At 68.5% G+C, this 57033-nt stretch carries 48 protein-coding genes and 1 pseudogene (1 of these 49 only partly in view); 16 read left to right on the forward strand and 33 right to left on the reverse strand.

The genetic code is table 11. From position 1 onward, the window contains the following. Positions 1-419 precede the first annotated feature (419 nt). Both PARHAE_RS14895 and acmB read left to right on the forward strand, forming a co-directional pair. The gene (locus PARHAE_RS14895; RefSeq protein WP_241232836.1) at positions 420-1421 is read left to right on the forward strand and encodes an AraC family transcriptional regulator; all 1002 of its coding nucleotides are present in this window, start codon (positions 420-422) and stop codon (positions 1419-1421) included. Between the two features lie 105 nt (positions 1422-1526). Further along, positions 1527-2717 (forward strand): methyl acetate hydrolase AcmB, encoded by a 1191-nt coding sequence (gene acmB / locus PARHAE_RS14900; protein ID WP_126155375.1) that lies wholly within the window; start codon positions 1527-1529, stop codon positions 2715-2717. 375 nt (positions 2718-3092) lie between these two features. On the opposite strand, the pseudogene PARHAE_RS22150 reads toward acmB, so the two are convergent. The 7 genes and pseudogenes from PARHAE_RS22150 to pxpA all read right to left on the reverse strand — a co-directional run. Continuing rightward, positions 3093-3713 (reverse strand): annotated as a pseudogene (locus PARHAE_RS22150) (5-oxoprolinase subunit B family protein); the annotation flags it as partial. Then, positions 3710-5104 (reverse strand): aspartate aminotransferase family protein, encoded by a 1395-nt coding sequence (locus PARHAE_RS14915; RefSeq protein WP_126155376.1) that lies wholly within the window; start codon positions 5102-5104, stop codon positions 3710-3712. The gene PARHAE_RS14915 and the pseudogene PARHAE_RS22150, both read right to left, overlap by 4 nt. Before the next feature lie 8 nt (positions 5105-5112). Further along, positions 5113-6588, reverse strand: a complete 1476-nt coding sequence (locus PARHAE_RS14920; RefSeq protein ID WP_126155377.1) for an NAD-dependent succinate-semialdehyde dehydrogenase — start codon at positions 6586-6588, stop codon at positions 5113-5115. A 22-nt stretch (positions 6589-6610) separates the two neighbouring features. Then, positions 6611-7636, reverse strand: coding sequence for an ABC transporter permease (locus PARHAE_RS14925; RefSeq protein ID WP_126155378.1), 1026 nt, complete (start codon positions 7634-7636; stop codon positions 6611-6613). Further along, positions 7633-9159 carry a sugar ABC transporter ATP-binding protein gene (locus PARHAE_RS14930; RefSeq protein WP_206436978.1) on the reverse strand — a complete coding sequence of 509 codons (1527 nt, stop codon included), beginning with the start codon at positions 9157-9159 and terminating at the stop codon, positions 7633-7635. The genes PARHAE_RS14925 and PARHAE_RS14930 overlap by 4 nt, the downstream gene beginning before the upstream one ends. A gap of 5 nt (positions 9160-9164) precedes the next feature. Next, entirely contained in the window at positions 9165-10238 is a 1074-nt protein-coding gene (gene torT, locus PARHAE_RS14935) for a TMAO reductase system periplasmic protein TorT (RefSeq protein WP_126155380.1), read from the reverse strand. Between the two features lie 78 nt (positions 10239-10316). Beyond that, positions 10317-11036 (reverse strand): 5-oxoprolinase subunit PxpA, encoded by a 720-nt coding sequence (gene pxpA / locus PARHAE_RS14940; protein ID WP_126155381.1) that lies wholly within the window; start codon positions 11034-11036, stop codon positions 10317-10319. A 122-nt stretch (positions 11037-11158) separates the two neighbouring features. Between pxpA and PARHAE_RS14945 the strand changes: the two genes are divergently transcribed. Both PARHAE_RS14945 and PARHAE_RS14950 read left to right on the forward strand, forming a co-directional pair. After that, on the forward strand, positions 11159-11833 hold the full coding sequence (locus PARHAE_RS14945) for a GntR family transcriptional regulator (RefSeq protein ID WP_126155382.1): 675 nt from the start codon (positions 11159-11161) through the stop codon (positions 11831-11833). A 161-nt stretch (positions 11834-11994) separates the two neighbouring features. Next, a complete protein-coding gene (locus PARHAE_RS14950) occupies positions 11995-12690 on the forward strand; it encodes a VIT1/CCC1 transporter family protein (RefSeq protein ID WP_126155383.1) in 696 nt (231 codons plus the stop codon). Positions 12691-12706: 16 nt separating this feature from the next. Here the strand turns inward: PARHAE_RS14950 and PARHAE_RS14955 are convergent, their stop codons facing one another. The 4 genes from PARHAE_RS14955 to PARHAE_RS14970 all read right to left on the reverse strand — a co-directional run bounded on the left by PARHAE_RS14955 (position 12707) and on the right by PARHAE_RS14970 (position 15562). Further along, positions 12707-13264 carry a cytochrome b/b6 domain-containing protein gene (locus PARHAE_RS14955; RefSeq protein ID WP_126155384.1) on the reverse strand — a complete coding sequence of 186 codons (558 nt, stop codon included), beginning with the start codon at positions 13262-13264 and terminating at the stop codon, positions 12707-12709. Next, positions 13257-13514 carry a PepSY domain-containing protein gene (locus PARHAE_RS14960; RefSeq protein ID WP_028719808.1) on the reverse strand — a complete coding sequence of 86 codons (258 nt, stop codon included), beginning with the start codon at positions 13512-13514 and terminating at the stop codon, positions 13257-13259. The genes PARHAE_RS14955 and PARHAE_RS14960 overlap by 8 nt, the downstream gene beginning before the upstream one ends. A 69-nt stretch (positions 13515-13583) precedes the next feature. Then, a complete protein-coding gene (locus tag PARHAE_RS14965; protein WP_126155385.1) occupies positions 13584-14903 on the reverse strand; it encodes a sensor histidine kinase in 1320 nt (439 codons plus the stop codon). Then, positions 14903-15562 carry a response regulator gene (locus PARHAE_RS14970; protein WP_126155386.1) on the reverse strand — a complete coding sequence of 220 codons (660 nt, stop codon included), beginning with the start codon at positions 15560-15562 and terminating at the stop codon, positions 14903-14905. Before PARHAE_RS14970 ends, PARHAE_RS14965 begins: the two co-directional genes overlap by 1 nt. Positions 15563-15713: 151 nt before the next feature. Between PARHAE_RS14970 and PARHAE_RS14975 the strand changes: the two genes are divergently transcribed. Continuing rightward, positions 15714-16337, forward strand: coding sequence for a methyltransferase family protein (locus PARHAE_RS14975; RefSeq protein WP_241232837.1), 624 nt, complete (start codon positions 15714-15716; stop codon positions 16335-16337). Between the two features lie 10 nt (positions 16338-16347). On the opposite strand, the gene PARHAE_RS14980 is transcribed toward PARHAE_RS14975, so the two are convergent. From PARHAE_RS14980 to PARHAE_RS14995, 4 genes are all read right to left on the reverse strand, one after another. Next, on the reverse strand, positions 16348-18291 hold the full coding sequence (locus PARHAE_RS14980; protein WP_126155387.1) for a heavy metal translocating P-type ATPase: 1944 nt from the start codon (positions 18289-18291) through the stop codon (positions 16348-16350). 116 nt (positions 18292-18407) lie between these two features. Further along, the gene (locus PARHAE_RS14985) at positions 18408-18710 is read right to left on the reverse strand and encodes a DUF6522 family protein (protein ID WP_241232838.1); all 303 of its coding nucleotides are present in this window, start codon (positions 18708-18710) and stop codon (positions 18408-18410) included. 16 nt (positions 18711-18726) lie between these two features. After that, positions 18727-19917 carry an NO-inducible flavohemoprotein gene (hmpA, locus tag PARHAE_RS14990; protein ID WP_126155388.1) on the reverse strand — a complete coding sequence of 397 codons (1191 nt, stop codon included), beginning with the start codon at positions 19915-19917 and terminating at the stop codon, positions 18727-18729. A 93-nt stretch (positions 19918-20010) separates the two neighbouring features. Continuing rightward, entirely contained in the window at positions 20011-20451 is a 441-nt protein-coding gene (locus tag PARHAE_RS14995) for an Rrf2 family transcriptional regulator (RefSeq protein WP_126155389.1), read from the reverse strand. Positions 20452-20784: 333 nt separating this feature from the next. Between PARHAE_RS14995 and PARHAE_RS15000 the strand changes: the two genes are divergently transcribed. The 5 genes from PARHAE_RS15000 (at position 20785) to PARHAE_RS15020 (ending at position 23878) form a co-directional block, all read left to right on the forward strand. Continuing rightward, positions 20785-21405: an SRPBCC family protein gene (locus PARHAE_RS15000; RefSeq protein WP_126155390.1), complete on the forward strand. Its 621-nt coding sequence runs from the start codon at positions 20785-20787 to the stop codon at positions 21403-21405. Beyond that, positions 21405-22613, forward strand: a complete 1209-nt coding sequence (locus tag PARHAE_RS15005; RefSeq protein ID WP_126155391.1) for a zinc-dependent alcohol dehydrogenase — start codon at positions 21405-21407, stop codon at positions 22611-22613. The genes PARHAE_RS15000 and PARHAE_RS15005 overlap by 1 nt, the downstream gene beginning before the upstream one ends. Continuing rightward, positions 22606-22803 carry a hypothetical protein gene (locus tag PARHAE_RS15010; protein ID WP_126155392.1) on the forward strand — a complete coding sequence of 66 codons (198 nt, stop codon included), beginning with the start codon at positions 22606-22608 and terminating at the stop codon, positions 22801-22803. The genes PARHAE_RS15005 and PARHAE_RS15010 overlap by 8 nt, the downstream gene beginning before the upstream one ends. 101 nt (positions 22804-22904) lie before the next feature. Further along, positions 22905-23420: a hypothetical protein gene (locus tag PARHAE_RS15015; protein WP_126155393.1), complete on the forward strand. Its 516-nt coding sequence runs from the start codon at positions 22905-22907 to the stop codon at positions 23418-23420. 11 nt (positions 23421-23431) lie between these two features. After that, positions 23432-23878, forward strand: a complete 447-nt coding sequence (locus PARHAE_RS15020) for a DUF421 domain-containing protein (protein ID WP_126155394.1) — start codon at positions 23432-23434, stop codon at positions 23876-23878. A gap of 415 nt (positions 23879-24293) precedes the next feature. On the opposite strand, the gene PARHAE_RS15030 is transcribed toward PARHAE_RS15020, so the two are convergent. Both PARHAE_RS15030 and PARHAE_RS15035 read right to left on the reverse strand, forming a co-directional pair. Next, positions 24294-25352, reverse strand: a complete 1059-nt coding sequence (locus PARHAE_RS15030; RefSeq protein ID WP_126155395.1) for an IS110 family RNA-guided transposase — start codon at positions 25350-25352, stop codon at positions 24294-24296. A 106-nt stretch (positions 25353-25458) separates the two neighbouring features. Then, positions 25459-25647 carry a DUF3606 domain-containing protein gene (locus PARHAE_RS15035; protein WP_126155396.1) on the reverse strand — a complete coding sequence of 63 codons (189 nt, stop codon included), beginning with the start codon at positions 25645-25647 and terminating at the stop codon, positions 25459-25461. Between the two features lie 178 nt (positions 25648-25825). Here PARHAE_RS15035 and PARHAE_RS15040 point away from each other — a divergent pair, with 178 nt between their 5' ends. The 3 genes from PARHAE_RS15040 to ku (PARHAE_RS15050) are packed head-to-tail and all read left to right on the forward strand — an operon-like array spanning position 25826 to position 28118. Then, positions 25826-26335 (forward strand): ferritin-like domain-containing protein, encoded by a 510-nt coding sequence (locus PARHAE_RS15040; protein ID WP_126155397.1) that lies wholly within the window; start codon positions 25826-25828, stop codon positions 26333-26335. Positions 26336-26338: 3 nt separating this feature from the next. Continuing rightward, positions 26339-27262 (forward strand): NAD(P)/FAD-dependent oxidoreductase, encoded by a 924-nt coding sequence (locus PARHAE_RS15045; RefSeq protein WP_126155398.1) that lies wholly within the window; start codon positions 26339-26341, stop codon positions 27260-27262. A gap of 55 nt (positions 27263-27317) precedes the next feature. Then, positions 27318-28118 (forward strand): non-homologous end joining protein Ku, encoded by an 801-nt coding sequence (ku, locus tag PARHAE_RS15050; RefSeq protein WP_126155399.1) that lies wholly within the window; start codon positions 27318-27320, stop codon positions 28116-28118. Positions 28119-28156: 38 nt separating this feature from the next. Here ku (PARHAE_RS15050) and ligD read toward each other — a convergent pair whose 3' ends face one another. From ligD to PARHAE_RS15095, 10 genes are all read right to left on the reverse strand, one after another. Continuing rightward, the gene (ligD, locus tag PARHAE_RS15055) at positions 28157-30658 is read right to left on the reverse strand and encodes a DNA ligase D (RefSeq protein WP_126155400.1); all 2502 of its coding nucleotides are present in this window, start codon (positions 30656-30658) and stop codon (positions 28157-28159) included. Positions 30659-30661: 3 nt separating this feature from the next. After that, a complete protein-coding gene (gene ku, locus PARHAE_RS15060) occupies positions 30662-31534 on the reverse strand; it encodes a non-homologous end joining protein Ku (protein ID WP_126155401.1) in 873 nt (290 codons plus the stop codon). 58 nt (positions 31535-31592) lie between these two features. After that, positions 31593-33869 (reverse strand): glycosyltransferase family 4 protein, encoded by a 2277-nt coding sequence (locus PARHAE_RS15065; RefSeq protein ID WP_126155402.1) that lies wholly within the window; start codon positions 33867-33869, stop codon positions 31593-31595. After that, positions 33866-34960 (reverse strand): zinc-binding dehydrogenase, encoded by a 1095-nt coding sequence (locus tag PARHAE_RS21420; RefSeq protein WP_206436980.1) that lies wholly within the window; start codon positions 34958-34960, stop codon positions 33866-33868. Before PARHAE_RS21420 ends, PARHAE_RS15065 begins: the two co-directional genes overlap by 4 nt. After that, positions 34950-37043 carry a glycosyltransferase gene (locus tag PARHAE_RS15070; protein WP_206436981.1) on the reverse strand — a complete coding sequence of 698 codons (2094 nt, stop codon included), beginning with the start codon at positions 37041-37043 and terminating at the stop codon, positions 34950-34952. The genes PARHAE_RS21420 and PARHAE_RS15070 overlap by 11 nt, the downstream gene beginning before the upstream one ends. Before the next feature lie 10 nt (positions 37044-37053). Further along, positions 37054-39390, reverse strand: coding sequence for a UDP-galactopyranose mutase (gene glf / locus PARHAE_RS15075; protein ID WP_206436983.1), 2337 nt, complete (start codon positions 39388-39390; stop codon positions 37054-37056). Then, positions 39387-40553 carry a glycosyltransferase gene (locus tag PARHAE_RS15080; RefSeq protein ID WP_126155403.1) on the reverse strand — a complete coding sequence of 389 codons (1167 nt, stop codon included), beginning with the start codon at positions 40551-40553 and terminating at the stop codon, positions 39387-39389. Before PARHAE_RS15080 ends, glf begins: the two co-directional genes overlap by 4 nt. 98 nt (positions 40554-40651) lie before the next feature. After that, positions 40652-41833, reverse strand: a complete 1182-nt coding sequence (locus PARHAE_RS15085; RefSeq protein WP_126155404.1) for an acetate/propionate family kinase — start codon at positions 41831-41833, stop codon at positions 40652-40654. Next, a complete protein-coding gene (locus PARHAE_RS15090) occupies positions 41830-43230 on the reverse strand; it encodes a bifunctional enoyl-CoA hydratase/phosphate acetyltransferase (RefSeq protein WP_126155405.1) in 1401 nt (466 codons plus the stop codon). Before PARHAE_RS15090 ends, PARHAE_RS15085 begins: the two co-directional genes overlap by 4 nt. Before the next feature lie 9 nt (positions 43231-43239). Beyond that, positions 43240-44991 (reverse strand): alpha/beta fold hydrolase, encoded by a 1752-nt coding sequence (locus tag PARHAE_RS15095; RefSeq protein WP_206436987.1) that lies wholly within the window; start codon positions 44989-44991, stop codon positions 43240-43242. Between the two features lie 176 nt (positions 44992-45167). Here PARHAE_RS15095 and PARHAE_RS15100 point away from each other — a divergent pair, with 176 nt between their 5' ends. Beyond that, positions 45168-45485 (forward strand): hypothetical protein, encoded by a 318-nt coding sequence (locus tag PARHAE_RS15100; protein WP_164555270.1) that lies wholly within the window; start codon positions 45168-45170, stop codon positions 45483-45485. An 81-nt stretch (positions 45486-45566) separates the two neighbouring features. Further along, complete coding sequence (locus PARHAE_RS15105; RefSeq protein ID WP_126155408.1) at positions 45567-48230, forward strand: cation-transporting P-type ATPase; 2664 nt, start codon at positions 45567-45569, stop codon at positions 48228-48230. Positions 48231-48255: 25 nt separating this feature from the next. Here the strand turns inward: PARHAE_RS15105 and PARHAE_RS15110 are convergent, their stop codons facing one another. From PARHAE_RS15110 to PARHAE_RS15135, 6 genes are all read right to left on the reverse strand, one after another. Continuing rightward, positions 48256-50514 carry an FdhF/YdeP family oxidoreductase gene (locus PARHAE_RS15110; RefSeq protein WP_126155409.1) on the reverse strand — a complete coding sequence of 753 codons (2259 nt, stop codon included), beginning with the start codon at positions 50512-50514 and terminating at the stop codon, positions 48256-48258. Continuing rightward, the gene (locus PARHAE_RS15115; protein ID WP_126155410.1) at positions 50511-51599 is read right to left on the reverse strand and encodes a catalase family protein; all 1089 of its coding nucleotides are present in this window, start codon (positions 51597-51599) and stop codon (positions 50511-50513) included. Before PARHAE_RS15115 ends, PARHAE_RS15110 begins: the two co-directional genes overlap by 4 nt. Before the next feature lie 87 nt (positions 51600-51686). Continuing rightward, positions 51687-53888 (reverse strand): hybrid sensor histidine kinase/response regulator, encoded by a 2202-nt coding sequence (locus PARHAE_RS15120; protein ID WP_164555271.1) that lies wholly within the window; start codon positions 53886-53888, stop codon positions 51687-51689. After that, entirely contained in the window at positions 53888-55075 is a 1188-nt protein-coding gene (locus tag PARHAE_RS15125; RefSeq protein WP_126155411.1) for an FIST N-terminal domain-containing protein, read from the reverse strand. Before PARHAE_RS15125 ends, PARHAE_RS15120 begins: the two co-directional genes overlap by 1 nt. Before the next feature lie 38 nt (positions 55076-55113). Next, a complete protein-coding gene (locus PARHAE_RS15130; RefSeq protein WP_126155412.1) occupies positions 55114-55788 on the reverse strand; it encodes a response regulator in 675 nt (224 codons plus the stop codon). A 24-nt stretch (positions 55789-55812) separates the two neighbouring features. Further along, complete coding sequence (locus PARHAE_RS15135; protein WP_126155413.1) at positions 55813-56394, reverse strand: rhodanese-like domain-containing protein; 582 nt, start codon at positions 56392-56394, stop codon at positions 55813-55815. Between the two features lie 142 nt (positions 56395-56536). Here PARHAE_RS15135 and pedF point away from each other — a divergent pair, with 142 nt between their 5' ends. Continuing rightward, positions 56537-57033, forward strand: partial view of a cytochrome c-550 PedF gene (gene pedF / locus PARHAE_RS15140; RefSeq protein ID WP_126155414.1) — the 5' portion only. Its footprint extends 175 nt past the window's final position; the window shows 497 of its 672 coding nt (coding positions 1-497); the start codon lies at positions 56537-56539; its stop codon lies beyond the right edge, outside the window.

Genomic DNA, 57033 nt, shown 5'->3' on the forward strand with positions numbered 1-57033 from the left:
GCATAAAGCCGCGCATAATCCCCAGCCCCCACATGCGCATCCCCGAAACCCGCCGGAACAGGATGCTTTTCAATCGCTTCAATCGTCATCAGCTTGCCTCCTCCTCGATGGCGCACCGGATCCTCTGCCGCGATGTGCCGCCTGACCCAGGCTGCAAAACGAATGAAAGGACGGTGTTAATCTATGAACTTAATATCAGTTAACTTATTATTTTGGAAGACAAATATTGTGAAGTAATTAACGCAGGAAAAGCAGTTTCAGTAAACGATTTACCTTCCGCCCCCCTGCCCTTCCCGCGCGCCGACAGCCCCTGGGGATGCGGGATGTGGGACCAAAGGACTGCTGCGTTCGGCCCCCGAAGCTGCCATTATCGGACCACGGCGCTTGGGGGGGAGGACGCCACGATACTTGACGGGGCATTGCTGACCGACATGCAGGGGCGGCCGATCCGGCAGACCGGCCCCACCTCGTCCCGCGACTGGGACGAGGTTCAGGCCTTCTGCCGCAAGGTCTACATGCCCTATCGCGTCCGTCCGGCGGCGCCCCGGCTGCTGCCCGCCGCGACCATGCGCATGGCCCAGGTCGGGCGCGTCACGCTGACGCGGTTCGCCTATGGCGTGCCGATCCACCTGGACCGCTTCGACCCCGAGGCCGGGAATATCCTGGTGCTGAACACGCTGACGGGCGCGTTGCGGCACAAGCAGGACGCCGAGCGCACGGCGACCACCCGCGCGGGCGACAGCTTCGTGGTCGATTGTTCGCGCACCGATTACTGGCTGGACGGCGACGGCGACCACCTGCAACTGAACCTGACCATCCCCCATGACGCCATGGCCGAGATCGCGATGCGCTGGCTGGGCTTCGTGCCCGACGACCGGCTGTGGACGCGCAGGCTGGCCTTTGGCGGCAACGGTTCCCGCTGGCAGGCGCTGCTGGCCTATGTGGTGCAGTCGCTGGAGGCCAGCGGCCAGGTCCGGGGGGCGCCCCCGATGGCGCGGCACCTGGAGGAGCTGATCTGCATGGACCTGTTGCAGATCTGGGCCGAGGGCGCCGGGATCAGCCTGCGCGACGGCGCCCGCATGGCAGCCCCCCGCCATGTCCGCGCGGCCGAGGAGATCATGGCCAGCGAGGCGCGCGATCCGCCCAGCATGGCGCAGGTCGCCGACCGGGTCGGCGTCTCGGTCCGCGCCCTGTCCGAGGGGTTTCGCCGCTTTCGCGGCATGACGCCGCGCGATTTTCTGCGCGCCCGGCGGCTTGAGGGGCTGCGCGCGGCCTTGCGGGCGGCGGGGCCGGGCGACAGCGTGACCTCGGTCGCCGCCGATTGGGGTTACGTCAACCTGGGCGCCCTGGCGCAGGTCTATCGCGCCCGCTTCGGCGAGACGCCGGGACAGACCCTGGCCGCCGCCCGCGCGCGGGGATGACGCACGTTCCCTGCCGAACGCGAACGCGCCCTGCCGATTCCGAATGGCGCGGGGGACGGACGCGGCGCATCATTTCCGCTGTCGTCTGACCAAGGGAGGAACGTCATGACCGACTTGAAAGCCACTCTGGACCGGGTTCTGGACGGGGTCGTCTCGGGCGATCCGCGCGTGCCGGGCGTGGTCGCCATGGTGACGGATCGCAGCCGCGACATCTATTCCGGCGCGGCGGGCGACCGCGTGCTGGGCGGCGCGCCGATGACCGAGGATACGGTCTTCGCCATCTTCTCGACCACCAAGGCCATCGCCGCGACGGCCGCGCTGCAATGCGTCGAGGAAGGACTGCTGGATCTGGACGCCCCGGCCCGCGACTATGCCCCGGCCATCGGCGCATTGCAGGTGCTGGACGGCTTTGACGCGGCGGGCGACCCGATCCTGCGCGCGCCGAAATCCGACATCACAACGCGCCAGTTGCTGACCCATACCGCCGGATTCGGCTATGACTTCTTTAACGAGAATTACCGCCGCATGGCCCAGGACCACGGCCAGCCCAGCGTCGTCACCTGCTCGCGCGCCTCGATCCAGACGCCGTTGCTGTTCGATCCCGGCACGAAATGGGAATATGGCAGCAATATCGACTGGGTGGGCCAGGTGGTCGAGGGCATCCGCGGCAAGCGCCTGGGCGAGGTTCTGCGCGAGCGCGTCTTCGACCCCCTGGGCATGGCCGATATCGGCTTCACCCGCACCCCGTCGATGCGCGAACGCACCGCCGCGATTCATGCCCGCGGGGCGGATGGCGGCCTGACCGACATGGGCTTCTTCCTGCCCGACGATCCCGAGATCGACTGCGGTGGCCACGGGCTTTACGCCACCGTGCCGGAATACATGAAGTTCATCCGCATGTGGCTGAACGACGGCGCCGGTCCGCAGGGGCGGGTGCTGAGGCCCGAAACCGTCGCCCTGGCGGTGACGAACAAGCTGGAGCCGCATCAGAAGATCGGAATGCTGCCCGGCGTCATTCCCGCCCTGTCCAATGATGCCGAGTTCTTTCCGGGGCTGAGGAAAGGCTGGTCCTACGGCTTCATGACGGTCGAGGAGGACGCCCCCACCGGCCGGCCCGCGGGCGCCCTCGGCTGGGCCGGGCTTGCGAACCTGTTCTACTGGATCGACCGCCGGAACGGCGTCGGCGGCTATTGGGCGACGCAGATCCTGCCCTTCGGCGATCCGGTGTCGTTCACGGGCTATCTGGACTTTGAAAGCGCCGTCTGCCGGGCCATGGCGGGGGCAGCGGCGGCCTGACGCGACACAGCGCGGGCAGGGATCCCCGTCCCCGCCCGCAGCCAACCGGAGGAGACCATGACCACGCTTTGTCCCCCTGAAGACCTGCCCGACTGGGTGCCCGGCCGCGTGCTGCTGGCCAGCGACGGCCTGGGCTGGCGGCATGTGGGCCTGCGGTCCTATCGCTATCGCGGCCAGGACGTGATCGTCCCCGCGATGCGGGATTTCATGCTGGTCAGCTATCAAAGCGGCACCACCCCGATGCGCCGCCGCTTCGACGGCCGCTGGACCCGAGAGCGGATGGCCCCCGGCGCGGCCTCGCTGCTGACGCGGGCGCAGAACAACCGGGTTTTCGCCGGTCTGGTCCCAGATCGGCACCGGGGTGCGCGCGAAGATCTGATAGCCGCCGGGCGTCGCCACCGGATAGATCGAATTCGCCGCCCCGCCCAAGCCGATCGCGCCCTGCGGCGTGTTGGTGCGCGGCGGGTTGTATTTCGGCGCCGTCAGGCGTGCGCGGGGATCCAGCGGCATCAGGAAGGGCAGGCCCGGCCAGAAGCCAAGCGCGGCCACCCAGTATTCCGACGAGGAATGCAGCCGGACCAGATGCGCGGTATCCTCAAGCCCGTTTTCCTGCACCAGCAGTTCGGGATCGGGCACCTTGTCGGCGATCCGCGCCCGGTAATCCGCCACGCATTCGGCAGTCCAGGGGTCGAGATACAGCGCAGGCAGATAAAACAGCCGGCTTTTCAGCGTGATCTCGTGCGACGGTCCGAGAGAGGCGACAAGCGCCCCGATCTCTCGGCTTGCGTCGTCAAAGCCGATCTGGGCAGGTTCGTAATGAACCAGAAGCGAGGCGAAGCAGGGCGCGGTCTCGATCACGCCGCGGATCCCCGCCTCGGCGACCGCCCGCGCAAGTCCCTGGGCCATGAAGTTCAGATCCAGGTTCATCTCATCGCCGAATTCGATCAGCATATAGCGGTCGCCGGCGGGCAGGAATTTCGGGGCGGGATAGATCATGCGGCCTTTTCCTCCGCAAGGCCGCTGGCGGCCACCTCGACGGCGGTGCGCGCGACCACCCGTTCCATGATCGAAACGATCTCGGCCAGATCGGCCTCGGTGGCGATCAGGGGCGGGCACAGGGCCAGCGTATCGCCGATGGCGCGGAAGATCAGCCCTTCCTCGTGCGAGATGCGCGCCGCGATGGCGCCCACCTGGCCCGGCACGGCGAAGGGCCGCTTGCTGGCCTTGTCGGCGACCAGTTCGACCGCGCCCAGCAGACCCATTCCCCGCACCTCGCCCACCAGCGGCAGGTCGGCCAACCGGCGCAACCCCGCCTGGAAGCCGGGTTCAAGGCGCGCGGCGTTGCCGATCAGGTCGCGCTCTTGGATGATGGCCAGGTTCTCGGCCGCCACCGCCGTCGCGACCGGATGGCCCGACCCGGTGAAGCCATGGCCGAAGGTGCCGATCCTGTGGGTGTTGTCGGCCACGGCCTGATAGATCGCGTCCGTGAACATCACCGCGCCCAGCGGCATGTAGCTGGAGGTAATCTGCTTGGAAAGCGTCACGATATCGGGCGTGAAGCCCAGCCGCTGGCTGCCCAGGACTGTTCCCAGCCGCCCGAAGCCGGTGATCACCTCGTCCGACACCAGCAGGATGTCGTATTTCCGGCAGATCGCCTCGACCCCCGGCCAATAGCCCGCCGGAGGAACCATGACCCCGCCCGAAGACATGACAGGTTCGCCGATGAAGGCGGCGATGGTATCGGCGCCTTCGCGCAGGATGGTGTCCTCCAGTTCGGACAGCAGGCGGGCGCAGAACGCCTCTTCGGTCTCGCCCTCGTGCCCGAAGCGATAGAAATGCGGGCAGGTCAGGTGGATGACCGGCACCAGCGGCAGGTCGAAATCGCGATGGTTGTTGGGCAGGCCGGTCAGGCTGCCCGCGCCGATGGTAATGCCGTGATACCCCTTGTGCCGGGCCAGGAACTTCTTCTTCCGCGGCCGGCCGAGCGCGTTGTTCGGATACCAGACCAGCTTGATGACCGTGTCGTTCCCCTCGGATCCCGAATTGGTATAGAACACCCGGCTCAGGTGATCCGGGACCATGCCGACAAGCCTTTCCGACAGCCGGATCGACGGCTCATGCGCCTTGGACGCGAAGATGTGGTAATAGGGCAGCTTTTCCATCTGCCGCATCGCCGCCTCGCGCAGGCGAGGTTCGCTGAACCCTACCGCGACGGACCACAGGCCCGCCAGCCCCTCGATGTATTTCTTGCCGGTGGTGTCATAGACATGGATGCCCTCGCCCCGGTCGATGACCAGCGGGCCGGCCTGTTCGAAGGCGCGGGCGTCGGTATAGGGATGCAGGGCGGTCGCCACGTCCGTATGGGCCAGCGAATTGGATAGTGTCATACTTGACCTCATGCGTTCAGGACCGGAGAGATCATGAGATATTTCATCTCCAGATACTCCTCGATGCCGTGATAGGATCCTTCGCGGCCAAGGCCGCTTTCCTTGATGCCGCCGAACGGCGCGACCTCGTTCGAGATCAGCCCCTCGTTCACCCCGACCATTCCGGTTTCCAGCGCCTCGGTGACGCGGAACATGCGGTCGATGTCGCGGGTGAAGATATAGGCGGCAAGTCCGTATTCTGTGGCGTTGGCGGCCCGGATCGCCTCGTCCTCGGTCGAGAATCGGAACAGCGGCGCCACCGGCCCGAAGGTCTCGTCGCGGGCCAGTTCCATCCCCGCATCGGCGCCCGACAGGATCGTCGGCGTGAAGTAGCGCCCGCCAAGGGCATGGCGGCCGCCCCCGGTCACCAGCACCGCGCCCTTGGCCAGGGCGTCCGCGATATGGCGTTCGACCTTGGCCACGGCGGCGTCGTTGATCAGCGGGCCGGTGGTCACGCCGGGTTCGGTGCCGGGGCCGACCTTCAGCGCCTCGACAGCCTCCTTCAGCGCCGCAGAGAAGGCATCATGGATGCCGTCCTGCACGAAGATCCGGTTGGCGCAGACGCAGGTCTGACCGGCATTGCGGAACTTGGAGTTCATGCAGGCCGCGACCGCCGTCTTCAGGTCGGCATCGTCGAAGACGATCAGCGGGGCGTTGCCGCCCAGTTCAAGCGAGACCTTCTTCACCGTCCGCGCCGCCTGTTCCAGCAGCAGCTTGCCGACGCGGGTGGAGCCGGTGAAGCTGATCTTGCGGACCGATTGCGCCTCCATCAGCGCCGCCCCGATCGGGACCGGCATCCCCGTCACGACATTCAGCACGCCAGGGGGCAGGCCCGCCATGCGGCCCAGTTCGGCCAGCGCCAGGGCCGAGAACGGCGTGAATTCGGACGGCTTGAGGACGGCGGTGCAGCCTGCCGCCAGCGCGGCGGCGGCCTTGCGATGGAACAGCGCGGACGGGAAATTCCACGGGATGATCAGGCCGCAGACGCCTACCGGCTGTTTTTGCACGATGATGCGCTGCCCGGCCTTCGGCGCCGGGATGGTGTCGCCATAGGTGCGCCGGGCTTCCTCGGCGAACCATTCGACAAAGCTGGCGCCATAGGCGATCTCGCCGCGCGCCTCGGCAAGCGGCTTGCCCTGCTCGCGCGTCAGGATCAGGGCCAGTTCCTCTTGATGCGCCATGATCAGGGCGTGCCAGCGTTTCAGGATCGCCGCGCGCTGCCCGGCCGCCAGCGCGCGCCAGGACGGCAGCGCGGCCTCGGCTGCGGCGATGGCGCGCCGGGTCTCGGCCAGGCCCATGTCGGGCACCTGGCCGATGACCTCGCCCGTCGCGGGGTCGGTCACATCCAGGGTCGCGCCGTCGTCGGCACCGACCCATTCGCCGTTGATGAAGGCAAGCGGTCGCATCAGATCGGCCGCCTGCGCCGTGGGGGGCATATATGTCATTGCTTTCGTTTCCGGTGAAAGGTCAGCGCACCGCGCGGGCGGCGCGATAGCGGTCCAGCACGACCGCGCCCACAAGGACCACGCCCAGCGCGATCATCTGATAGTTCGAGCCGATGCGCAGAAGATCCATCCCGTTGGCCAGGACGGTGATGAAGATCACGCCCAGGATGACGCCGGGCACACGCCCTTCGCCGCCCCGCAACGAGCAGCCGCCGATCACCGCCGCCGCGATCGAGTTCAGGGGAAACTCGCCGCCCAGAAGCGGTTCGCCCGACGATACCCGCGCCGTCAGCAGCCAGCCCGAAAAGGCGGTGATCGTGCCGCAGATCACATAGGCGGCCAGCAATTGCCGGTTGACCTGCACCCCGGCCACCACGGCCGATCTGAGGTTCGACCCGATCGCATAAAGATAACGTCCCAACCGCATGTGATGCATGGCAAGCCAGACCAGCGCCACCACCGGCAGCGCCATGACCAGCGAGGTCGGCAGGCCCAGGATCCGGCCCGACCCGATCTGATAGACGAAGGTCCGCGGCAGTCCGGGGACTTGCAGCCCCTGCGAGATCACCAGCGTCACCCCCTTGAAGATCGAGGCGGTGGCCAGGGTGACGATGAAGGCGTTGACCTTGAGAACGGCGACCCCGATGCCGTTGATCAGCCCGCAGACAAGGCCCACCGCAAGCGCGGTCCCGAACCCCGCCGCGATCGCCAGCGCGTCGTTTTCGGGAAACAGCGCCATCACGGCGACCATCGCCTTGGCCGATACGACCGATGTCAGCGCGACGACCGCGCCCACGGACAGATCGAACCCGCCCGAAACCAGAACGATCATCTGCCCCAGGGCGATCAGCAGCAGGAACACCATCTGCTGGCTCATGTTGGTCAGGTTCATCGGGCTGAGAAAACGGTCGTTGCCCAGTTGAAAGACGACAAGGCAGATCGCCAGGATGATCGGCAGGGCGCCGAACCGCATGACGCCGTCCACCAGCGACCCTGCGGCCCCGCGCGAATGGCCCGAATTCATGCGCGAGCTTTTGGCTTCGGTCATTGGGTATTTCCTTGATGGGTTTGGTCGCCGAAGGCATGGGCCACAACGGTTTTTTCGTTGAGCGAGGCCTTGGGCAGATCGGCCACCAGGTGGCCCTCATGCATGACATAGGCCCGATGGGCCAGATGGACGAGTTCCTGCAAGTCCGAGGTGATCAGCAGCACCGCCGCGCCTTCGGCCACCAGGCGTTCAAGCTGACGATAGAAGTCCAGCCGGGCGCCGACATCGACCCCGGCTGTCGGCTCGTCGAAGATGAAGACCCTGCGCGCGCGCGACAGGGCGCGGCCCAGCACGACCTTTTGCTGGTTGCCGCCCGACAGCGACCCGACCGCAAGCCCCGGCACGGCCGGCGCGATGCCCAGCCTCTGCATCAACTGCGCCGTCAGATCGCGCAACCGTCCCGCCCGCACGATGCCGACGCGGGTATAGCCGGGATCGGCCAGCACCTCGATCTGCATGTTCTCGGCGATCGAACGGCCAAGCGCCAGCGCCTCGCCGCGCCGGTCCTGGGGCAGATAGACCAGGCCGCGCGACAGAAGCCCGGCGGGCGACGGGTCCGCGATTTCTTGTCCGTCCAGGACGATCCGGCCCGATTCCGTCGGCAAAAGCCCGAAGACGGCGCGCGCCACCTCGGCCTTGCCGCATCCCACCAGCCCGCCAAGCCCCACGACCTCGCCCGCGCGGACACGGATCGACACGCCCTTGACGGGACCTGCGCGCAGATCCCGCGTTTCCAGCAGGACCGGCCCCGGACGGTGCGGGCTCTGGGGATAGAAATGGTCCATCTCGCGCCCGACCATGTCTGCGATCATGCGTTCGTTGGTGACTTCGGACAGGCGGTAATGTCCGGTCTGGCGCCCGTCGCGCAGGATGGTCACGACATCGCCCAACCGACGGATTTCCTCCATCCGGTGGCTGATATAGAGGATCGCCCAGCCCTCGGCGCGCAGACGGTCCACGATCCGAAACAGCCGTTCGGATTCGTCATGGCTCAGCGCGGCGGTGGGTTCGTCGAGGATCAGGACGCCCGGCACGCCGTCCAAGGCGCGGGCGATTTCCAGCAATTGCTGCTCGGCCCGCGACAAGGTCTCGACACGGGTTTCAGGGTCGAGATGCAGGCCCAGCCGGTCAAGCGCGGCGCGGGTGCGCCTATGAAGCGCCCCATGGTCAAGCAGCCCGCCGCGCAGCGGCTCGCGCCCCAGCCCGAAATTCTCGGCCACGCTCAGCGCAGGCGCCAGGCTGAAATCCTGGAGCACCGCGTCGATCCCGGCGGCGCGCGCGTCCGAGGGCCTGAGATCGGGCGCGGGCCGGCCGCGCACGAAGCGGTCGCCCCCGTCCAGCCGGTTCACCCCGGTCAGCAGGCTGACCAAGGTGGATTTTCCGGCGCCGTTCTCGCCCAGCAGCATATGGACCTCGCCCCGCCGCAGATCGAGGCTGACATCCTTGAGCGCGGCGAAGCTGCCATAGAACTTGCAGGCGGCGGAAAGCGAAACGACCGCCTCGCTTTCTGCCTGTGGTGCCAAGGCGTTCATTGGCCTTCGGTCAGGCTGAACGTGACGGCAAAGTCCTTCGGCGCGAACATGTCGGTATATTCGAAGCTGTCGATCGTGTCCGAGGTGACCATCTGCGGTTTCGGCCCGGCCCGCTTGGCGGCAAGCGTCTGACCTTCCAGCAGGCGCAGGACCATGTCGACCGCAAGACGCCCCTGGAGGGTCGTGAAATCGGCGGGCGAGGCCTTGGTGTCGCCGGCCTTGATATTCTCGTAGACGGGCGGAATGATGTCGAACGCCACCACCTGCACCTTGCCCGCAAGACCCGCGTTGCGCACCGCGACCGCGCCCGCCTCGGCCGCGATGTCCACGCCGACGACCCAGTCGATGTCGTCATAGGTCAGCAGCGCGTTCGAGATGAAATCAAGTTGCACGTTCAGCCCCGTGTCGCCCCGCCGGGTGACAAGCACTTCGACGCTGGACCCGGCGATGGCGTCGTTGAAGCCGCGCACCGCGTCGTCGGACCAGCCCGCACCCTGTGGTCCGGGGAAGAAGCCGACTTTCAGCGGCTGGCCGCCGGCCTGTTCAACCAGGTATTTTCCAGTGGTGAAGGCAAGATCGTAGAAGCTGACCAGTGCGTGCCCCGAGACCGAGGGTTCGTTGACGCCGTTCACGAAGTCGATGACCGGGATCCCGGCATCGGTCGCCTTCTTGACCAATGCGCCGACGCCATCGGCCGAAATCGCGCCCAGGATGATGCCGTCGAAGCCCTGGGCGATGCAGTTGTCCATCTGGCTGAGCTGGGTGGACAGGTTGTTGTAACCCCCGGCTTCGTAAAGCGTCATCGACGCGCCGGTGCGGGCGATCTCGTCGGCGATGCCGTAATTGGCGGCCACCCAATAGCTGTCTTTCAGATGGGGGAAGAGGACGCAGATGTTCCAGGGCTTCGTCAGCTCTTCCTTGGTGATGAGCGGCCAGTCGGCATCCTTCTTGGAGCCGTCCTCCTGGACCAGTTCGACCGGGAACGAACTGCGCTCGGCCAAGGCCAGGCCAGGCGCCGTCGCCAGCGAAAGCCCGGCCAGCATCATTAGTTTGGGCGAAAATCTGAACATGGTTTTCCTCTGTTGGAAGCAGTTTCGGCAATCCGGGCGGTTTTTTGTTTTATCTGCCCGGAGGAGAATCGGCCGGGATCAACCGGCCGTATCAATGACCTGCCGCAGCCGTTCGGCCACCGCCCGCGCGTTGGGCGGATCGGAATGGATGCAGATGGTTCCGAATTCGACCCGCAGCGGCGTGCCGTCGGTCGCCTCGACCTCGCCGGTTTTCAGCGCGCGTTCCAGCCGCGCGGCCGCACGGTCCAGGTCGATCGCGGAGTGCTTGCGCGGGATGATCAGCGCGCCTTCGGGCGAATAGGTCAGATCGGCGAAGAATTCGCCGATGAAGGGCACGCCGATCTCGGCGGCGGCGGCCTCGTGACAGGTGCCCGCCATCCCGAAAAGCGGCACTCCGAAGGGCGCGACCGCCTTGGCCATCGCCAGGGCGGTCGGCATGTGCCGGGCCGCCATTCCATAGACGATGCCATGCGGCTTGACATGCGAAAGCGCCACCCCTTCGGCCCGCAGAAAGCCGCAAAGCGCCCCGATCTGATAGGTGAAGGCGGCGGTCAGTTCCTCGGGTTGCAGGTGCATCTCGCGGCGGCCGAACCCCTCGCGGTCGGGCAGCGAGGGATGCGCGCCGATCTTCTTGCCCAATCCGACAGCCAGGCGGACGGTGCGCGCCATGGTCAAAGGGTCCGAGGCATGGAAGCCGCAGGCGATATTGGCGCAGTCCACGAAAGGCATGATCCCTTCGTCGTCGCCGAAGCTCCACGGCCCGTAGCTTTCCCCCATGTCGCAATTGAGTGTCGCCATTCCGATGTCCACTGTTATAACAAAATCGAGCTTGGCACAGTCTTTACTCAAGTCAATGATTCGTGTCTACTGTTATAACAATTTTTGCGGCGGGCGGCCGCCGCGCTGAGAGGGATCCGGAATTGCAGCAGTCGCGCCCAGACGGGGAACCGTCCTATGATGTCGGTCCGATCAATCACCATGTGCTGCACGAACAAATCTATGACGCGCTGAAGCGGCACATGATGATGGGGCGCTTTACCCCCGGCCAGCGCCTGCCCCTGCGCAAGCTGGCGCAATCGCTGGGGACCAGCCTGATGCCGGTGCGCGATGCGCTGCAAAGGCTGGAAAGCGTCGGCGTGGTGGTGTCGTCGCCGACGCGCACGATGATCGTGCCCGAGCCAACCGCGAAGGAGCAGCGGGATCTGGTCCATATCCGTTCGCTGCTGGAAGCGGATGCCGCGGCCAAGGCGGCGCTGAACCACACCGAGGCCGAACTGGCGCAGATCGCCGGACATTGCGACAGCATCCGAAAATCGGCCGAGACCGACGATCTCGACCTGTTCCTGGAGGCGAACTATAATTTCCACATGGCCATCGCCGTGGCGAGCCGGATCTCGTTCATCACCACGATCCTGGAGCCGTTGTGGCTGAGAATGGGACCGCTGGTGCGCAACTACATGCCCAACCACGACCACTTCCTGCGCGCCATCGCCAATCACGAGCGTATCCTGGAGGCGCTTGCGGCGAGAGACCCGGAAAAAGCCAGCAGCGGGATCATCCACGACGTGATCGAAAGCAATCGGTTCGACGCGTAAAGCCTTTTCGAAGGCGCCCTTGAAAACATGGGCCTGTGTCGGAAACTTCGGCGGCTGCGCGCCACCGGAACAGGGTTGATCCTGCGGGATGCTGCGCCGAGGGTAAGGATGGCGTAACCTGACGCCGCTTGAGGCAACTTGGTCGGGGGCAGAGGACAGCGATGCGGGCGATTCATGCGGAAAACCACCGGACCCACCGGATCGGCTGGCTGCGCGCCGCCGTGCTGGGCGCGAATGACGGGGTGGTCTCGACTGCGGCTTTGATCGTGGGCGTCGCCGGGGCGGGGTCGGATCGCGGGACGGTGCTGATCGCCGGGCTGGCGGGGCTGGTCGCGGGGGCAATGTCGATGGCGGCCGGCGAATACGTTTCGGTCAGTTCGCAGGCCGATGCCGAGGCCGCGGATCGCGCCCGCGAACAGGAGGAGCTTGCGACGATGCCCGAGGCCGAGCTTGCCGAGTTGCGCGACATCTATGTCGAACGCGGCCTGGATGCCGAACTCGCCACCCGCGTGGCCGAGCAGCTGATGGCAGGGGACGCGCTGAAGGCCCATCTGCGCGACGAACTGGGGATCACCGAAAGCCTGGCCGCGCGCCCCCTTCAGGCGGCGGCGGTTTCGGCGGCGACCTTTTCGGTCGGGGCCGCCCTGCCGCTGGGCGTCGCGGCGCTGGCGCCGTCGCATGTGGCGCTGTGGGTCTCGGTGGCGACGCTGGCCGTCCTGCTGGTGCTGGGCGGCCTTGGCAGCCATGCAGGCGGCGCGCCCATCCGGCAGGGCGCCATGCGCGTCGCTTTCTGGGGCGCGCTGGCGCTGATCGCGACGCTGGCCGTCGGCATGGTCTTCGGCGTGGCGGCGGGCTGATCCCCCCGCCGGTCCTTCATTCGCCGCCCGGCCCGGCGCCCAGCGGCCGCTTGCGGCCCGTGATCATCGACCGGGTCAGGTTCTCATGATGGCGCAGGCTTTCTAGGGCCACGCCGCCGACGTGGAAACCGACCAGGACCAGGATCAGCGTGGCCAGGCTTTCGTGGATATTCTCCATCGTCTCGGAGCCGAAAAAGGCGTCGGTCGTCTGCAACCAGCCGGTCAGGGCCGTCGCCGCGATCACCGCCAGCAGCGCCACGATCATCGCGCCGCCCGCCGGATTGTGGCCCAGATAGCGCCGCTCGCGTCCATGGAGCAGATCGCCCAGATAGCGCAGCACCGCGCGCGGCCCGCGCACGAAATCGGCGAACCGCGCGTGGCGCGACCCCACGATCCCCCACAGAAGGCGCAGCGCGACCAGCGCCATGACCGCATAGCCGATGCGTTCGTGCAGCCATTTCCATTCGTCGGCCGTGATCCAGGCCGCCGCGATCAGCGCGGCCTGGGACCAGTGATACAGGCGCACGAACGGGTCCCAGACCTTCACCGGGACCGCGTCCGGGGCGTCAGTCATCCGACCCGACCGCCTCGAACGTGGCGGGATCGAAGAAGATCTCGACCCGCTTGCCCGTGTCGTCCTTGCCATAGACCTCGTAGCAGCCGTCCTCGGTCTTGACGTTGGCGATCTGCCAGCCCTTGGCGGTCAGTTCGGCCTTCAACTCGTCCACGGGACGCCATTTCTCCTTGGGAACGTCGCAGCGGTCGGCGGCAAGGGCGGGCAGCGCGGCGCCGGCCATCACAAGGGCAACAAGAAGGGTGCGCACGGGAAACCTCCATCATCAGGGGTGCGATGGGGGCGGTGTGGCAGGCGATCCTTACGCCAGGCTTACTGGTCAAGGCAGATGCAACCGCGCCTCGAACCCGTCCGCGCGGCCCGGCGCCGGAGAGTGCAGCTCCAACCGCCCGCCCGCCTGCTGCGCGATCTGCCGGGCGATATGCAGGCCAAGGCCGAAGCCGCCGCTGCGGCGGCTGGCAAACCGATCGGCGATCCGCGCCAGATCCGCCGCCGGGACGGGCGTCCCGCCGTTGCGCACGACCAGCACCCCCGCATCGTCCAGGACGATATCCACCGGCGTTCCCTGGGGCGCGTGTTGCAGGGCGTTGTCGATCAGGTTGCCCACCACGATGGCCAGCGCATCCGCGTCCATCTGCGACGGAACCGGACCCTCCGGCAGCACCACCCGCAGCCGCGATCCGTCGCCATGCGCGTCGCGCAGGACATGCGGCAGCAGCCGCGCGACATCGACCGGCGCCGCCCCCCGGCCGATGCCGGATTCGGCCCGCGCCAGTTGCAGCAGCCGCGTGACCAGCCGCGACATCCGGTCCAGCGCCCGCCCGACGGCGGCCAGCCGGTCGCGCTGCACGTCGTCGGCGGTCTCGTGCTGCATCCGCTGCACCTGCGCCAGCGCGATGGCCACCGGCGTGCGCAATTCATGCGCGGCGTTCGAGGCGAAGGCGCGTTCCCCCTCCAGCGCCTGCGCCAGCCGCGCCATGAAGCCGTTCAGCGTGGCAATGACCGCCGAAAGCTCGGCCGGATGGGCCTCGGCATCCATCGGCGACAACATCTGGCTGTCGCGCCGTTCCACCTCGGCCCGCATACGGTCGAGCGGTCGCAAAGCCTGCGCGGTGATCCAGCGCACCAGCATATAGCCCAGGGGCAGGATCGCCAGCATCGGCAGCAGAAACGCCAGATAGCTGTCGCGCCATGCCTCGGCCCGTTCCGCCAGCGGATCGGCGAATTCCAGCGCGAACCCCGCCGCGTCATATCCGGTCGCATAGACCATATGCGTCGCCGTGCTGGTGTGGCGAAGCGGGGCGATCCGGTCGGGGAACATGGCCGCCACTGCCGCCGGGGCGCTGGCCACCACCCGCCCGCTGCGGTCGATCAGCTGCCACAGCAGCGCCTCGTCCAGATCGACCGCCTGCGCGGGATCGCCCCCGCCGTCCGGCGGCAGCAGCCCCGCCCGCCATGCGTGGCTGAGAACGGGCAGCAGCGTTTCGGCCGAAACCTTCAGCTGCTGGTCGTAAAGCTCGTCCTGTTCATGGCGCAGCACCATCGCCATGGTCAGCAGCGCCACCACCCAGACCGCGCCCAGCCCCAGGCTGACCAGCAACGCCAGGCGGCGCGCCAGCGTGGGGCGGCGCGCGGCCATCACACGGACCCCATGCGATAGCCGAAGCCGCGCACCGTTTCGACCGCGCTGCGGCCCAGCTTGGCGCGCAGGCGGCTGACATGCGCCTCGATGGCATTGCTTTCGACCTCGGCGTCGAAGGCGTAAAGCGCCTCCTCAAGCTGGTCGCGGGTCACGATCATGCCGGGGCGGCGGCTGATGCGTTCGATCACCGCCCATTCCTTGCGCGTCAGGTGGACGGGGGCATCGTCCAGCAGCGCCGCCTGCCGTTCGGGCAGCAGAGCCAGCCGGCCAAAGCGCCGCTCGGGCTCGGCGCGGCCGTCGATGCGGCGGCGGATGGCGGCGATCCGGGCCAGCATCTCGTCCAGGTCATAAGGCTTGACCAGGTAATCGTCGGCGCCCGCGTCCAGCCCCTCGATCCGTTCGGTGATCCGGTCGCGCGCGGTGCCGATCAGCACCGGCACCCGGAGACCGCGCCGCCGCAGCCCCCGCAGGAAGGCGATGCCGTCGCCGTCGGGCAGGTGCAGGTCCAGAAGCAGCAGATCGTAATCCACCCCCGCCAGCGCATCGGCGGCGGTGGCCAGGTCGGCCGCCAGATCGACGGCATGGCCCTGCGCCGCCAGATGATCGGCCAGCGCCGAGGCCAGATCGCCTTCGTCCTCGACCACCAGCAGCCGCATGGCACGCCCTTTCCCGACCTGCCCGTCAGCCAACCGTAAGGTCCGCGCGCGACAGGGCAGCACCGAAACTAGCGGAACGGACCATGCGCGAACAGATCCCGGCACCCGTGCCCGCGCAGGCGCATCCCGGCCCGCAACCACAGGTTCTGACATGATGTCCAAACCGGCCCTTGCCGTTCGTCCCGCCAACCAGCGGCTGCGCATCGCCACCTTGCGCCTTTTCTTCGTCGCGGCCCTGATCCCGATCCTGTGGGGCGTTCCCGTCTGGCAGGCCGTTCCGGTCCGGGCGCTGATGCGCACGGCGGGCAGCCTGTGCATCGTCGCGGCCGTGCTGGGGCGGTTCTGGGCGATCCTTTATATCGGCGGGCGCAAGAATGCGCAGGTGATGCAGGACGGTCCCTATTCCATCTGCCGCCACCCGCTGTATTTCTTTTCCACCATCGGCGCCACGGGGTTCGGCCTGCTGCTGGGCAGCCTGCTGGGGGCCGCGCTGTTCGGGCTGGGCGCCTTTACGATCCTGTCCGCCACCGCCCGGCGCGAGGAGGACTATCTTCGTGCCACGTTCGGACCTGCCTATCGCGATTATGCCGGCCACGTGCCGCGCATCCTGCCCCGGCCGTCGCTGTTCCGGGCGGGACCGGGGATGATGCTGAACCTGAACGCCCTGCGCACGAACCTGGCCGACGCCCTGGTCTTTGTCGCGGCCTTCCCCGTGGCCGAGGCGATCGGCGCCCTTCACGACGCGGGGCTGGCGCGCGGGTTCTGGATCTTCTGACACCTGCAACTCAGGCACGGGCGGGCTTCGGCTGCGCCGCCCCGGACCGCCGCGCCGCCTGCCTTTGTCCCCGGTCGCTGCGGATCGGATCGGCCAGCAGGCGCAGACCGTTCAGCACCACCAGCACCGTGCCCCCTTCGTGCCCGATCACGGCCAGCGGCAGGGGCAGGGAAAGGAACAGGCTGGAGGCGACCAGCAGCGCCATCATGCCCATGGCGAAGATCAGGTTCTGCCGGATCACCCGCCGCGTCCGGCGCGCCAGCCGGTGCGCCGCCGCCAGCCGGCCCATGTCGTCCGACAGCAGCGCCACATCCGCCGCTTGCAGCGCGACCTCGCTGCCCGCCGCGCCCATGGCGATGCCGACATCGGCCCGCGCCAGGGCGGCGGCGTCGTTCACCCCGTCGCCCACAAAGGCCACCTTGCCGCGCCCGGCCAGTTCGCCCACCAGCCGGACCTTGTCCTGGGGCAGCAGGTCGGCCATCACCTCGTCGGGCGCAAAGCCCAGTTCGGCCCCGATGCGAAGCCCGACGGCGCGCCGGTCGCCGGTCATGATCCTGATCGTGCCGACCCCCTCGCCGCGCAGCGCCGCCAGCCCCGCGGCCGAGCTTTCGCGCGGGCGGTCGGCCACCGTGACGGCGCCCAGCAGGCGGTCGCCCCGGCCAAGCCATGTGACGGTCTGCGCCGTGTCGCGCAGCGCGTCGAATTCCGGCCCGTCGACCTGGGCCCCCATTCGGGCCGCGAGCCTGCGGTTTCCGGCCCAGATCGTGCCGCCCGCATCCGTGCCGGTGATCCCTTCGCTGGGGATCGCCTGCACGTCATGGACGGGCGCGGGGATGATGCCGCGTTCGGCCGCGTGGCGGCGGATCGCCTCGGCGATGGGATGTTCGGACTGCGCCTCGATCCCGGACAGCAGCGCCAGGAACGCCGCCTCGTCCCCAAGGGCGATCAGCCCCGTCACCTCGGCCTTGCCGGTGGTCAGGGTGCCGGTCTTGTCGAAGGCGAAGCTGTGGACCTCGGCCAGCGTTTCCAGCGCGGCGCCGCCCTTGAACAGCACGCCGCCCCGCGCCGCCGCCGCCAGCGCCGACAGGATCGCGGCGGGGACCGAGATCACGATGGCGCAGGGGCTGGCCGCGACCAGCAGCGTGGCCGCGCGGTACAGCGCGTCGTCCCACGACCAGCCCAGGGCCAGCAGGACGCAAAGCGCCAGGCCCGATCCCGCCAGCACCGCCACGGTATAGCGCTGCCCGAACCATTCGCTGAAGCGTTCCGAAGGCGCGCGGGCGGCCTGCGCCTCGGTCACCAGCGCGATCATCCGCGCCACCGTGCTGTCGGCCACGGCCTGCGTGACCTGTACCCGAAGCACGGCGTTCAGGTTCACCGTCGCCTCGAACACCTTGGCGCCGGGGGCCTTGTGGACGGGCATGGATTCGCCGGTGATGGTCGCCTCGTCCAGCGCGCCGTCGCCGTCCAGGATCACCCCGTCCACCGGCACGCGGGCACCGGGGCGCAGCACCACCACATCGCCGGGCATCAGGTCGGCCACCGGCACCTCGCTGACCCTGCCGTCCGGCGCCTGCCGCAGGGCCGTGTCGGGGCGCAGCGCCATCAACGCCTCGACCGCGCGGCGGGCGCGGCCCATGGCGCGATGTTCCAGCGTGGTCGAGATGCTGAACAGCGTCAGCAGCACCGCGCCTTCCAGCGGCGCGCCGACGCCCGCAGCCGCCAGGGCCGCGACCACCATCAGCAGGTCGATGTCCAGCACCCGGTCCCGCCACAGCACCGACAGCGCCCGCAGCCCCGTCGGCACCCCGCCCGCCAGATAGACCAGCAGAAGCCCCGCAGGCCCCCAGAGGCCGGGAACGACAAAGGCGTCGAAAGCGGCAAGCCCCATGCCGAATACGGTGGCAAGGGTCAACGCCATCATCAGGCGGTCGGAAGAAAGATCGAAGGTCATGTCCTGTCCTGGCTGTGCCGCAGGGCGGCAGGGGCTGGGCCGAAATCCAGGACTATCCTGACCCTTTCCTGACGGACAGGCCATCGCAGAGTGGTGCGCGGGGCGTGGGTCCGGGTTTACGCCGGCGACGGCCCCGCATCGCGGCCGGGCGCGCCCATCTGCGCGCGCGTCAGCGTCAGCACCGAGCCGTCGCCCGCGCAGGTCAGCCGGACCCGCCAGTCGGATGTCTGGAAGGTCAGGCGCAGCTTGCCCGCGTCGTCGGCCTCGCCCCGTTCGATCATGGTCCTGATCCGCCCCGACCGCATCCGGTCCTGAAAGGTCGGGACATCAAGACCCAGCAGCGGCGCGATGGCGGCCGCGTCGACGACCGGCTGATCGCCGTCGAAGCCGACCGTCATGCGCGGGACGGATGCCGTCATGACCGCCGCCCCCCGCCTAGGCAGCCAGCTGTTCGTCGGAGGGGCCGAAGAACTCGTAATGGATGCGGTCCGCCGGGACGCCCGCCTCGCGCAGGCCGGTGACGAAATGGCGCAGGAACGGCCGGGGACCGCACAGATAGATGTCTGCCTCGGCCAGGGGGGTGTTCGCCCGCAGCCAGTTCATGGTGATCCGGCCGGGATTGGCCCTGTCCTCGGCGCCGGTCTCGTAGAAGGTCTCGACCAGCACGTTGCCGTGGCGCGCGGCGGCCTTGCGCACCTGCGCGTCCAGGGCGTGATGGGCGGGGCTGCTGGTCCCGTGGACGTAATAGACCGGCAGGTCGCGGTGGCGGTCGGCCACCACCTCCATCATGCTGACGAAGGGGGTCAGCCCGACCCCGCCCGACAGCAGCAGCAACGGCCGTTCGGGACTGTCGGCCAGGCTGAAATCGCCTGCGGGCGGCGTGGCCTCGATCACGGTGCCGACCTGGACCCGATCATGCAGAAAGCGCGAGGCCTCGCCCTGGGGTTCGCGCTTGACGGTGATCCGATAGCCTTCCGCATTCGGCGCGTCCGAAATGGAATAGTTGCGCTTTACCCCCGCAAGCCCCGCCGCGTCGAAGCGCAGGGTCAGATACTGGCCGGGACGGTGCGGCACGACCGGGCCGCCATCCTGGGGGCGCAGCAGGAAGGATGCGATCCCCTCGGCCTCGACCTGCCGGTCGGCGATCACGAAGCGGCGCCAGTCGGTCCAGCCGCCGGGCTGCGCGATGATGCCGTCGCGGATCGCGGCCTCGCGGTCGATCAGCAGGTCGGCCAGGAACCAGAAGGCCTCGCCCCAGGCTTGCAGGATCTCGGGGGTCGCGGCTTCGCCCAGCACTTCGCCGATGGCGCCCAGCAGGGCCTCGGCGACAAAGGGGTAATGTTCGGGCAGGATGGCATAGCCGACATGCTTCTGGGCGATCCGTTCGACGGCCGCGCCCAGGGCGGGCAGGTTGTCGACATTGCGCGCATAGGCCAGCACCGCCTGAGCCAGCGCCAGCCGCTGGGTGCCGCTTTGCTGGTTGGCATGGTTGAACAGGGCGGCGATGTGGCCGTTGCGGAACAGGCGGCGATACATCACCTCGGTGATCGCGGGACCATGCCGTTCCAGCGCGGGCACCGTCGCTTTCACAAGGGCAATGGTCTGGTCCGACAGGGCGCGGGGCATGGGAATCTCCTGAAGATGTATCCTGAGGAATGTATATCTCTGAAAAGATGCATTGCAAAAGCATGTTATCCGGCCTGCGGGAATATGTCGCGGTCAGGCCAAGCCTGCCGCGTCGGGAAGATCCTGGAACAGGCCGCGAAAAACCTCGGGCCGGGCGACGACATCGCTGAGCCGATAGCGGTCCAGCACCGCCAGGAAGGCCAGGCTCGCCTCGGCCAGGACCGGGGGCAGGCCGCAGGCCACGGCGATCCGGCAGGTGCTGCAATCGACCAGATCGCCCAGATCCTCGGTATGGCGCACCACGTCGCCGATCACGATGGCCGAGGCCGGGCGGGCCAGCCGCAGCCCGCCACCGCGCCCGCGCACGGTTTCCACGAAACCGGCATGGCCCAAATCCTGGACGATCTTCATCAGGTGGTTGTGCGAGATCGCATAGGCCTGCGCGATCTGCCGGATCGAGGCCAACCCCTGATCCCGGCCTGCCAGATAGATCAGCACGCGCAGGGCATAGTCGGTATAGCGGGACAGTTTCATGCCGGCCAGAATAGAAGCAGCCGCCCGGCCTGTATACGGCGCAATGCGGCCGCGCGGCGCGGCGCGCGGGAATCAGTCCCGGCCGCAGCTTGACCACCGATTAACCTTTGTTCCGACGCACCAGGGGAACGTAACGCCCCCGGTGGGGTTTCCCTGTCGCATCCCTGGTCCCGGAAACGGTCGTGTTCCCGCGTGTGGACATGCCGCACCCTGCCGGGCGGCGGGATCCATGACCTGACCGGCGTCGCTGCGGCCCATGGGTGCCCCGACACGCCGCGCCCACCATCCCTGCGGCCGCCGGAACAGGCGCCCGCATATTGCAGGAGGCCCCGAATGCCCCGTCGCTCTTCCGGCCTGCCCGTTGCGGCCACCGTCCTTGCGCTGTCGATCGGTGCGGGACTGGCTGTCGGCGCCGCGATGAAATCCGCGCCCCGGCGCCCGCCCGACAGCGCCCCTGGCCGCACCGCGCGGCGGTCCCATTTCGGCGGCTATCAGGTCGCCGGGCGCACCGTCACGATCGACGCGCCGCGCAGCCGCATCTTCCAGATGTGGCGCGACCCGAACCGCCTGACCGACTTCATGGAGGGGCTGGCGGCGGTCCAGGTCAGCGGCGACAGCGTGACCTGGGTCGTCCAGTCCCCCGACGGCCGCTTCCCGGTCGAGACCCGCCTGGTCGAGGAACGCCCCGACGAGGCCCTGGCCTGGCGCTCCGCAGAGGGCGCCGACATCCAGATCGAGGCCAAGGTGCAGTTGCGCGACGCCCCCGCCGGGCGCGGGACCGAGGTCGAGGCGCATGTCGCCTGGCGCCCGCAGGGCGGCATCGTCGGGCATTGGGCGGCGATGCTGCGCGGCACCGATCCGGCGATTCGCGGCAAGCAGGATCTGAAACGGCTGAAGATGCTTCTGGAAACCGGCGAGATCGCCACCTCGGCCAATCGCAAGGGGGACGACTGATGCGCGCACTGACCTGGCACGGCAAGCATGACGTTCGCGTCGACACGGTTCCCGACCCGCAGATCGTCAATCCCCGCGATGCGATCATCGAGGTGACGGCCACCGCGATCTGCGGATCGGACCTGCATCTCTACGACGCGGTGATCCCCGGCCTGCAACCGGGCGACATCCTGGGGCACGAATTCATGGGCCGGGTCGTGGAAACCGGCCCGAAATCCACGCTGAAGAAGGGCGACCGGGTGGTGGTGCCCTTCACCATCTCTTGCGGGGCCTGCTTCTTCTGCGGGCAGGGCCAGTTTTCCGCCTGCGACAACTCGAACCCGGTCGAAAAGCAAGAGGCGTCGGAACTGCTGTACGGCCATGCCGTCAGCGGGCTGTTCGGCTATTCCCACATGACCGGCGGCTATCCGGGCGGTCAGGCCGAATATGTTCGGGTGCCGTTTTCCGATGTCGGTCCCATCGTGATCCCGGACGGCATCCCCGACGAACAGGTGCTGTTTCTGTCCGACATCCTGCCCACCGGCTGGATGGCGGCCGAGAACTGCGACATCCAGCCCGGCGATACCGTGGCCGTCTGGGGCTGCGGGCCGGTCGGGCTGTTCGCGATCCAGTCGGCGCTGCTGATGGGCGCGCATCAGGTGATCGCCATCGACCATTATCCCGGACGGCTGGATCTGGCGCGCGGCCTGGGCGCGAAGGTCATCGACTATACCCAGACCCATGTGCTCGAGGCGCTGATGGAGATGACCGGCGGCATCGGCCCGGACGCGGTGATCGACGCGGTGGGCATGGAAAGCCACGGCTTCGCCCCCGACAGGATCATGGACGCCGTGAAGCAGAAGATCGGCGTCGGCGCCGACAACATCCACGCGCTGCGGATGGCGCTGATGGCGGTCAGAAAGGGCGGGCGCGTCTCGATCCCGGGCGTCTATGGCGGCATGGCCGACAAGTTCCCGATGGGCGCGCTGATGGAAAAGGGCCTGCAAGTCCGCACCGGCCAGACCCATGTGCAGAAATACACCCGCGAGTTGCTGCACCGCATCCTGGAAGGCGAAATCGACACCACCTTCCTGATCTCTCACCGGCTGTCGCTGGAGGATGCGCCGACGGGTTACCGGAATTTCCACGGCAAGCAGAACGAATGGACCAAGGTGGTGATGACGCCGGGCGCCGCGTCCGGCCCCGCGCAAGGAGGGGACCATGGCTGAGAAAGACGGCGACAAGACGACCGAGGCCGGACCCGTGGACAGATCCGCCGGGGCCGCGGGCGAACCCGCCGATACCGATTACTATCGCGCCACCGAACCCGTCCGCAGCAGGCTGGCCTGGCAGGTGCTGATCTGGCCGCTGGCCCTGGTGCTGCTGATCGTCCTGGGCGCGGTCTGGGCCTTGTCGTGACGGACAGGGCGCCCCGGCGCGTCCGTTCCTGACCACGCGGGAACCGGAACCCCCTCTGCCGCCTTTCGCTTTCATAAGCAAGCGGTTGGAGGGGCCTTGCCATGGATCAGGATACAGGGTTGGCGATACCTTCGGTGCGCCCGGACGGATTGCAGCTTGACGAACATCGCGGCCGTCAGCGGCGTTACTGGCGGATGCAGCGGGTTGCCTGGTGGGGGTTCGGCGCCGTCATGCTGGTGGCGGTCCTGGGGCTGACCGGCAGCGGCGGGGTGTTCCACAAGCAGACCATCGCCTTTGCGGATGCCACGGTCGAAATTCCCCGCGTGTCGCGATGGGAGGGATCGGACGACCTGTCCATCACCTTCCACGGACCTGGCGACAGCCACGAGGTCATCATCACCCAGCCCTTCTTCGACCGCTTCGCCATCGAGCGTATCCAGCCCGAGCCGGACCAGAACCCCTTGCTGCCCGGCGCGCAGGCGATGCGCTTTGCCGCCACGGGCGCCCCGCCCCATCAGGTCAAGGTCGATGTCCGCGCGACGCATTTCGGCTGGACCCGCTTCGACATCGCCATCGGCGGGGAAACGCGCCCGGTCTCTCTTCTTGTCCTGCCGTAACGGAGCACATCATGGATTCGGTCATTCGCGGCGTCTCCATCTATATCGTCCTGCTGATCGCGACCCGGCTGTCGGGCCGTCGCACCATGGCGCAGATGACGCCCTTCGATTTCGTGCTGCTTCTGATCATCGCCGAGACGACGCAGCAGGCGCTGCTGGGCGACGATTTCTCGATCAGCAACGCGGTGGTGCTGATCCTGACGCTGTTCGCGACGGACGTGGTGCTGGCCTGGCTGAAGGGGCGGTCTCCGCGGGTGGAATCCCTGCTGGACGGCAGCCCCACGGTGCTGATCAGCCAAGGCGAGATCAACCGGGAAGCGATGCGCCGCGCCCGCGTCAGCATCGAGGACGTGCTGGAATCGGCCCGTGAACAGCACGGGCTGAAATCCCTGGCCGATATCGACGCCGCCGTGCTGGAGGTCAGCGGCGGCATCAGCATCATTCCCAAGGATCCGTGATGCCGGACCCTTCTTTAACTGTTTCTGTGGGTGTGAAGTACGCGCCCGGTGCCACCCGCGATCATCTTGCCAATGTTCCTGGGCGTTCGCAACAAGTAGCGAAAGAGTCATCCCGATCTGTCCGTCTTCCGTGGGTCCCAGGCATCAAGCCGGAGGACACGCCATGAGCGGATCATCGACATCACCCCGAGCGGCTCACGCTTCTTTCCGTGGTCGATATCAGGATCGCCACAAGCAGGGATCGGAAGGTCGGGCGGCCAAGCTAACTCGCGTCTTCGCAGTCGCAGATGGCGATGCGGACAAGAGTCTGGACGGTCTCACCCGAACCCTCGTCCCCTCGGGGGACATCTCTCCGCCGCAGCGGATCTCTCAGCCTATGTCAGCCTCCCACGATGCGGATGACCGACAGGCAATCTCATGCTCCGGCAACTGCGGCGGGGGCCGCGACCTGGCCATCGCCCGTCTTCCAGATGAAGACGGTTCCCTCGACCCAGATACGATGCATCAGCACGGACATGCGTCGAGCAAGAGCGGTGACAGCGCGCTTGTGTCCCCGGTTCTTCACCAGCCGCATGCCCCACGCCTTGAGCGACGACCAGCGCTTCACGCGGGTCAGCAGGATGTGTGCGGCCTCGTAGAGCGCCGCCCGGGCCATCACGTCGCCGCTCTTGGACACGCGTCCGTTCCGGGCGACCTCTCCGGACTGCCAGGTGCGCGGTGTCAGTCCCAGATGCGCGCCGACAGACTTGGAGCGCCGGAACCGGGATGGCACGTCGATCGTCGCGCGATAGGTCAGCGCAACGATCGGGCCGACGCCGGGAACGGTCATCAACCGGCGGCACACGTCGTCGTCACGGGCGAAGTCCATCGCCACCTTTTGCAGGTTGGCGTATTCGAGAGCCAGGGCACGCCTCGCAGTCAGCATCGGATTGAGCGCCCGCATCAGCATCGTGCGGTCGCCGGCCAGCTCCAGAACGCGCGCCTCGAAGTTGCGTTTGGACACCACGCCCATCTTCCGGCCGAAGCTGCGCAGCATACCTCTGATTGCCAGCTCGATATCCATCAGCTTGCGAACCAGCGTCTGCCTGGCCACCAGCAGGAAGCGCAGTTCCTGCGCGGTCTGCGTCTTCACATGCACGGCGCGGAACCAGCCGGTGCGCATGATGTTGGCGATCCCGCGCGCATCGTTGCGGTCGGTCTTGTTCGGCATGGCCGACAGCGCCGCCTTCGCATGCCGCGTCTCAATACACACAACCGGCAAACCGGCTTCGGCCATGCCGCCGTAAAGCCATTGCGACGACGCCCCTGCTTCAAGGCCGATCCGCTTCATCGCCATGCCGCATTGCTCGAAGAATGCGACGAGATCGTCGGGTTCGGAAGCAACCTTCGCTTCCTTCATCACAACCCCATCAGCATCCACGATGCAGATGCTCGTCATCTCAAGGGAAACATCAAGTCCTGCAAAGTACTCCATCGTCTCTCTCCATTCCGGTTGCTGGTGGACCGGCACGAGCCGGTCAGATCACCGTTCACGGTATGGCAAGAGGCGCTTTCTCCACACGCGACGAGAACAGAAACAGTTACCCCAGCTGATCCTTCAGCTTGCGTTCGACTTGGGCGCGGCTGTTGCCCTCGGACTTGATCGCCTCGCGCACCTTGTCCTTGGACACGTCCATCTTGTCGGCTTCATAGCGGACCTCGTGATCCTGCCCGCCAGCGACCTTGCGGCGATCCTGGGCGCGGCCGTGATCCTTGCGTTCGGTGGCCATCGCTTCCTCCTACCCGGCTTTCTGCAACAGGGCCAACGCCGGGGCCGGCGTTCCGTTTCAGCCGCCCTGGGGGAATTAGCCTTTATTCATGCCCTGTCCTGGAACGGATGCGGCGGGGACGGGTTCTTCTGGCTTACGGGGGCTGCCATCCAGCCGCATTCACGAAGGAACCAAGACCATGACAGACGCTGCCCATGAAGTATTCATCGACGGCCTGCGCAACGCGCATGCCATGGAAAAACAGGCCCTTTCGATCATGCAGCCGCAACTGAACCGGCTGGAACATTATCCGCAGGTTTCCGCGCTGCTGGAACGTCATATCCGCGAAACCGAGGGGCAGATCCAGCGCCTGGACCAGATCTTCGAAAACCTGGACGAATCCTCGTCAGGGTTGAAGGACACGATGCTGTCGCTGGGCGGGTCGATGGCGGCCCTGACCCACAGCATGGCCAGCGACGAGATCCTGAAGAACTCGCTGGCGAATTTCGCCTTCGAGAATTTCGAGATCGCGGCCTATACCGCGCTGATCACCGCCGCCGAACAGGCGAACCTGTCCCACGCCGTTCCCCTGCTGAAACAGAACCTGGACGAGGAAGTGGCGATGGCCTCGCAGATCCACGACGGGCTGCCCGAGGTGGTGCGCCAATACATCGTCCTGTCGGGCAGCGATCAGCGCGCCGATATCTGAGCCATGCCGGCGGATGCCTTTGACTGCGCCATCGTCGGCGGAGGCCCCGCTGGGCTGACGGCGGCGATCTATCTGGCCCGGTTCCGCCGCCGGGCCATCCTGATCGACGCGGGGGACAGCCGCGCATCGCTGATCCCCCGGTCGCGCAACCATCCGGGCTTTCCCGACGGCATCCACGGCGACGACCTGCTGGCCCGGATGCGCGAACAGTTGGACAATTTCACTGCGGCCACCCTGGCGGCAAGGGTCACGGGGATCGCCCGCAGTGGCAGCGGGTTCCGCATCGCGGCGGGCCGGGACATAGCCGCCTCGCACCTGATCCTGGCGACCGGCATCCGGGACCGGCTGCCGCCCATCGCGCAGGCCCGCGATCATGTCCGCGACGGGCTGATCCGGCAATGCCCGGTCTGCGACGCCTATGAACTGACCGGCCAGCCGGTCGCCGTGATCGGCACCGCGCATTGCGCGGCGGGCGAAGCGCTGTTTCTGCGCCAATACACCGCCGACATCAGCCTGCTGACCTTGGGCGCGGATCTGGATCTGTCCGGCAGGATCATGGGCAAGCTGGCCGATGCCGGGGTGCGGATCGTCCGCGATCCGGTCGAGGATTGGGATTTCGGCCGCGACGGCGTGGGTGTCCGCTTCCGGGGCGCGGCGCCGCGTCGGTTCGCCGCGCTGTATTCGGGCCTGGGAAACGATCCGCGCAACGATCTGGCCGCCGCCCTGGGCGTCGATCTGGCCGAGGACGGCCGCATCCTGACCGACATGAACCAGGAAACCTCGGTGCCCGCCGTCTTCGCGGCGGGGGATGTCGTGACCGGGCTGAACCAGATCGCGGTCGCGATGGCGCAGGGGGAAATCGCCGCCACCCGCATCCACAGCCTGTTGCGGCTGGCGGAAAACCGGTGCGTTCCCGACAGCCTCTGACGCGGGAACAAAGCCCCGCCCCTGCCGTTTGGTCCCGTGGCAAGGAGTTTCCGTCATGGCACCGCGCACCTTCTGGAAAGGCTATCTGAAGCTGTCGCTGGTCACCTGCCCCGTGACCCTGCTGCCCGCCACGACCGAGGGCGAGAAGGTCCGCTTCCACACCCTGAACGCCGATACCGGCAACCGCGTCGTCAGCCAGTATCTGGATTCCGTCACCGAAAAGCCGGTCCGCGAACAGGACGAGGTCAAGGGCTATCAGCGGGGCGAGGACGATTACGTCATGCTGGAGGATGCCGAGATCGACGCGGTGGCCCTGGACAGCACCCGCACCATCGACATCGACATGTTCGTGCCCGACCATTCGATCGGCTGGGTCTGGTACGACCGCCCGCATTTCCTGCTGCCGGGCGACGAGGTGGGGCAAGAGGCCTTCGCGGTGATCCGCGACGCGATGCAGGCGACTGGCACGGTGGGCATCTCTCGGGTGGTGATGTATCGGCGCGAACGCGCGGTGATGCTGAAGCCGCGCGGCAAGGGGATCGTTCTGTGGACCCTGCGTTACGGCGACGAGGTGCGCGACGAAAGCGAGTATTTCGACGGCCTGCCCGGCGGCAAGCCAGAAGCCAAGCTGCTGACCCTGGTGCGCAAGCTGATCGACGAACGCACGACCTCTTGGGATCCCGGGATGGTGAACGACCCGGTGCAGGACCGTCTTCTGGACATCATCGCCGCCAAGAAAAAGGGCCGCAAGCGCGCGTCAAAGCCCAAGGCCGCCAAGCCCGAGGCGCAGGACAATGTCATCGACATCATGGCCGCCCTGAAGAAAAGCATCCAGGCCGAAGGGCGCGGGCGCTGAGGACGCCGGGCCGCGCCAAAGCCAGCAAAGAAGAACAGTCACCGCTTGCGGCCCTTGGCGGCGGGCTTTGCCTGCAAGGGTGCGGCGGCGGGGCGGAAATCCTCCCACGGGTCGCGGGTCAGGGCATCCAGCCGGGCCGGGGTGTTGATCACGGTGAAATAATCCGGCGCGATCTGGTCCAGTTCCTCCCACGCGACGGGCATGGACACGGCGGCACCGGGGCGGGCGCGGGTGGAATAGGCCGCCACAGCCGTCATGCCGCGCTGATTGCGCAGATAGTCGATCAGGATCCGTCCCTTGCGCTTGGCCTTGGCGATGGTCGAGACATAGGCGCCGGGCGCATCCACCGCCATCGCGTCGGCCAGCTCCTTGGCGAAGGTCTTGACGGCGGGCCAGTCGGCCTTGGGCACCAGGGGCGCGACCACATGCAGACCCTTGCCGCCCGATGTCTTGACGAAGGCCGCCAGCCCCGCGTCGGTCAGGCGCTGCCGCACCTCTTGCGCGCCGGCGATTACGGCGTCCCAGGCCACGCCTTCGCCCGGATCCAGGTCCATGGTGATCGTGTCGGGACGGTCCCAGTCGGCGACGGTGCTGCCCCAGGGATGGATTTCCAGCACCGCCGACTGGACAAGGGCCATCAGCCCGTCCAGGTCGTTGATGGCGACCATCGGTTCTTCCCCCTTGGCCTTGGGATCCTTGACCAGGGCGATATGCTTGCTGATCCCCTTCCAGGCGTGCTTCTGAAAGAATTTCTGCCCGTCGATGCCGCTGGGGCAGCGCAGCAGGGCCAGCGGCCGCCCGACGATGAAGGGCGCGATCCGGGGCCAGACCTGGGCATAGTAGTCGGCCAGCCCTTCCTTGGTGATGCCTTCGTCCGGCCAATAGATCCGGTCGGGATGGGTCAGCGTCACCCGGCGCCTGGGCGCCTGGGGCGCGGGCTTGGCGGGGCCGTTCTCGCGCACGACCTCGGCGGCGGGCTTGTCCTCGCGCAGCCCCCGGAACGAGGCATGGCGCAGCATTCCGTCGGCGGTCCAGGCGCGGAATTCGACCTCGGCCACCAGTTCGGGGCGCACGAAGCGGACCCCCCGCGCAGCATCCGCCGCCAGCTTGTCCGCGAAGGGGCTGTCGTCGATGCGCATCCCGTCCAGCCGGTCGCGCAGATTCCGCGCCACGGCGGCGGAAAATCCGGTGCCGACCCTGCCCACATAGTCCAGCCTGCCGTCATCGAAAACGCCCAGGGCCAGCGATCCGACCAGCTTGTCCGAGGTCGTGGACGGCACATAGCCCGCCACCACGAGTTCCTGCCGTGCCGAACATTTCGACTTGATCCAGGTCTTGCCGCGCCCCGACCGATAGGGGGCGTCGGCTTCCTTGGAAATGATCCCCTCCAGGCTGAGACGGCAGGCATGGCGCAGAACCATGGCCCCGGCCTCGCCGAAATGGCCGCTGTATCGCACCCGGCCCGGCCGAGACCCGACCAGATCCTCCAACGCCTGCTTGCGGGCAAGCAACGGGGCCGCGCGCAAGTCCTGGCCGTTCAGATACAGCAGGTCGAAGGCATAGAAGACGAATCGCTCATTGCGCCCTTCCGACAGATCCGCCTGCAAGGCCGAAAAATCCGAGGCCCCTGCCCCCGCCTCGACCACCAGTTCGCCGTCGATGATGAAGGCTTCGGCGGGCAAGGCGCGCAGGGCATCCGTGACCTCGGCCCCGAAGCGATCGGTCCAGTCCAGCCCGCTGCGCGTCAGCAGGCGCACCTGCTGGCCCTCCAGCCGCGCTTGCAGGCGATAGCCGTCGAATTTCACCTCGTGCAGCCATTTCGCCCCGGTGGGCGGCGCGGGCCGCAGGGCGGCAAGCGCGGGTTCGACGAAATCGGGCATCGGCGCCTTTTTCGCGCGGGGGATGGCGGCGTCCTTGCGGACGCGGGACGCCGCCTTGGGCCTGGCAGGCTTCGGCGTTTCGTCGGCGCCTTCCGCGACCTCTTCGACCGTGCGGCCGGTCTTCAGCGATTCCGGGCGTTCCGTCAGGATGTCGGGCGCGTCGGCGGGGCGGGCGGCGTCGTCCTCGGCCTTGATCAGCAGCCAGTTCTCGCGCGTCTCGCCGCGCTTGCCGCGCATTCGGACCAGATGCCAGCGGCCCGACAGTTTCTGGCCCCGCAACTCGAACTCCAGCTTGCCCTTGGCGTAATCGCCGTCCACGGGAACCCATGTGCCGCGATCCCAGACGATCACCGCCCCCGCGCCGTAATTGCCCTTGGGGATGGTGCCTTCGAAGGTGCCGTAATCCAGCGGATGATCCTCGACATGCACGGCCAGGCGTTTTTCGCCCGCGACCAGGCTTGGCCCCTTGGTCACGGCCCAGCTTTTCAGCACCCCGTCCATTTCCAGCCGCAGATCGTAATGCAGCCGGGTCGCGGCGTGCTTCTGGATCACGAAGGAATGGCCGGCCTTCTTCGCCTTGCGCCCGCGCGGCTCGGCCGTCTTGGTGAAGTCGCGCTTGTCGTTATAGGTCGCCAGCCCGGCCCCCGATGTGCCCGCCATCGCCTAGCCCGCCTTCTTGCTGCCCGAGCCGCGCGCCGGGGTCTTGCGGCCGCCCCCGCGCGGCTTGGCCGAGGCCGAGGACCGGCGCGCGGGCTTTCGCGTGGCCATGCCCGCGCTTTCGCGCAGCGCGGCCATCAGATCGCCCGCGGCCTCGGGCTTGGCTTCGCGCCGGGGCTGGATCGTCCTGCCTTCCATCTTGGCCTTGACCAGATCGGCCAGGGCGGCTTCGTAGCGGTCGTCGAAATCCTTGGGGTCGAAGGTGCCGCGCTTGGTCTTGATGATGTGCTGGGCCAGATCCAGCATCTCGCCCTTGATGCGCAGGTCTGGGATATCCGCGAAAACCTCGTCGGGGTCGCGGACCTCATAGTCGAAGTTCAGCGTGGTGGCGATCAGCCCGGCGTCATGGGCGCGGATCAGCACCGTGCGGACGCGGCGGAACAGCACCGTCTGGGCCAGGGCCGCGACCTTCTTGCCGCGCATCCCCTCGCGGATCAGGGCGAAGGCTTCGGCCGCGCCCTTGCCGGAAGGCAGCAGGTAATAAGGCTTGTCGAAATACAGGTCGTCGATGTCGTCGCAGCCGATGAAGGCGCTGACGGACAGGGTCTTGTCGCTGTCGGGAACCGCCGCCGCGACCTCATCGGGATCCAGCACGACGTAATCGCCCGATGCGATTTCGTATCCTTTCACCTGATCGTCGCGGTCCACCGGCTTGCCGGTGTCGCTGTCCACGAAGACGCGGCGCAGCCGGTGGCCGGTCTTGCGGTTCAGCGTGTGGAACGCGATCCGGTCCGATGTCGAGGCCGCCGTGTAAAGCGCCACCTGGCAGCCGACCTCTCCGACCCTGAGGAAGCCCTTCCAGTTCGCCCTGGCCGCCATGGTCCGTCCCCGCTCTGATGATCGGAAGGGGAAACGGCCACCCTTGCGCCGGGGTTCCCTAGCCCAGCCCGACATGGCGCAGGGCAAGTTCCAGCGCCAGGCCCGGTTCGACCCTGCGCGGGCCGCGTCGGGGATCGTGGCCCAGAAGGCCGTTCGGGCACAGCCGGTCGTCGTCCCAGCCGGGATGGTCGGCGATGGGATAAAGGCAAATCCCCTCGACCCGCGCGCCGCGCCTGCGCGCCCGCGCCACCTGATCGCGGACATAGGCGAACCAAGAGGGACGACGCGCGCCCTCGGTTCCGGTTTCCGCGATCATCAGGGGCCGGTCATAGCGGGCCGCGACCTCGACCAGCAGGTCGGACAGCGGGCGATACCAGGGATGGTCCATGTCGATGGGCGGGCCTCCGTGGATCCACTGGTTGTTCCAATAGTAATTGACGCCGACGATATCCAGGAAGGACGGATCGCCGCCAAGCTGCGGCCACATCCGGCCCGAGATCAGCTCGAACGCCTGGAACTGCGCGTCGTGATAGCCTTGCGCCTCCCACAGGGGGCGGCCGTTATGGGGATCGTGATGGATCGCCAGCAGGGGTTCGGCATGAACGAAGCGGGCGCGCGGATCGACAGCGCGCAGTTCGTGCATCGCGGCGATCGAGGCGCGGGCAAGCTGGCATTTCAGCTCGTATCCCCGGCCTGCGGCAAAGGGGTTCAGGTATTGCGCGTCGCCCCCCGCCCAGGCGAAGAAGCTGATCTCGTTCACCGGGCACCAGAAGGGCACGGCATCGGTCAGGTCGCGGTGATGGATGGCCACCGCGCGGGCAAAGCGCGCGAAGCGGTCCACGAAGGCGGGGGTCCAGATGTCCAGGTCGTCGGGCCAGCCGTAATGCAGCAGATCCCAGACGACCTGCGTGCCGGTGTCGCGAGCGGCCTGCATCATCGGCGTCAGGCTGGCGAAATCGTAGCGGCCGGGCGCGGTCTCGATCAGGTGCCAGCGGGCGCCGTCGCGGCAGGCGCGGATGCCCAGGCTCGCCAATTGCCGGTAATCCTGCGCGGCATGGCTGTCATGCCCGACCGAGGCGATCACGTCCAGCCTGCGCCCGTTGCGCAAACGGTGAGTCGATGCCTCCCACCCGCCCAGGACGAAGCTGTCAAAGGTTTCGGGCGGCGGCGCGGCGGGGCGTTCGGCCAGCACCGCGTCGAAAAGCGTCCGCCATTGCGGCACCACCACGGCGGCGGAATAGGTGGCGTGGACATGCGCCCGCAGCGCCGCTCCCAGCCGCCCGCGCAGGGGCGCGTCGTCCAGCAGGCGCAGCATGGCATCGGCCACGGCGGCGGGATCCTCATGCGGGACGAACAGGCCGCTGGACCCGTCAGCGATCTGCTGCAAGGCGCCGTTGTCCGGGGTGGCGATGACCGGCAGGCCCGCCGCACCGGCCTCGGCGATGACATGAGGCATCCCTTCGCCGCGCGACAGCCAGCAGAAGATGTCCATCGCCGCCAGCAGGTCCGGCACGTCCTTGCGGTTGCCGGTGAAGATGATGCGCTGGCCCAGCGGTTCGGCCATGCGGCGCAGGTCGTCGGCATAATCGGGCATGAAGGCGTCGGGCCCACCCACCACGACGAAACGCGCGCGGGGATCGCGGATGCGCAGGGCGGCGGCGATGAAATCCTCGACATGCTTTTTGCGGTCCAGGCGGCCGACCCAGCCGATCAGGATCTCGTCCGGCGCCACGCCAAGCGCCGCGCGCATCGGGGCGCGGGCCTCAGGGCGGAACTCGTCCAGATCCACCATCGAGGGGATTTCCAGCGCATCCCCCGTCCGGTCGGGCATCTTCGATGCCGCCGCCGCGCGGATGCTGTCGCAGACGCCGACATAGCGGGCGGTGAAATGCTTCGGCCCGGCCAGGGCCTCGGAGACCAGCCCGCCATGTTCGATCAGCGGCGGGCGCAGCGCCATGCGTTCCAGCGTCGGATAGATGTCGGCGACGTTCTGGCAGGACACCACCACATCCGCCCCCGCCAGCCTGCGACGCAGATAGTCCACGGTCTCCTCGAACCCCAAGCCATAGGGGGTGGTATCGACCTGCACGCCCAGTTCGGCAAGCTGGTCATGGGTCTGGTCCGGCATCCCCTCTTTCCGGAAGCAGGGAATGACGGTGATGCGGTACCGGTCGCGCGGCAGGTTGCGGGCCAGCAGGCGGATCTCGGTTTCTTCGCCGCCGACGACCAGCCAGGCCATCACGAAGGTGATGCGGATCAGGTCGTGGCCGTCATGCGGCTGCGGAAAGACCTCGGGCGGGATGACGCCCCAGGCGAGGGTGTCGTCCGCGCTCATGTCTGGAACACGACTTGCAGGAAATCGGGACGCTCGGCGACCAGGCGGCGCAGGAAATCCGGGGCCTGGTCATAGGGCACCACATGGGTGATCATGTGCTGCCGGATCAGATCGCCCTCGGCCCCCAGCAGGCGCAGGGTTTCCTGCGCCAGCCGCCGCTGGTCCCAGGCATGGGCCACCGGGCGCGGCATCCGGTTGATCTGCGCGCAGCGGATCGACAACCCGTTGTGGTGGAACTCCTCTCCCAGCCGCGCGCCGTCCAGGCCGCCCTGATAGAAGGCCAGATCGATCACCGTGCCCTGCGGGCGCAGGGCTTGCAGGCAGCGGTGCAGGCTGTCGGACCGGGCGCGGGTCTGGAAGACGTATTCCGCGCCCCGCCCGCCGACCTTGTGGTGCCAGGTCTTCGCGTGGCGCACCGCGTCGTCCTCGGCCAGGGCGGTGAAGGCCATGCGGCGGGCGATGTCCTGCCGGAAGGGCGAGGGGTCCACGACGACGATTTCCGAAGCCCCCGCCTGCCGGGCGAACAGCGCGCAGAACAGCCCCACGGTGCCGCCGCCCCAGACCAGCACCGGACGGCCCTGCACCCCCGCGCCCAGAAACGGGACCGCCGCGCCGAACTGGTCGGCATCGGCGTGCAGCAGGCCGTTGGCCGCGATCGGTCCCATCTGCGCCACGAAGATGCCCAGGATCGGATCCATGCCGTCGGGCAGCGTCAGCAGCAGATCATGGGCCGGATCGGCCGTGTGGCCGGTCTTGTGGCCGAAGGTGGTGGCGACCACGTCGCCGGGCGCGAATCCCGGCGCGCGGGCGTCGATGACGCGGGCGGATTCCATGTAACCCAGGAAATTGACGGGGAAATGCGCGGACGGCTCTCCGGGGATGAACAACCCCCGACCGTCGTCCCAGCGGCTGTGCAGATAGGGGTTGGTGCCCTTCAGGAAGGTCAGCTCGGTCCCCGCCGACAGGCCGGTATACAGCAGCTCCAGCCGCACCTGCCCGTCGCCCGCCGGCCCTTCGTCATAGCCGAAGAAATAAGGCTCATGAGGACGTTCGATGCCCAGGGACCGGATATGGCGATGCTCATGCGGCATGGTCGGGGCTTTGCGCAGAGGCTTGACGAAAGATCGGCTGCGGGTCAGCCCGCAGCCCCTCCATCTTCACAAGGGCGCCGTCGCGGGCGGATTGGGCGACCGCAAGCGCCACGCGATGGGTGATCAAGGCTTCGCCGTAAGGGCAGCGGATGCGGTTCTCGCGCCCCTGCACGGCCTCGATGAAATCGCGGTCCTCGCGCCAGACGGGATCGCCCTGGGCAGGGCGCAGGGGGCGGCCCTGGCCCACGTCGACCATCAGGTCGTGGTCGCTGATTTCCAGGGCCATGCCGTCGGCGAAGACATGCAGGCCGACGCGGTGGTTCCAGCGCAGCAGGCAGGTGGCCGACAGGTTGGCGATGGCCCCGCTGGCGAAACGCAGCGTGGCGGCGGTGGCGGTGGGCACGGTCAGCCCGGCGAAATCGTCGCGGTCGCGGCGGGCGGACATGGCGAAGACCTCGGTCACGTCGCCCGCCAGAAAGCGCGCGGCGTCGATCACATGGGTGGCCTGTTCGACCACCTGCCCGCCGCTTTTGTCGTCATGCCACCACCATTGCGGAGGCGGCGTCTGGTCCAGCCAGAAGCCCTGGATCAGATGCGGCGCGTTCCGGGCCAGGTGGCCGCGCGCCTCGTCCATGGTGTCCAGATAGCGCCAGTGGTATCCGACGGCGGTGATCAGGCCCGCGGCCTCGACCTGGGCGGCGATGTCCTGGGCCAGCGCCACGTCCAGAGAGATCGGCTTTTCCACGAAGAACGGCAGGCCCTTGTCGATGCAGGCCCGTTCCGGCGCGCCATGGGCGAAGGGCGGCACGCAGATGAACACGGCGTCCAGATCCTCGGCCGCCAGCATCGCGTCGTGATCGGCATAGGCCACCGCGCCGGTATCGCGCGCCGCCTGGGCCGCGCGGTCCCGGTCGGGGTCGCACAGGGCGGCGATATGCACGTCCTCCATGGTTCGCAGGACGCCGAAATGGCGATGGGCGATGCCGCCCGCGCCGATGAAGCCCAGTCTTGTCTTGGTCATTCCGTCCTCGTTTCGCTGCCGCAGCACGCGGCGGTAAACCTGCATCGTATCGGCCGCCATGCGGGCGGCGGTGAAATGCCGGGTCCAGCGGTCGCGCCCGCCCCGCGCCACCGCCTCGCGGCCCGGCCGGTCGGTCAGCGCCTGCGCCACCGCATCGGCCAGCGGCCGCGACCGGCGCGGCGGAACCAGCCAGGGATGGTCTGGACCCAGGGCCTCGGCCGATCCGGGGACATCGGTGGCGACCACCGGCAGGCCGATGGACATGGCCTCCAGCAGGACCAGCGGCAGCCCCTCGAAGCCCGAGGGCAGGACCAGCAGATCGGACGCCGCCATCAGCGCGGCCACGTCGTCGCGCCGTCCCAGGATAGCCAGGCTGTCGCCCAGGCCCAGGCGCGCGGCCCAGCGGGTCAGGCAGGGATCGCCCGGTTCGGGACCGGCCAGATCCAGCCGCGCGGGAATGCCCCGCCGATGCAGCCGGGCCAGGGCGACCAGCAGGGTGCGGTGCAGCTTTTGCGGGGCGAAGCGGCCCACGCATAACAGCCGCATCCCGTCGCCGCCCTGGTAAGGGACGGGGGGCGGGGCGGTTCCGTTCGGCACGGCATGGACCGGCAGGTCGGCCCGCGCCATCCCGTCAAGCGCCGCCCGCCAGCCCCGGCCCGCCGCCTGGGACACGGCGATGACCGCATCCAGGTCGCGGCTGGCCTGGGCATAGGCGTCGATCTGGCCCCCATCGGTCAGAAGCCAGGGCAGGTGTTCGGTGCGGATCACCGCCCTGCCCGCCTGCGCGGCGGCGGCGACAAGGTCGTGGCCTTCCCAGCCGATGCCCGCATGGATATGCACGATCCGGGCCGGTGATGCCGCGATCATCGGCCCGGCATCCCGCGGATCGAAGACCTGCGCCAGAACGCCGCGATCCGCCGCCCGCGCTGCAAGGGCGCGGCCCGCCGGATGGTCGGGAAACCCCAGGAAGGCCATGCCGGGCGGCAGGCTCGCGGCCAGGGTCAGCATGTGTTCGCCAAGGCCCGAAGGTTCAGGACTGTCGGTCAGCAGCAGGCAGCGCATCAGGCGGCGGTCATGCCAGGGGCGCCATCGCGGCAGTCCCGGCCTGCCGTGCGGTCAGCCGCCGGTGGATCGCCAAAGCCTGCCCGACCACCTGGTCCATGTTGTAATAGCGATAGCTGCCCAGCCGCCCTGCGAAGATCACGTTCGGCTCGGCCGCAGCCAGGGCGTCATAGCGGCGGAACAGTTCGTGGTTCTCGGGTCGGGGGATCGGATAATAGGGATCGCCCTCGGCCGATGGGTATTCGTAGCTGATCGAGGTCTTGGCGTGGCGTTGGCCGGTCAGGTGCTTGTATTCGGTGATCCGGGTATAAGGCACGTCCTCGGACGGGAAGTTCACGACGCCGACCGGCTGGAACCGGGCTTGGTCCAGCGTCTCATGCACGAATTGCAGGCTGCGATAGGGCAGCGTGCCGAAGCGGTGCCCGAAATAGGCGTCGATCGGCCCGGTATAGACGGTCAGCGCGCCGCGGTCGGACGGCTCCAGGTCGTGAAAATCGGTGCCCAGGGCCAGATCGATTCCCGGATGGTCCAGCATCCGTTCGAACATCCGGGTATAGCCTTCCCTGGGCATCGCCTGGTGCTTGTCGGTGAAATAGCGGTCGTCGGTATTGGTCCGCGTCGGCACCCGCGCCGTCACCGACTTGTCCAGTTGCGACGGATCAAGCCCCCATTGCTTGCGCGTATAGCCCTGGAAAAAGGTTTCATACAAATCCGTGCCGATGGCGTTCACCACCACGTCGCGCGAGGTGCGGATCTTGTCCATCGGCTGCGCCTGCCGGGCCAGGAAAGCCTGCGCCTCGGCCTCGGACCGCATGTCCAGGCCGTAAAGCGCGTTCAGCGTGTCGCGGTTGATCGGCATCGGCACCGACTTGTCGCCCACCCGCGCCAGCACGCGGTGCTCATAGGGGCGCCATTCCGTGAACCGGCCCAGCCAGTCGAACACGTCGTCGCTGTTGGTATGGAAAATATGCGGGCCATAGCGGTGGATCAGGATCCCGGCCGCGTCCAGGCAGTCGAAGGCATTGCCCGCCACATGATCGCGCCGGTCGGCCAGCAGCACGCGCTTGCCCGACACTTCGGCGAATTGCCGCGCCAGGACCGATCCGGCGAAACCCGCGCCGCAGATGGTCACGTCGTATTTGCGGACGCCGCGCCGGATCCGGGGGGCGGACAGGCTGATGACGACCTGCGGGCCATGCCGCCTGCGCGCGGCCGCCGCATCCAGAAGCGTCCGCATCTGCCGGAAGGTATTGTCCCAGCTGAGATCGGCAAGCAGCTGGTCGGCCTGGTCGCGCCATCCGGGGCGGCCCTTGGCGGCCAGGGCTTCCTCGCAGGCGCGCACGAAGCCATCAGCGTCCGCCGCGATACGGACCGACGCCAGATCCCCGTAATGGCGCACCACGTCCCGCACCGGGGTCGACACGACCTGCACGCCCCCCGCCAGATATTCCGGCGTCTTGGTGGGGGAAATGAAGCGCGTCGCCTGGTTCATGGCAAAGGGCATCAGCGCCACGTCCCAGCCCGACAGATAGGCGGGCAACTGGTCGTAACCGCGCTGCCCCAGCCAGTGGAGGTTGGGCGCGCGGGGCAGATCCTCGGGTCCGATCTTGGCCAGGGGTCCGATCATCACCACCGACCAGTCGGGATGGGCCGCGGCCAGGGCCGCGACCAGCGACAGATCCAGCCGTTCGTCGATCACCCCGTAATAGCCCAGGCGCGGGCCGGGCAGCCCCGCCTGATCCGCAGGTTCCTGCCCGGCGCTGCGCGCGCGGGCGAAATGGGTGGTGTCCACCGACGACGGAAAGGGATGGATGTTGGCATGCCGCCCGGCCTTGGCCTCATAAATGGAATGGCCGCCCGTGAAGACCACATCCGCCGCCGCCATCAGCGCGGTCTCGTTCGCGGCCAGGTCCGGCGGCGCGAAACGGAAGGCGGACAGTTCGTCCATGCAGTCATAGACCACCGCCGCCGACTCGACATGGGCGGCGATGGGCCACATCATCGGCGTATAGAACCACAGCACCGGGCGGTGGATCCCGGCCACGCCCATCATCTGGTCCAGCAGTTGCGTCAGCGCGCGGGCCTGATCCTCGGGCGCCCAGGCGGCGGGGACGCGGGGGCGGATCGCCTGGACGGCGGTGCCGGGAAAGGCGTGGAATTCCAGATAGGGCAGGTGATGATCGGTGGGGATCGCCTCTTCCCAGAAGAACAGCCGGTGGCTTTCGGCAAAGCGCGACATCAGGTGCTGCGGACGCTGGCAGACGAAATCCCAGCGAAGATGCGAAAAGCAGATCAGCACGGGCCGGGCCGCAAGCGCGAAGGGCGTCAGGGGGTTCGCGTCGTTCATGGCACCGTCCTTGCGTTGCGGATTTCGGTCAGTTTTTCGGAAAGCACCGCCATGCTGGGCTGCCATCCCCATCGGGACAGCGCCACATCGCGGGGGTCGTAACGGGCATGGTCGCGCAGCAGCCTGTCCAGGGCCTCGGCGAAATCGGCGCCCTCATGGGCGGCGATGCCGGTTTCCGGCGTGACGAATTGCAACCCGCAGGACAGCCGCGCATTGGCCAGCACCGGCAGGCCCGCCAACTGGTATTCGGTCAGGATCGCGGGCGCGCCGTCGTCCACGCCGCAGACGACGCCGACGCGGGCGCGGTTGATCTGGCGGTTCACCTCGGCATGGGGCACGCCGGGGGGGCCGACGATCTCCAGATCCAGTCCCTCGCGCGCGGCGCGGTCGCGGAATTCGTCGGTCTGGTGGCCATAGCCCACCACCAGCAGCCCCCGCGTGCCGGGGCGGCGCGCCATGGCGTCGAACAGGATGTCGTGACGCTTGTAGGGCTGGGCGCAGGCCACATAGACCACGTCCCGGTCCTTGTCGGCGCCGGTGGGAAAGAAGGTCTGCCCGGATGCGAAGGCCGGGCCAATGGGCAGGACCAGGGTGCGCGCGCCAGGAATGCGCGCCTGTATGTCGCGCGACTGCCAGTCGGCGCCGGTCAGGAACAGGTCGAAGCGCGCCGCGAGATCGTCGGAAATGCGCAGCGCCGGCGCATCGATCGAGTTATAGATCTTCAGCGACCCCGCGCAGGCCTCCAGCAGGGCCGCATCCACCCCCAGACCCCAGACGCACAGGACATCCGGGGCGCCGACCGTGCGGATGAAATCCACCGCATCGGCCGAGGCATAGGGGGCGGGACCGTCAGCGCGAAAGACGCGGCGGGTCAGGGCCGGATTGGCGGGATCGGGCGTGCCATCCGGCAGCCCCCTGTCGCGGTCTGAGTCCCCGTCCCGGCCCGCAAAGGACCAGATCTCGGCGTGATCGACCAGACCGCTGGCCACCGCCGACAGGGGCAGCCGCTCCAGATAACCGCCGCTGACCTCGATTGTTTCCGGGCGGGGCCGTCCAGCCGGAGAGCGCGCGGCGGACCAGAAACCGGGACGGGCCGGAATTGCGGGAATGCTGGGCGGAACCTGCGAGCAGTAATCGGAAATCGCAGCGATCCAGCCCGGCATGTTCCACCCCAAAGAAGCTTGGGGTAACAACCCGGCCCGGGGGAGGTTTCATTGATCTTTATTAGCGAACCCCGCGCCCCGGAAGGGGCCGTCGATCCCTAGGACGCGCCCCGCCGGGCCAGCAGGTCCAACGCCTCCTCGGCGATGACCTGTTCCTCGTCGGTGGGGATGACCAGGGCGGCGATGCGGCTGGCGAAGGTGCTGATCCGGCGGGCATTCGCCGCGTTGGCGGCGGGGTCCAGATCCAGGCCAAGCCAGGCCAGCCGTTCGCAGACCGCCGCGCGGATCCGGGGCTGATGCTCGCCGATGCCGGCGGTGAAGACCAGGGCGTCGATGCCGCCCATCGTCGCGGCCAGGCGCGCGGCCTCTCCGGCGATGCGCAGGCAGAACAGGGCGATGGCCTCGGCGGCTTCGGGGCGGTCGCTGTCCAGCAGCTCGCGGCTGTCGGCATCGATGCCCGAGACGCCCAGCAACCCGCTTTCGTGATAGAGGGTGCGCTCGACCCGCTCCAGGCTCCAGCCCATCGGTCCCAGCAGGTGCAGCACAACGCCCGGATCCAGGGCGCCGCAGCGGGTGGCCATGGGGATCCCGTCCAGCGTCGAAAATCCCATCGAACTGTCGCGGCTGACGCCCCCCTGCATCGCGCAGAGGCTGGCGCCGCTGCCCAGATGCGCCGCCACCACGCGGGCGTCGGGCGGTAGGTCGTGCAGCGCCCCGGCGATGTGGCGATAGGACAGGCCGTGGAAGCCATAGCGGCGGATGCCCGCGTCGTGCAGCGCGCGCGGGATCGCAAGGCGGCGGGCCAGCGGATCCTGGCTGGCATGGAAGGCCGTGTCGAAGGACGCGGTCTGCAACAGCCCCGGAAACAGCGTCCGCGCCGCCGCGATCAGGCGCAGGCTTTGCGGCTGGTGCAGGGGGGCCAGCCGCGACAGTTGGCCGATCCGCGCCAGGCTGGCTTCGTCGATGCGCGCGGGTCCGGTGAACAGGTCGCCGCCATGGACCACCCGGTGGCCGACCGCCGCAAGGTCCGACAGGTCGACATGCCCGCCCAGCCAGCCAAGCGCTGCGTCCAGCACCGCCGTCATGTCCCCGGCACCGGCATCGGGCAGGCGCTGCGCCAGGTGCCGCCCGTCCAGGGTCAGCCGCACCTCGAACGGGTCGTCGCGAAAGTCGATCACGGCGCGGGCCAGCGGCCGGGGCCGGTCGTCGGCGACGGCATAGAAGCCCAGCTTCACCGTCGAAGATCCGGCGTTGAAGGTCAGGATCGACGCGCCGCTCATCTGCGGACCTCGGGGGCGGCGCGGCGCGCGACGATCAGCCGGGCCAGGGCGGCCGAGGCGATGCGGGCCGACAGCGGATCGGCGCGGCTGGTCAGCACGATCGGCACCCGCGCGCCCAGCACCAGCCCCGCGGCGGTGGCACCCGCGAAATAGATCAGCTGCTTGGCCAGCATGTTCCCGGCCTCCAGATCCGGGACCAGCAGGATGTCGGCCTGCCCGGCGACCGGGGATGCGATGCCCTTGGTCCGCGCGGCCTCGGGGCTGATGGCGTTGTCGAAGGCCAGCGGGCCGTCGACCAGCCCGCCGGTGATCTGGCCGCGCGCGGCCATCACCGTCAGGGCGGCGGCGTCCAGCGTCGCGGGCATGGCCGGGTTCACGGTCTCTGCCGCCGCCAGCACCGCGACGCGAGGCTGGTCGGCGCCCAGCAGCCGCATCAGGTCGATGGCGTTCTGGGCGATGTCGCGTTTGTGGTCCAGCGTCGGCGCGATGTTGATCGCCGCATCGGTGACGATCACCGGCTTGCCATAGGCGGGCACGTCCATGACATAGGCATGGCTGATCCGCCGCCCGGTGCGCAGCCCGGATTCGCGCGCCACCACCGCGCCCAGAAGCTCGTCCGAATGCAGGCTGCCCTTGACCAGAACCTCGACCCGGCGGGCCACGGCCAGTTCCACCGCGCGGGCTGCGGCGGCGTGGCTGTGTTCCGTCGGCTCGATGGCCATGCCGTCCAGGGACACCCCCGCATCGGCGGCGGCGGCGCGGATCTTTTCCTCGGGTCCGATCAGCAGCGGCTCCAGAAGGCCCTCGTCGCGGACCTCGGCGGCGCCCAGGATGGCGGCGCGGGAACAGGGATGGACGATGGCCGCGCGGATCGGCGGCAGGGTGCGCGCCTCGTCGATGAAGGGGGCATAGCGGCTGGCCGGCAGCAGCACCGCCCGGCGGGCGGGCGCGGCGGGCAGGGTCATGTCGGTCGCCGGGGCGATCACGGTCGCGCTGCCCTCCAGCACCCGCTGGCCGCGTTGGTTGACGCACAGCGTGTCAAGCCGCACGATCCGGTCGGGATCGCGCTTTTCCGCGACGCGGACGGTGGCGGTGATGGTGTCGCCCGGCAGGACCGAGGCCAGGAAGCGGGCGGATTGTTCCAGATGGATCGTGCCCGGTCCGGGCAGGCGCGTGCCCAGCAGGGCCGAGACCATCGCCGCCGTCCACATGCCATGCGCCGCGCTGTGGCCGCCGGGACCGCCCGCCGCGAAGACCGGATCCAGGTTGGCGGGGTTCACGTCGCCCGACACGGCCGCGAACAGCGAGATGTCGTTGACCCCCATGGTGCGGGTGATGGACGCCTGGTCGCCGATCTTCAGCGCGGCGAAGGTGTGGTTCTTCAGGGCCTCGGACAATGCGCGCTCCTATCGCTGGAAGACATGGGTGCCGGGGGCGTCGCCCAGCGGCGGATAGCCCGCCTTGGGTGCGCCCATCGCGGGCGGCGCGGCGGGATCGCCCGACCGCGCGGCCAGCCAGCCCGCCCAGGCGGGCCACCAGGATCCCGCGTCGGGTTCATGGGCGGCAAGCCAGTCGGCCGCCGATACCAGGGCGCCGTCCTGCGGGCGGGTGCCGATGCGGTAATGGCGGCGCGGATGGCCGGGTTCGCTGACGATCCCGGCATTGTGCCCCCCCGAGGTCAGGGCGAAGGTGATCTCGGTATCGGTGAACTGGTGGATCTTGTAGACGGATTTCCAGGGCGCCACATGGTCGCGTTCGGTGCCCACCGCGAAGATCGGGATGCGGATGTTCTGCAGGGCGGCGGGGCGGCCCTCGACCATGAAGCGCCCGGCGGCCAGTTCGTTGTCCAGATACAGCCGTTGCAGGTATTCCGAATGCATCCGCCAGGGCATCCGGGTGCTGTCGGCGTTCCAGGCCATCAGGTCGGTCATCGGGCTGCGCTGGCCCATCAGGTAATCGTGGACCAGCCGCGACCAGACCAGGTCGTTCGACCGCAGCAACTGGAACGCCCCCGCCATCTGGTCGTCGGACAGATAGCCCCGGTTCCACATCATGCTGTCCAGGAAATGCATCTGGCTGGCGTCGATGAACAGCGCCAGTTCACCCGGCTCGGTGAAATCCACCTGCGCCGCCAGCAGCGTCAGCGAGGCCAGCCGGTCCCCGGCCCGCGCGCCCATCGCCGCCGCCGCGATCGCCAGCAGCGTGCCGCCCAGGCAATAGCCCGCCGCATGGACCCGCGTTCCCGGCACGATGGCTTGCACCGCATCCAGCGCCGCCGTCACGCCCTGGCGGCGATAATCCTCCATCGTCAGGTCGCGGTCCGTGGCGTCGGGATTGCGCCACGAGATGGCGAAGACCGTGAAGCCCTGTCCGACCAGCCAGCGGATCAGCGAGTTTTCGGGCGACAGATCGAGGATATAGTATTTCATGATCCAGGCGGGCACGATCAGCACCGGCTCGGGTCGGACCTGCCCGGTCGACGGCGCGTACTGGATCAGTTCGATCAGGTGGTTGCGGAAGACCACCTTGCCGGGCGTGACGGCGACGGTTTCGCCGGGGCGGAAGGCCTCGGCCCCGGCGGGCGGCTGGCGGTTCAGCAGTCGCACCGCGTCCTCGAGCCAGTTCTGCCAGCCCCGCCACAGGTTCGTCCCGCCGGTTTCCCAGGTCCGGGCCAGAACCTCGGGATTGGTCAGCGGGTTGTTCGAGGGCGAGAACATGTCCAGCCACTGTTTCGCGGCGAAGGACACCACATCCTCGTGATGCTTCATCACGCCCGGCACCTCGTGCGTGGCGTTGTGCAGCCATTGCTGGCCCAGCAGGAATCCCTGCGCCAGGGCCGAGAACGGCATCCGCCCCCAGCCCTCGTGGCGGAAGCGGTTGTCGCCGGGCAGCGGCTGGATCGCGGGCGGCGCCTTGGGGTCGATGGCCGAGGACATCAGCCAGGTCATCAGCCGCCCGGTCTTGCGCGCGCCCTTCCACAGCAGTTCGGCCCGCTTGCCGGGGGCCTGCGCCAGGTGAAAGCCCCAGTCGAAGCCCGCAAGCGCCAGCGATCCGGGCGAGACGCCGCCGGTCAGTTGTCCGCCAAGCGCCTCTCGCATCCGGTCCATGGCCTGGAAGGCGGCAAGGCCCAGGGTGGCATCCTGGTCGGCGGCCGGCATCTGCGCGGGACGCGCATGGGGGATTGTCTGGTCGGTCATCGCGGTCCTTGGGTGGTTGCGGGTCGCGGAATGGTTTATCCTCTAGCGGCAGGACTGCCAGCCGGTATTGACATGGGTCAAGGCTTCCGGCCGGGCGTGTCCCTATGGTTCAGGCGCTTTCAGACAGGATCATGGATATGAAACACGACAAGACCGCGACGCCGAAGACGGCCGCTTTGCCGGATGTCCCCTGGATGACCAACCTGCCCCAGGTGCTGGCCTGGCCCTTGCGGGTCCAGGACATGCTGTGGCGCGAGACGCTGCTGTCCATCGCCCGGATGGCGGAATTGCGCGCCGATTGCCTGCGGAACCTGGCCCGCGCGGGCACGCCGATGGACGCCGCCGCGATCCAGGGCGAATACGCGCGCAAGTTGCTGGACCTGGCGCAGCAGGATGGCGACCGCCTTGCCCGCGCGGTCAGGGACGCGGCCCCGGCCGCCCGCAAAGCCGCCTGATCCGCCATTCGATGACCTTCCCGGCGCGCCATCGGCGCGCATCGCCGGTCTGACCCCCTTTTCCAGAACGACGGTGACCCGATGACCGACCCGCGCGCGCCCGAAAACGCCCATGCCCGCCCCGCGGCCGAGATCCTGGCGGCGCTCGACGCCTCGCCCTCGGGCCTGACCGGGGCCGAGGCCGCCGCCCGTCTGGCACGGCACGGCCCGAACAGCCTGCCGGGCGCGCGGCCGCGTCCGGCCATCCTGCGGTTCCTGGCCCAGTTCAACAACGCGCTGATCTATTTCATGCTGGCGGGCGCGGCCGCCGCGCTCGCCCTGTCCCATTACGTCGATGCGGGCGTGATCCTGGCGGTGGTGATCGTCAACGCGGTCGTGGGATTCTTGCAAGAGGGCAAGGCGGAAAGCGCGCTGAACGCCATTCGCGGCATGATCGCCCCGCGCGCCAGCGTGCTGCGCGACGGCCGCCGCGTCAGCGTGGCCGTGGCCGATCTGGTGCCGGGCGACGTGGTGCTGATCGAGGCGGGGGACCGGGTGCCCGCCGACCTGCGCCTGATCGCCGCCCGCAGCCTGCTGATCGACGAGGCGGTGCTGACCGGGGAATCCGTCGCCACGTCGAAATCCACCGATCCGGTGACCCAGGGCGCGCCGCTGGGCGACCGCCGGTCGATGGCCTTTTCCGGCACCCTGGTCGCCGCCGGACAGGGCAGCGGCGTCGTGACCGCCACCGGCCGGGCCACGGAAATCGGCCATATCAGCGCCCTGCTGCGCCAAGTCGAGACGCTGACCACGCCGCTGCTGCGCCAGATCAACGCCTTCGCGCGGCGCTTCACCATCCTCGCATTCGTCGGCGCGGCGGCGGTCTTTGCCTTCGCCGTGGCCCTGCGCGGCTATGCCTGGGACGACGCGCTGATGGCGGTGGTGGCCCTGGCCGTGGGCCTGGTCCCCGAGGGGCTGCCCGCCGTCATCACCATCACCCTGGCCATCGGCGTGCAGCGCATGGCCGCCCGCCGCGCCGTGATCCGCCGCCTGCCCGCGGTCGAGACGCTGGGCGCGACCTCGATCATCTGCTCGGACAAGACCGGCACCCTGACCCGCAACGAGATGACCGTGCGCCGGGTGGTCACCGCCGATGGCGTCACGCTGGTCGAGGGCGCGGGCTATGACCCGACCGGCCATGGCTTCGCCCCGGATCCGGTGGCGCGCGATCTGCTGCGGGCGGGGCTTCTGTGCAACGACGCCGAACTGCATCCCGGCGGCTGGACGGTCGAGGGCGACCCGATGGAGGGCGCGCTGATCGCCGCCGCGATCAAGGCAGGGCTGGACCCCGCCGCCGAACGCGCGGGCGGGCGGCTGGACGCCATCCCCTTCGATGCCGAACACCGTTTCATGGCGACCCTGCACGACACGGGCGGCGGCCGCATCCTGCTGGTCAAGGGCGCGCCCGAACGGATCCTGGCGATGTGCGCCCACCAGGCCGCCGCCGCAGGCCCGCAGCCGCTGGACGCCGCCTTGTGGACCGACCGCATCGCCCAGACCGCGCGCGAGGGCGAACGGGTGCTGGGCTATGCCATGAAGCCGATGCCCGCCGGCACCGCCCGGATCGGCTTTCCCGACGTGCAGGACGGGCTGACCTTCCTGGGCATCACCGGCTTCATCGACCCGCCGCGCCCCGAAGCCATCGAGGCCATCGCCGAATGCCGCCGCGCCGGGATCGAGGTGCGGATGATCACCGGCGACCACGCGGAAACCGCAGCCGCCATCGCCCGCCAACTGGGCCTGGCAAGCGACCCGCAGGTGCTGACCGGCCAGGATCTGGACCGCATTTCGGATGCCGATTTCGCCGCGGCGGTGGCCCGGACCCAGGTCTTTGCCCGCACCAGCCCCGAACACAAGCTGCGCATCGTCCGCGCCCTGCAATCGCGCGGCAATGTCGTCGCCATGACCGGCGACGGGGTGAACGACGCGCCGTCCCTGAAACAGGCCGATGTCGGCATCGCCATGGGCATCAAGGGCACCGAAGCCGCCAAGGAAGCGGCCGAGATCGTGCTGATGGACGACAATTTCGCCTCGATCGTCGCCGCCGTGCGCGAGGGCCGGACCGTCCACGACAATATCCGCAAGGTGATCGCCTGGACCCTGCCCACCAACGGCGGCGAGGCGCTGACGGTCATCACCGCGATCCTGCTGAACTTCGCGCTGCCGATGACGCCCGTCCAGATCCTGTGGGTCAACCTGATCCTGGCCGCGACGCTGGGCCTGGTCCTGGCCTTCGAGCCGACCGAGCCGGGCGTCATGGCCCGCCCGCCGCGCAAGGCCCAGGCCGGGCTGCTGACGCCCTTCATGGTCTGGCGCATCGGCTTCGTGTCGGTGATGTTCATGGCCATCTCGCTGGCGGTGTTCTTCTGGGCGCTGAGCCAGGGCCGAGACATCGAAGCCGCGCGAACAATGGTCGTCAACACGCTGGTGGTGCTGGAAATATTCTATCTGTTCAACGTCCGTTACCTGCACATGACCTCATTCACGCTGACAGGGGTCAAGGGCACCGGCCCGGTGCTGGCGGCCATCGCCGTGGTGGCCGCCGGGCAACTGGCCTTCACCTATCTGCCGGTCATGCACCGCATTTTCGAATCGCGCCCGCTGGGGCTGGCGGACGGCATCGCCATCATCGCCATCGGCGCGCTGTCGCTGGTCGTGCTGGAGATCGAAAAGCACCTGCTGCGCGACAGGTTCGGCGGCGAATGACCCGTCACGGACAGTCCGGAACGCCCTATGCCTCGATCCGCACCGGGACGCCCTTGTAGGCCGGGGTCTTGGACGCCTGGTCATGCAGGAACAAGGGCACCAGGGGATTGGCCTCGGGGTAATAGGCGGCGATGCAGCCGCGCGGCAGGTCATAGGGTGTGACGCTCAGCCCCTCGACCCGGCGGGTGATCTGGTCGTCGACGGCCGTCACCAGGGCCACCCGCTGACCTTCGGCCAGACCGGCGCGCTCCATGTCGGCGCGCGACACCAGGACGATCATCCGGTCGCCTTTCAGCCCCCGCAGCCGGTCGGAAAAGCCATAGATCGTGGTGTTGAACTGGTCGTTCGACCGCAGCGTGATCAGCGTGAAGGCGCCCTCGGCGGGATCGCCGCCAAGCGCGGACAGATCGGCCGGAAGGGTGAATTCCGCCTTGCCGCTGTCGGTTTCCCAATCGCGTTCGCGGGCCGAATTGCCGCGATAGAAGCCGCCGGGTTCGTTCATCCGCGCGTTGAAGTCGGCGAACTGATCGGGATAGGTCTCCTCGATCAGGTCGCGGATGCGGGCATAGTCGGCCACCCAGTCGTCCCACGCGACGCGCGGATTGGGCGGCAGCGTCGCCTTGGCGATGCCCGCGACGATGGCGGTTTCCGACAGCAGGTGCCGCGAGGCCGGGGGACGCCTGCCGATGGAACCGTGGATATGGCTGAGGCTGTCCTCCATCGTCACGGTCTGCGGGCCGGATTTCTGCCGGTCGCGTTCCGCCCGGACCAGGCAGGGCAGCAGCCAGGCCCCCGGTCCCGCCAGCACATGCGTCCGGTTCAGCCGGGTGGCGATCTGCACGTTCAGGTCCAGCGTGGCCCAGGCAGGCTCGGTGCGGGTCAGGTCGGGGCTTGCCCGGCCGAAATTCCCACCCAGGCTGACAAAGCCCCGGACGGTGCCGTCGATCAGGCCCTGGGCCACCTCGACCGTGGTCATGCCGGTGTCGCAGGGCGGGTCGAAGTCGAACATCCGCGCCAGCCTGTCCAGCGGCACCAGTTCCGGCTTTTCCGAAATGCCGACCGTCCGCTGGCCCTGGACGTTGGAATGGCCGCGCACCGGACAGATGCCCGCGCCCTGGCGGCCGATATGGCCGCCCATCAGCAGCAGGTTGACCAGCATCCCGACGCTGTCGCCGCCATGGACATGCTGGGTCAGGCCCATGCCATAGATGCCGATCACCCGCTTGGAGCGCGCGAACAGTTCCGCCACCTCGACCAGATCGGTCCGAGACAGGCCCGATGTCGCCTGGATCCGGTCCCAGGACAGGCCGCGGATCCAGGCCTCGAACGGATCGAAATCGTGGCAATGCCGGGCGATGAAGTCGCGGTCCAGGGCGCCGATGTCGAACAGGTGCTTGCAGATGCCGGCGAGGGCCGCGATGTCGCCGCCGGGGCGCAGTTGCAGATACAGATCTGACACCGGCGTGGCGCGCCCGGTCAGCATCTGTGCCGGATCCTGGGGATTCATGAATTCGACCAGCCCGCGTTCGCGCACCGGGTTGAAGGTGACGATCTTGCAGCCCCGCCGGATGGCCTGCTGGATCGGATGCAGAAAGCGCGGGCTGTTCGATCCGGTATTCTGGCCGAAGAACAGCATCAGGTCGCAATGGTCGAAATCGTCCAGCACGCAGGTTCCGACCGGCGCGCCGATGGCACGCTTCAACGCGACGCTGGTCGTCTCGTGGCACATGTTGGAGCTGTCGGGCAGGTTGTTGTGCCCATACAGCCGCCCGAACAGCGCATAGAGATAGGACGCTTCCAGGCTGGCCTTGCCCGAGGCGTAGAAGACCGTCGATTTGGGATCCAGCCCCTGCAACGCCTGGCCGATGGCCGCGAAGGCCTGGTCCCAGGTGGTGCGGACGTAACGGTCGCTGGCGGGGTCGTAGCGCATCGGATGGGTCAGGCGGCCAGCGGCCTCCAGGTCGTGGTCGGACCAGCCCCGCAGCTCGGTCAGGGTATGGCGGGCGAAGAAATCCGGCCCGCAGCGTTTTGGCGTCAGATCCCAGATGGTCGCCTTGGCGCCGTTCTCGCAGAACTCGGCCAGATGCGGGGACGGCGGCTTGGCCCAGGCGCAGGACGAACACATGTATCCGCCCGGCTTGTTCTGGCGGCGCAGCGTGTCCAGGACGCCCAGCCGGATGCGGTTCTGGCTGGCATGGCCCAGCACGCTGCGCAGCGACCCCCAGCCCCCGGTCGGATGGTCATAGAAGACGGTCGTCGGATCCTGGTCGCGTTCCTCGGTCATGGCGCGGCCTTTCCTGCGGGGGCGGGTTCGTGGATCGGGCAGCCGTTGAAATCGGCGCGGAAGGCCGAGGACATGCGATAGGGTTCGCGCCGCGCCCGATTGATCGCGCCCAGCGGGCGATGCGCCTGGATGCCGGTCCAGACGGAAAACCGCATGTGTTCGTCGACCAGATCGGCGGCGTCCTGGGACCAGCCGGTCTGGGCCGAGGCGTGCAGCCGGGCCGCCGTGACGAAGGGCGACAGCGTTTCGTCCCACAGGACCGAGGGATCCTCGACCGGCATCCTGTCCAGGTCGCGGCACAGTTGCACCCGCAGGTTCCAGACCGCATCGCCCGTCTGCATGTCCGCAGCGACCGTTTCGCGGATGGCGTCGGGGCGGCCCTTGGTGTCGATGATCCGGCCGGTATGGCGGGTCAGGCTGTCGGATGCCGGTTCCAGCGACAGCTTGGCGATATGGTCGCCGAACCGGAAGGCGGTCTGGGTGAAATAGGTTTCCCCCAGCGGATGCACGTTCGGCGCCCCGCCCAGGGTCTGCAAGGTGGCGCTTTCGCCGCCCACCGCCTCCAGCGCTCTTTCCGCACCCCGCAACACCGCCGACAGCCCGCGCTTGGCCCATTCCGCGCGATCGGTCGTCCGGGCCAGCAGCTTGAGGTTCCTGAGGAAGGTCGCCGGATCGGGGGCCGAAAAGGCCGGGCCGTTCACGAAGATGAAATCCTGATTCCCGCCTTCGGCGCCGTCCAGGCGTTCCCCTTGGACACCGATGATCTTCAGCGCCAGCCCGCGCGGGACCGAGACGGAATCGGGCAGCAGATCGCCGGGATTGGTGGAAATGCGGATGATCGCCTGATGCCGCCCCGGCCGGGCGAAGATCCCCTGGGCCAGTTCCGGCGGCAGGCCCGGCAGGATCTCCAGCTCGGCCCGGATGATGCCGTGGCTCTTGGCGTGGACGGCGCGGACCGCATGGCCGTAATCCCCTGAGGTGACTTCCAGGATGTCGCGCAGGGTGTCGGACAAATCGCCGATCACCTGCGCCTCGTCTGGGGCGACGGTTTCGACATCGGCGGAATAGCGGACGGCTGGCTGCATGATCGACCCTCTGCGGCTGGCGTGGCACAGGGACAACGGCAGGGCGGGCCAAGCGTTCCGGGCGCCGGGGCCGGGCGGGATCACAAGTCAGGCAATGGCCGGGTTCACGTTGGACAGGAAGTGATACAGCGCCTCGGTATCCAGGGGCTTGGGCATCGGGAACAGCCCCATCCGCGCGCAGCGTTCGCGCAAGGCGGGCGAGCGGTCGGCCGAGATGATGCGCGCGGGCCGCCAGCCGAACCGCTTGCGCAGCATCGCCGCCAGATCCAGCCCGTCCACGTCGTCGTTCAACTGATAGTCGATCAACATCGCGTCGGGCACGAAGTCCATCTCGTCGATCAGGGCGATGGCGTCGTCGGGGCCTTCCGCATCCAGCACGGTGATCCCCCAGCCTTCCAGCAGCGCGACCATCGCGCGGCGCAGTTCGTGGTCGTTGTCGACCAGCAGGACCAGCAGCCCCGCCCCGGCCAGGGACGGCAGGTGGCGCGGATCGCCGTCATCCTGGCGCGGCCCCGGATCGGTGGCGGCCAGCGGCACCGTCACGCGAAAGACGCTGCCCCGCCCCGGACGCGACACCAGATCCAGCTCGTGCCCCAGCCGGGCGCAGGCGCGTTCGACGATGGCCAGGCCCAGCCCCATCCCCTCGCTGGCCGAGGCGCGGCGGTGCAGACGGCGGAATTCCTGGAAGATCACCGCGCGGTCCTCGTCGCGGATGCCCGGCCCGCTGTCGCGGATTTCGATGCTGACCCGGTCGGCCCGGCGGCGGGCGCCCACGAAGACCCCGCCCCGGTCGGTATAGCGGATCGCGTTCGAGATCAGGTTCTGCACGATCCGTTGCAGATACAGCCCGTCGCTGATGACATGCGCGCCGGTCGGCCGCACCCGGAAGCGCAGCCCCTTGGCCGCCGCCACCGGCGCAAAGCTGGACGCCAACGAGGCCAGAATGTCGTTCAGCGCCAGATCGCCCTGCTGGATCTGCTCCTCCTCGGTGTCCAGGCGGGAGATGTCCAGCAGCGCCTCGATGATGCGCTCGACATTGGTCAGCGCCTCGCCCGCCTTCTGGACATTGGCGTTGGTCCCGGCGGCATCGGCGGCCGACAGATACAGCTTGGCCGCCGACAGGGGTTGCAGCAGGTCGTGGCTGGCCGCCGCCACGAAGCGCGATTTCGATGCGTTCGACCGTTCCGCCCGCGCCAAGGCGTCGCGCAGTTCATCGGTGCGGGCGGCGACGCGGGCCTCCAGTTCCTCGTTCGCGCGGGCCAGGCGGCGCAGGGCGTCGCGTTCGGCGGTCACGTCGGTCAGCGACACGACGAAGCCGTCGTCCGGCAGGCGTTGGGCAAAACCGTCCAGCGTCAGCGTGCCGCCCTGCTGGACCAGTTCGAAGAACAGTGCCTCGGGCGCCGCGCGGTCCTGCATCCAGCCCGCGATCCGCGCGGCGGATTCGCCGTCCGCCAGCCGGAAGGATTGCAGCAGCAGGTCGGTGACGCGCTGGAACCGCGTGCCCAGCGTGAAGGTCTGCGGCGGCAGCGCGGTCAGGATGCGGAACCGCCGGTTCCAGCCCGCCAGCAGCCCCTGCGCGTCGAAGATCGCCACCCCCTGGGCCAGATGATCCAGCGTGGCGCGGATAATGCGGCCCTGGTTGTCCAGCAGCCGCTCGCGCTGTTCGCGTTCGGCGCGCATCAGATCGGACACGTCGGTCTGGACGATGGCGGTGCCGGAATTGGCGGTGCGGTGTTCCGAGACCTGCATCCAGCGGTCGTCGGTCAGCGCCAGGTTGAAGATCACATGATCGCGCCGGTGCCGCCGCATCCGTGTCGCCGCCCAGTCCTCGGGCGTGTGGCCCGAGGGCAGGCGCAGCATGGGCGACCGGCTGACGACGCGGATATAGTCGGCAAAGCGCATCCCCGGATGCAGCGCGGCGCGCACGTCGGGCATCTGCCAGCAGAACCGGCCGTTGAACAGCAGCAGCACGTCGTCGACGCCGAACAGGGCAAAGCCTTCCTGGACGGCCTCGATGGCGCTGGCCAGATCGCGGCGCGCGGATTCGATCTGGGCATTCGCGGCCGACAGCTTGGCGTTGGATTCGTTCAGCAGCCGCAGCGCGCGTTCCAGTTCGCCGGTCCGGCGGCGGACCTGATCCTCCAGCACCACGGCGCGTTCGAACTGCGAATAGGCGGCGCCGTCCCGGTCGGTCTGGGTTTCCACCCGCCGCATCAGCACCGCGCTGATCTTTTTCAGCCGGGCGATCTGGACATCCAGAGGCTCGGCCGGATCGACAAGGTTGTCCATCAGCGGTCCCCTTCGGGCGCATAGATGGCGACGCCGGTCATGGTCAGGTTCACATGCATCGCCCCGAACTGTTCGCCATAGGTCGAAAAGCCGGTGACGTTGTGGCGCGCCAGAACCTGCGACACCTCGCGGGTCTGCTGTTTCTGCTGCGCCTCCATCCGGCGCAGGATGCAGTCGCAGGCCAGGATGCTGTCCACCGGCCCGGCGTCGGCCAGCCGCGCCAGGTTCGATTCCAGCGACCGGGCGATGTCGCGGGGCGTGGCCAGCGTCAGCACCACGCCTTCGTCGATGGCGGAAAAGAACACCAGGTCGGTGCCGTTCTCGACCCGCTGGATGGACCGGACATGATAGCGCCCGCCGACCCGCACGACCAGCGGATGGGCGGCGAAGGTGAAGGGATCCAGCTGCCCGGCGGGCTTGCCCAGCAGGCGCGCGTATTCGACGGCGGCGGGGGCGGCGTTGATCTCGCACACGCGGCGCTGCGCGGGATCGGCGCCGGTCACGACCATCTGGCCCGCCCCCGCGTCCAGGTGATCGAAGCTGAAGACCCGGATCGGGCAGCGGGTGCGCAGGAAGGTCAGCAGCGCCGCATTGGTGCGGACCCGCGCGCCCTGGGCCAGATAGCTTTGCCCGAAGCGCGTCCCGTCCCCCGCCGATCCGCCGAACAGCGGCACCGGGCCAAGCCCATGTCCCACCACGGCCATCAGCGCGTCCTCGCGCAGCGTGCTGCCGTCGACCATCAGATAGGCGAATTCGTGCACAAATCCCGGATGGCTTGCGCCCAGCCGCTGGCGGGCGCGGATCATCGCGTCGATCAGGGCGGCAGGCTCGATCCGGTCCAGATCCGGGACGGCGATGGTCTCGGCCGCGAAGTCGCCGGCGGGAAAGCCCACCGCGATGATCCGGTCCTCGACATAGCCGCCGGCGATCTCTCCTGCCGTGGTGCAGCCCAGGACGGGCGTGGCGCCGAAGGCGCGGGCGGCGGCGGCCATGGTCGCCGCGAAATCCGCCGTGGGCGACACGAACAGCAGCGCCAGCGCCAGATCCGGTCCCAGGTCGGACGCCAGACGCGCCGCCGCGCCCGGATCAGCCGCAGGAGCCTGCGCCCGGCGCAGGATGGCCCCCGCGCGTCCCGTCCTGTCCGCTGCCGCCCGCACCGGGTCGGCGGCGGGATCCCCTCCATCCATGTCTTTGCCCGTCCGCCCCTATCCAGGCGGAAAGGATGTCACCGCGCGGCAAGGCTGTCAAACCGTGCCGCCTGCGCGGCCAGCACCGCCTGGGTGCGGGTCTGCACGCCCAGTTTGCGCATGATGACGGTGACATGCGCCTTGACCGTCGATTCCGCGATGTCCAGGTCATGGGCGATCTGCTTGTTCAGCTTGCCTTCGGAAATCAGCGACAGGATCCGCGACTGCTGGGCGGTCAGGCTGTCCAGCCGGTCGCGGGTCAGGGCCAGCGGCCGGGCGGCGGCGGGATCGGCGGGGGCAAAGCCCTCGGGCAGATAGATCCCGCCCTGGGCGATGCGGGACAGCGCGTCCTGGAACACCTGCCGCTGGCTGTGCTTGGGCACATAGCCCGAGGCGCCGAATTCGATCGCCGCATTGACGATGGCCGGGCTGGTCAGCGACGACACGATCAGCAGCGCCGCGTCGGGCGCGGCCTTGCGCACCTTCAGCAGCCCGTCCAGCCCATCGGCGTCGGGCAGGTTCAGATCCAGGAACACCGCGTCGGGCTGCGGCCCCGCCGCCAGCTGGCGCAGGCAATCGGCGATGGAACTGGTGGTGCGGACGCTGCTGATGCCGCCGACGATCTGAAGCGTGATCGACAGGGCGTCGCAGAACAGCGGGTGATCCTCGACGATCAGGACCGAGGCGATGGGGCGGGGCGGGATCTGGGTCATGGCGGGTGCCCTTGGCGGTTTCGGTCAGTCTAGGACAGCGGGGGCCGCCCCGTCCACGGCACAAAGGCTGGCGCCCAGCGGCAGCGGTTCGACACGCTGCAAGGGGCGGCCGTCCCCGGCCCAGTCGTCGACGCCGCCGGGATACCAGCCGATCTCCTCATGCCCCAGGGCGGCGATGTGCTGGACGGCATTCCAGCTCATCCAGCAGTCGGTCTTGCAGAACAGCACGATGGGCCGCGCCTTGGGACAACCCGCCAGCGAGGCTTGCAGACCGGCGGCGATGCGCGGGTCGGGGCGTCCCCGGCCGATCTCGGGCAGCCACTGCGCGCCGGGAATCGTGTCATGGGGTTCGGCGACGATCCACGCGCCGTCCGGGGCGATGGCATGGCCCGGCGCCGCCATCGCGTCGATCAGCAGCGCGCCCGCCTCCGCCATCGCCGCCACCGTCCCGGTATCCACCACCCGGCCCCCCGGCACCTGGTCGGGGACCGGGGCGCGATAGGCGCCGATCCGCAGCCCGGTGGCCGGGTCGAAGACCTGTTCGGCCCCGGCGGCAAGCGGCATCAGCGCGATCAGCGCGGCCGGGATCAGGCGCGGCATGTTCATCGCCCCAGCTTTCCACAGCCCCCGCCCGGCCACCAATTCGACCTTCGGCCTAAGACCCCCCGCGTCGGGCCGACCATTGGAGAATTGCCGGAATCCGCCCGCGCTTCGATCCTGTGCCGAACGCGACGAATGGGGAGAACTGATGCGCAACGCGACGATCCTGGCCGGGTTCGGCCTTGTCCTGGGCACGGTGGCGGCGCTTGGCCACGGCGATACCGCCCCGCAGGCGGTGGACACCGCGGGCCTGCCCGAACTGCCCGCCGAGATGGCGGCCGAAAACCCTTGGCGCGAGGCCGCCCCCGAGGTGCTGTTCAAGGCGGTCGAGGTCGGCGCCAAGGGCTATAACAGCAACTGCGCGCGCTGCCACGGGCTGGAGGCGATCTCGGGCGGGCTGGCGCCGGATCTGCGCTATCTGGAGGCCAACGAGTTTGGCGACGAGTGGTTCCTGGACCGCATCCTGCACGGCTATGAACAGAACGGCGCGGTGAAGATGCCGCCCTTCGAAGGCATCCTGAACCAGCAGGCGATCTGGGCGATCCGCACCTATATCGAAACGCGGGCCGACGATGTCGAGATCGCCGAGCAGCAGGGCAAGCTGACCGAGTTGCGCGACAGGCTGGCCGCCGTGGCCGAGGATCA

Source organism: Paracoccus haematequi (assembly GCF_900631945.1).
Classification (GTDB): Bacteria; Pseudomonadota; Alphaproteobacteria; order Rhodobacterales; family Rhodobacteraceae; genus Paracoccus; species Paracoccus haematequi_A.

What these genes read in the sequence shown, in the direction of transcription:
- acmB (WP_126155375.1), top strand. Translation starts at nt 1,527, where the DNA reads ATGACCGACTTGAAAGCCACTCTGGACCGGGTTCTGGACGGGGTCGTC.
- PARHAE_RS14915 (WP_126155376.1), bottom strand. Translation starts at nt 5,104, where the DNA reads ATGACACTATCCAATTCGCTGGCCCATACGGACGTGGCGACCGCCCTG.
- PARHAE_RS14920 (WP_126155377.1), bottom strand. Translation starts at nt 6,588, where the DNA reads ATGACATATATGCCCCCCACGGCGCAGGCGGCCGATCTGATGCGACCG.
- PARHAE_RS14925 (WP_126155378.1), bottom strand. Translation starts at nt 7,636, where the DNA reads ATGACCGAAGCCAAAAGCTCGCGCATGAATTCGGGCCATTCGCGCGGG.
- torT (WP_126155380.1), bottom strand. Translation starts at nt 10,238, where the DNA reads ATGTTCAGATTTTCGCCCAAACTAATGATGCTGGCCGGGCTTTCGCTG.
- pxpA (WP_126155381.1), bottom strand. Translation starts at nt 11,036, where the DNA reads ATGGCGACACTCAATTGCGACATGGGGGAAAGCTACGGGCCGTGGAGC.
- PARHAE_RS14950 (WP_126155383.1), top strand. Translation starts at nt 11,995, where the DNA reads ATGCGGGCGATTCATGCGGAAAACCACCGGACCCACCGGATCGGCTGG.
- PARHAE_RS14955 (WP_126155384.1), bottom strand. Translation starts at nt 13,264, where the DNA reads ATGACTGACGCCCCGGACGCGGTCCCGGTGAAGGTCTGGGACCCGTTC.
- PARHAE_RS14965 (WP_126155385.1), bottom strand. Translation starts at nt 14,903, where the DNA reads ATGGCCGCGCGCCGCCCCACGCTGGCGCGCCGCCTGGCGTTGCTGGTC.
- PARHAE_RS14970 (WP_126155386.1), bottom strand. Translation starts at nt 15,562, where the DNA reads ATGCGGCTGCTGGTGGTCGAGGACGAAGGCGATCTGGCCTCGGCGCTG.
- PARHAE_RS14975 (WP_241232837.1), top strand. Translation starts at nt 15,714, where the DNA reads ATGATGTCCAAACCGGCCCTTGCCGTTCGTCCCGCCAACCAGCGGCTG.
- PARHAE_RS14980 (WP_126155387.1), bottom strand. Translation starts at nt 18,291, where the DNA reads ATGACCTTCGATCTTTCTTCCGACCGCCTGATGATGGCGTTGACCCTT.
- PARHAE_RS14985 (WP_241232838.1), bottom strand. Translation starts at nt 18,710, where the DNA reads ATGACGGCATCCGTCCCGCGCATGACGGTCGGCTTCGACGGCGATCAG.
- hmpA (WP_126155388.1), bottom strand. Translation starts at nt 19,917, where the DNA reads ATGCCCCGCGCCCTGTCGGACCAGACCATTGCCCTTGTGAAAGCGACG.
- PARHAE_RS14995 (WP_126155389.1), bottom strand. Translation starts at nt 20,451, where the DNA reads ATGAAACTGTCCCGCTATACCGACTATGCCCTGCGCGTGCTGATCTAT.
- PARHAE_RS15000 (WP_126155390.1), top strand. Translation starts at nt 20,785, where the DNA reads ATGCCCCGTCGCTCTTCCGGCCTGCCCGTTGCGGCCACCGTCCTTGCG.
- PARHAE_RS15005 (WP_126155391.1), top strand. Translation starts at nt 21,405, where the DNA reads ATGCGCGCACTGACCTGGCACGGCAAGCATGACGTTCGCGTCGACACG.
- PARHAE_RS15010 (WP_126155392.1), top strand. Translation starts at nt 22,606, where the DNA reads ATGGCTGAGAAAGACGGCGACAAGACGACCGAGGCCGGACCCGTGGAC.
- PARHAE_RS15015 (WP_126155393.1), top strand. Translation starts at nt 22,905, where the DNA reads ATGGATCAGGATACAGGGTTGGCGATACCTTCGGTGCGCCCGGACGGA.
- PARHAE_RS15020 (WP_126155394.1), top strand. Translation starts at nt 23,432, where the DNA reads ATGGATTCGGTCATTCGCGGCGTCTCCATCTATATCGTCCTGCTGATC.
- PARHAE_RS15030 (WP_126155395.1), bottom strand. Translation starts at nt 25,352, where the DNA reads ATGGAGTACTTTGCAGGACTTGATGTTTCCCTTGAGATGACGAGCATC.
- PARHAE_RS15035 (WP_126155396.1), bottom strand. Translation starts at nt 25,647, where the DNA reads ATGGCCACCGAACGCAAGGATCACGGCCGCGCCCAGGATCGCCGCAAG.
- PARHAE_RS15040 (WP_126155397.1), top strand. Translation starts at nt 25,826, where the DNA reads ATGACAGACGCTGCCCATGAAGTATTCATCGACGGCCTGCGCAACGCG.
- PARHAE_RS15045 (WP_126155398.1), top strand. Translation starts at nt 26,339, where the DNA reads ATGCCGGCGGATGCCTTTGACTGCGCCATCGTCGGCGGAGGCCCCGCT.
- ku (WP_126155399.1), top strand. Translation starts at nt 27,318, where the DNA reads ATGGCACCGCGCACCTTCTGGAAAGGCTATCTGAAGCTGTCGCTGGTC.
- ligD (WP_126155400.1), bottom strand. Translation starts at nt 30,658, where the DNA reads ATGGCGGGCACATCGGGGGCCGGGCTGGCGACCTATAACGACAAGCGC.
- ku (WP_126155401.1), bottom strand. Translation starts at nt 31,534, where the DNA reads ATGGCGGCCAGGGCGAACTGGAAGGGCTTCCTCAGGGTCGGAGAGGTC.
- PARHAE_RS15065 (WP_126155402.1), bottom strand. Translation starts at nt 33,869, where the DNA reads ATGAGCGCGGACGACACCCTCGCCTGGGGCGTCATCCCGCCCGAGGTC.
- PARHAE_RS21420 (WP_206436980.1), bottom strand. Translation starts at nt 34,960, where the DNA reads ATGCCGCATGAGCATCGCCATATCCGGTCCCTGGGCATCGAACGTCCT.
- PARHAE_RS15070 (WP_206436981.1), bottom strand. Translation starts at nt 37,043, where the DNA reads ATGCGCTGCCTGCTGCTGACCGACAGTCCTGAACCTTCGGGCCTTGGC.
- glf (WP_206436983.1), bottom strand. Translation starts at nt 39,390, where the DNA reads ATGAACGACGCGAACCCCCTGACGCCCTTCGCGCTTGCGGCCCGGCCC.
- PARHAE_RS15080 (WP_126155403.1), bottom strand. Translation starts at nt 40,553, where the DNA reads ATGCCGGGCTGGATCGCTGCGATTTCCGATTACTGCTCGCAGGTTCCG.
- PARHAE_RS15085 (WP_126155404.1), bottom strand. Translation starts at nt 41,833, where the DNA reads ATGAGCGGCGCGTCGATCCTGACCTTCAACGCCGGATCTTCGACGGTG.
- PARHAE_RS15095 (WP_206436987.1), bottom strand. Translation starts at nt 44,991, where the DNA reads ATGCCGGCCGCCGACCAGGATGCCACCCTGGGCCTTGCCGCCTTCCAG.
- PARHAE_RS15100 (WP_164555270.1), top strand. Translation starts at nt 45,168, where the DNA reads ATGAAACACGACAAGACCGCGACGCCGAAGACGGCCGCTTTGCCGGAT.
- PARHAE_RS15105 (WP_126155408.1), top strand. Translation starts at nt 45,567, where the DNA reads ATGACCGACCCGCGCGCGCCCGAAAACGCCCATGCCCGCCCCGCGGCC.
- PARHAE_RS15110 (WP_126155409.1), bottom strand. Translation starts at nt 50,514, where the DNA reads ATGACCGAGGAACGCGACCAGGATCCGACGACCGTCTTCTATGACCAT.
- PARHAE_RS15115 (WP_126155410.1), bottom strand. Translation starts at nt 51,599, where the DNA reads ATGCAGCCAGCCGTCCGCTATTCCGCCGATGTCGAAACCGTCGCCCCA.
- PARHAE_RS15120 (WP_164555271.1), bottom strand. Translation starts at nt 53,888, where the DNA reads ATGGACAACCTTGTCGATCCGGCCGAGCCTCTGGATGTCCAGATCGCC.
- PARHAE_RS15125 (WP_126155411.1), bottom strand. Translation starts at nt 55,075, where the DNA reads ATGGATGGAGGGGATCCCGCCGCCGACCCGGTGCGGGCGGCAGCGGAC.
- PARHAE_RS15130 (WP_126155412.1), bottom strand. Translation starts at nt 55,788, where the DNA reads ATGACCCAGATCCCGCCCCGCCCCATCGCCTCGGTCCTGATCGTCGAG.
- PARHAE_RS15135 (WP_126155413.1), bottom strand. Translation starts at nt 56,394, where the DNA reads ATGAACATGCCGCGCCTGATCCCGGCCGCGCTGATCGCGCTGATGCCG.